Origin of the sequence: Mycobacterium florentinum, from assembly GCF_010730355.1 — a bacterium.
Lineage (GTDB): Bacteria > Actinomycetota > Actinomycetes > Mycobacteriales > Mycobacteriaceae > Mycobacterium > Mycobacterium florentinum.
In genome coordinates, this window is the sequence record NZ_AP022576.1 from 2,517,063 (window position 1) to 2,573,971 (window position 56,909).

Sequence of the window (56,909 nt, forward strand, 5' to 3'; positions counted from 1 at the left end):
CATCGCGAGCTCCGGATCCGGGAGCAGCTCGCCACGAATCTTCACCTGGGTCATCGAGGTCAGCGCGTCCTCGCGCGGCTTCTCCCTGCGATCCTGGACCTCGGCGATCATCATGCCGACATATGCGCCCATCGCCGCGTCGCCGGCCGGCGTGTCGGCGTTGCGGACCCAGTCCGTCGTCAGTTCTCGCACCCGCTGTTTGGCCACCCCGGTGATTCCGAGCACCTCGGCGATCACGCCGACCGCGAACGGCTCGGAGAAATCCTCGATGATCTCGCATTCCCCGCGGCTGCGGACCGCGTCGAACAGCTCAACGGCATTGCGCCGGATCATCGCTTCGGACTTCGACACTTCGCCAGGCGTCAGCAGGGGCACCATCACCCTGCGATGGTCGCCGTGCACCGGCGGGTCAAACTCCAACGCCCGGAACGGCGGTCGATCCAACTCGGGTACGAGAATGCCGTGCGCCGAAGAATACGTCGCGTGGTTCTGGGCGACGCTCCGAACGTCGTCGTACCCGGTCACTGTGTAGAAGCCGCCGTAGAGGTCACTGAATTTCACGGGGCACTCTCGTCGCATCTCGACGTAGGCGTCGTAGAGCGCTTCACCTTTCAGGGTGTCATCGTGGTGGTCGTAGCCTACTGGCGATTGACGTTCCGTCTCCATAAGGACACCGTGTCGTGAATGCATCACCAACACATCCGTCAAATTACCGAGTCTGTACTGATTTTCGAGGCCGAAGGTGCGGGCGCCGAGCACATTCGATTCACGTTCGCCCTACTGCCGAGCGTCCTCGCCCTCGTCGATCCGGCGGCGGAACGCGACGATCTCGTGCTCGGCGCAGATCAGCACCGCGGACGTGAGCGCGGCTGCACCCGGCGTGTGCACGACGGCCCAGCCCAACCGCCCCCACGGCACCGATGCGTCGCCTACGCGCCCGTCAGGCTCAGTAGAGGGGTCAGCAAAGGGGACCGTGTCAAGCAGCCTCCGTTTCGGTTGGTTGGGCGCCCTTGGCTATCACATCACCATGCCGCCGTCGACCGGTAGGACTTGTCCGGTGACGTAGGACGCCGCGTCGGAGGCCAAAAATACAAAGGATCCGGCGATCTCGTCTGGTGCGGCCCAGCGACGCAATGGGATTCGCGCCATCATGTTGGCGGAGAACTTTTCGTTGGTGCGGATGGTCTCGGTCATCGGTGTCGCGGCGAGCGGGGCCAGGGCGTTGACCAGGATCTGCTTGCGCGCCAGCTCGCGAGCGAGCGACTTGGTCAGTCCGATGATCCCGGCCTTGGCGGTCGAGTAGTTGACCTGGCCGAGCGTGCCGGTGATCCCCGCCGCCGAGGTGACGTTGATGATGCGGCCGGTCCCATCAGTCGCCAAGAACGGCAGCGCGGCTTGAGCGCAGTGGAACGCGCCCAGCACGTGAATATCGACCAGACGCCGGAAGCTGTCCTCGGAGATATCCGCGAACATCGCGGGTGCGGTAACACCGGCGTTGTTTACCAGGATGTGCAGTGTGCCGCTTGCCATCTCGGCAGCTTTGGCGACCGCGGCATCGGCCGAGGCGCGCCGTGTCACGTCGAGCGATGCGCTATCGGCCGCACCGCCTTGCTCGGTGATGCGCGCCGCGACCGCTTTTGCGGCGTCTTCATCGATGTCGGTCACCAACACCGCGGCGCCCGCGGCGGCGAACGCCTGCGCGACTGCCGAACCGATGCCGCCGGCGGCGCCCGTCACCAGCGCCGACCGGCCGGTGAGATCGAACGATGGAATCATCTGTGTCCCTTCAGACTGTCTGCATCGGTCCCGACCGCGCACCGGCGAGGTCCAACGCGATGTCGACGATCATGTCTTCCTGGCCGCCCACCAAACGCCGCCGGCCCACTTCGAGGAGCAACGCGCGGGTGTCCACTCCATAAGTCCGTGAGGCGTTTTCGGCGTGCCGCAGGAAGGACGAGTACACGCCCGCGTAACCGAGCGTGAGCGTCTCGCGATCGACTTGAACCGGCCGATCGCGCAGCGGGCGAACCAAATCGTCGGCGGCGTCTTGCAGCTCGAGCAGTTTGCAGCCATGCGACCAGCCGTGCAGATCGGCGACCGCCACAAACGCCTCGATGGGAGTGTTGCCTGCCCCCGCACCCTGCCCGGCGAGTGAAGCGTCCACGCGGGTCACCCCCTCCTCGACGGCCACGACGCTGTTGGCCACTGACAGGGACAGGTTTTCATGGGCATGCACGCCGATCTGAGTCTCGGGCTTCAGCACGTCACGGTAGGCACGGACCCGCTCGCGCATTCCTTGCATCGTCAGCCGCCCGCCGGAGTCGGTGACGTAAACACAGTGAGCCCCATGCCATTCCATGATCTTGGCTTGGGCTGCCAATTGCGCCGGATCGGCCATGTGGCTCATCATCAGGAAGCCCGACACGTCCATACCCAGTTCGCGCGCGGTCGCGATGTGCTGGGCGGCAATGTCGGCTTCGGTGCAGTGAGTGGCGATGCGCACCGACCGGACCCCGAGCGAATGCGCATGCTTGAGTTCGGCGATGGTGCCGATGCCGGGAAGCAGCAGGGTGGTCAGCACGGCGGTTTCGATGGCCGCGGCCGCGGCCTCGATCCACTGCCAGTCGGTATGGCTGCCCGGGCCGTAGTTCAGCGAGCCGCCGGCCAGGCCGTCGCCGTGGGCGACCTCGATGGCATCCACTCCCGCCGCATCGAGGGCTGCGGCGATGCGGGCGACGTCCTCGGTGCTGATCCGGTGGCGGATAGCGTGCATACCGTCGCGCAGAGTGACGTCTTGAATGTATAGCGCGGAGTTCACTTCCGGACCTCCGCGAATTGCGCGTCGAGTTGCCGCTGTGCGATCGACTCGGCGACCCGTAGCGCGGCCGAGGTCATGATATCGAGGTTGCCGGCGTACGACGGCAGATAATGCGCGGCGCCTTCGACTTCCAGGAAGACCGACACCCGGGTAAGCACCGGGCCGGCACCGTCGGGCACCAGGGTGTGTACGGGTTCATCGGGTGCGACCGGGGTGAACTGGACCTGCTGTTTGAGGCGGTACCCGGGCACATACCCACGGACCCGGTCGACCATCGTGCCGATAGACGCCGCGATCGCGTCATGGTCGGCATCACCGATCAGGCAGAAGACGGTGTCGCGCATGATCAACGGCGGTTCGGCGGGATTGAGGATGATGATCGCCTTGCCCCGCGCCGCTCCCCCGACCGATTCGACTGCCTGCGCGGTGGTTTCGGTGAATTCGTCGATGTTGGCCCGCGTTCCGGGACCGGCCGACTTCGAGGCGATCGAGGCCACAATCTCGGCGTAATGGACTGCGGTGACCGCGGAGACCGCCGCGACGATCGGAATGGTGGCCTGACCGCCGCAGGTCACCATGTTGACGTTGGTGGCCCCGGCATCCAGGCAGGCATGCAGGTTCACCGGCGGGACCACCATCGGGCCGATCGCCGCGGGCGTCAGATCGATCAGCGTCTTGCCGTACGGCGCCAGGGTAGCGGCGTTGGCCAGGTGGGCCCGCGCCGAGGTCGCGTCGCACACGATGTCGATGTCGTCGAATCCGGGCAACTCGATGAGCCCGCGCACACCCTCGTGGGTGGTCGGAATACCCACCCGCGCGGCCCGGGCCAGGCCATCGGAACCGGCATCGATTCCCACCAGTGCGGCCATCTCAAGGTGCTTGGACGTCCGCAGAATCTTGATCATCAGATCGGTGCCGATGTTGCCGGATCCGATAATGGCGACTCTTGTCTTGTTCACGACTCCTCCAGAAATGAGAAATGGGCGGAAAGCAGCCCCAATGGCGCGATTTCGGCGTGTATGCGAGTACCCGGTGGTGCGACGACCATCGGGCCCAGCGCACCCGACAACACGATCTGACCGGCGAGCAACGGCTCGCCGTAGGCGGCCGCGGCGCGGGCCAGCCAGGCGAGGGCGTTGAGGGGGTCACCCAGGCAGGCCGACCCATCACCGTGCGACACCAATTGGTCGTCGACATACATCCTCATCGTCACCTCGCGCGGCTCGAACTCGTCGAGAGTCAACCGCCGGTTGCCGAGCATGAATAGCCCGGCCGACGCGTTGTCGGCGACAGTGTCGGCAATTGTGATGTCCCACTGGCGAATCCGGCTGTCCACGATCTCCAGGGCCGCGACCGCGTAATCGACGGCGGCGCGAATGTGCTCGCTGTCGTCGAAACCCGCGACCAGGTCGGCGCGCAAGACGAACGCGATCTCGGCCTCCACCTTGGGCTGCAGGAGCCGGTGTGACGGAACCGATCCCGTACTGGAGACCTCCATATCGGCCAGCAGCACCCCGAAATCGGGTTGGTCGACCCCGAGTTGCCGCTGAACCGCCGGCGAGGTCAGCCCGATCTTGCGCCCGACGATGACCCCGCCCGCGGCGACCCTGCGATCGATGAGTTCGCGCTGCACGGCATAGGCGGCGTCGATGTTGTCCGCGCCGATTACGGCGCGGACCGGGGCGATGGGCTGCCGCGTCCGCGCGGCCGTCTGCAGCTTGTCGGCGACGTCGTAGATGGCGGCGTCCGCAATCTTGTCGTGAGCGGTCACCATTGCCGGCGGCTTTCACTCGCCACAGTCGTTGTACGGCACCGTGACACGCTCATTTGAACACCACCACGGAGCGCAGCACCGCGCCGCGGTGCATCTTGGCGAACGCATCTTCGATGTCTTCGAGGCCGATGCGCTCGGAGACGAACCGCTCCAGCGGTAGCCTTCCCTGCAGGTACAACGCGACCATCGTGGGGAAGTCGCGTTCGGGTAGGCAATCGCCGTACCACGACGACTTCAGCGTTCCGCCGCGGGAGAAGAAGTCCACCAGCGGCATGTCGAGACGCATGTCGGGGGTCGGAACACCCACCAGCACAACGGTTCCCGCGAGATCTCGGGCATAGAAGGCCTGCGTCCAGGTCTCCGGACGGCCGACCGCGTCGATCACCACGTCGGCGCCGAAGCCGTCGGTCAACTCCTGGATTGCCTCGACGACGTTGCCGGTACGGGCATTAACGGTGTCGGTGGCCCCGAAATCGGTGGCCCAATCGAGTTTGGCGTCGTCGGTGTCCACCGCGATGATCTTGCGCGCGCCGACCAGCCGGGCCCCGGCGATGGCGGCGTCGCCCACCCCGCCGCAACCGATCACCGCGACGGTGTCATCGCGGGTGACCGCACCGGTGTTGACGGCCGCGCCGAGGCCGGCCATCACCCCGCACCCCAGCAGCGCCGCCGCCGCGGCATCGGCCGCGGGGTCGACCTTGGTGCACTGGCCTTGGTGCACCAGCGTTTTGTCGATGAAGGCCCCGATTCCCAGCGCAGGGGTGAGTTCGGTGCCGTCCGTCAGCGTCATGGCCTGCGCGGCGTTGTGGGTGTCGAAGCAATACTGTGGGCGACCCCGGCGGCACGCCCGGCACTGTCCGCATACCGCACGCCAGTTGAGGACCACGAAGTCACCCGGCTCGACGGCCGTGACCCCCGCCCCCACCGACTCCACGGTGCCGGCCGCTTCGTGGCCGAGCAGGAACGGGTAGGCGTCACTGATGCCGCCGTCGCGGTACGTCAGATCGGTGTGGCAGACGCCGCAGGCGCCGATTGCCACCACCACTTCGCCCGGGCCGGGATCGGGGACGAGCACGTCGACCAGCTGGACCGGCTCGCCCCGCTTCTTCGATACCACTCCCCGCACTGTCTGGGTCAAATCATCTCTCCTTGCGTGTGTGCAATTTGTCGCTCGAGCTACTTGATCTGGGCGGCAAGGTCGGCCGACATGGCCTGTAGTTGCGGTGCCCAGGAGGGCCAGCCGTGGTCACCGGCGACCGGGAAATCGAAGTGGCCGTTGCGCCCGCCCACCGCGACGTAGTGGGCGTAGAACACGCGGCTGCTGCCCTGGGCCTGTTCGGGGTAGCCGATCATCGCGGCTTCGTCACTGGCGGTCAGGGATTGCGGGCTGTAGATCCACAGTCGAGTGTTGTTGTCTACCAACGCCTGCACATGCACGTCCGGGTCATGCCACTTCCAGCGGCCCAGCTGCGGCAACCCCCACATGTTGCGGATGTCGACGTCGCCGAACCTCATCATTCCCGCGCTGATCGCCCCGTTGAGGGTGGTGTTCGACGGGGTCAAGAAGCCCGACATCGAGCCCGCGTACCTGAAACGGTCGGGATGAAATTCCGCCAGCATCAGCGCGCCGGTGCCGCCCTGGGCGGCCCCGACTACCGCGTGCCCGCCCGGGGCCAGGCCCTTGTTGGCCGCCAACCACGTTGGCAGCTCGGCCGACAGAAAGGTGTCCCACTGGCGACTCCCGTCCTGCTCCCAGTTGGTGTAGAGGCTGTATGCGCCGCTAGCCGGGGCCACCACCGAGATTCCCTTGCCCGCAAGCGTTTCCATTGCGTTGCCGGCGCTCACCCAGTTGCTCACGGCACCACCGGCGTCGAATGCGTCCAGCAGGTACACCGCGTGGGGTCCGCCGCCCAGGAAGGCGACCGGGATGTCACGCCCCATCGCCGCCGACGGGACCATCAGATAGTCGACCGTGGCCGCGCGCGCATACGCCGCCGTCAGCAAACACAGCGTCGATGCCGCCGCCAGAATGACGCGTAACAGCGTGGTGCCGACCTTCACGGGATGCTCCTAGTAATGGTGCTAGACCTGTGGATACGCCGGCGGTGGATAGGCACCGCGCAGAATCCACGCGAACCAGTCGATGCCGTACTCCAATTCATCGCTGATGTCGTAATCGGGACTGGGATCCATGGTCCTACTCTCCTGTCGATACCGAAGGTTTGATGAACGCCATTGGGGCACTGATCCTTTGGCCGGTGGAACTCATGCCGGTTTCCCGTACACGGCTACTACGACCGTGCGATCCAGCCGGCTCGCCGACCACACGCCGATCTGGGTGTAGTTGCAGTTCTGCATGACGGCCAGGTATGCGGGGTTGTAGTACCACTGGTTGATCAGTTCGATGCCGCTGATCGCCATCGCCGGGTTGATAGCGACGGTTTCGGCCACCGGGCCGTGATACCCGGCAGCGGCGGCGCGGTCGGCCACCGAGGTTCCGTCCGAGCCGAGGTCGCCGTCGAGCGAGTAGTTGGCAAGCACGTCGTCGGTGTGCCACTGCGCGGCCAGCCGCAGCGGTGGGCTGACCCGCAGATCGTCGGTGCAGCCGGCGTGTCGGTGAATCGTGTACACATTCGAGACCACGCTGGCGTTCAACCGGCTGTTGTCGGCGTGCGCCTGCGGCGGCCCCAGCACCGCCGTCAGCCCGAAAATCGCCAGACCCGCGACAAGCTTTGTACCGTAGGTCATTTCGGCTCGAACCCGGCCACCAGCCAGCGGTTCCCAAGTTTGTCGAGGGTGACTTCGACGACGGATGCGGTCTGGGTCGGCGCGTCGTTGCCGATCATCACGGCCTGGTTGACGAAGAGCACCACCACGGCGTGGCTGGCACTGGCCGACTCCGATGCCGCGGCGGCCACCGTCGCGGCAGCAGAGATCTTCTTCTCCCGAGCCCCGGGAATCACGACGTCGTGTATCAGCGAGGCATAGGAATCGTGGAACGTTCCGGTGAGACGGTCGCTGGCGGCTGTGAGCTTCTGTTCGACGCTGTCGGGGGTGTAGGACAACATCGCGACCGTGCTGTCCTTCGCCGCCTGGACCGATTCGACCGCCGCTCGACTCGCCGCCGCCGCGCAGGCATCGAGATATTTCGCATAGGCGGCCACCCCGGACAGCGCCGCCACCAACACGAAGACACCGACCCCGACGACGCGAACCCCTCGGTCGCGTCGGGTGGGGCCGGGCTGCGGCGAATCGAGATCGGAATCGGAATCCGGGTCGGCGACGGCACGACGGGTACGCAGCCGAGCCATCGGCCGGCCCAGGGCAGATCGCATGCGCCGTAACGTCGTTGGTCGCCCGGACGGCGAGGATTGGTCGCTGTCGGCACCGTCCTGCGGTGTGACGTCGTCCCCCTCTTCGAGGTCGACGGCAGCGAGATTCTCGTTCGTGGTCATGGCACGAACTCCACGTTGGACACCTTGACCTCCTGCCCGACCTTCTGTACCGAGATCCGCATGCGCCACAATCGCGGCTTTTGTTCAGCTGCACCGGCATTCGAGATCCGCACGCTGACCGCGACCAGCACTTGAGCGTCGTTGGCGGTCGCCGACTCCAGCCCGGCCGCGGTGACCGTGCCCTGCGACGTCGACTGCACCTGTTTGACCACCTCGATCAGCGGCTTGGCCCGGTTGGCGAAGTCGTCGTGAAACGCGCCGGTCGCGGAGTTCAGGACACGCTGCACGTCGGCGTCGGCCTGCCGCCAGTCGATGGAGGTCAGGTTCAGGGCCCCCTGCCGACCCGCTGCCAGGAACATCGCGCGCTGCTGGCTGACCCGCTCGGCCTCGTAGGCCCGCCATCCGAGCCACCCGGCGACACCGGAAACGGCCACGATCATGGTTATTCCGACCAGCAGCGACTGCCGGCGTATCGACATTCGCCGGCGCGGCGCGGGTGCGCAGTCGTCGTCGACGGTCGACGCGTCGCGGTGTACATCGCGTTGCTCGTCGGGCACCTCGTCGGTGTCGGTGAGCTCTGCTTGCGGGGTGTCGATTGTCATCGGTCAGCGTCCTGTCGGGGGAAACACCATGTCCTGCCAGCTGCGCTGGACCGGAGCGTCGGCGGCCAGGTCGGCCTGGGTGTGCAGGCGCCCGTCGGGCCCCGTGTAGGAACCGGTGGCGGGGTCATAGATGGCCGCCGCGAGTGCCGGGGGTGCCGGCGGGGCGGCGCTCGGTGGGGCCTGCGCACCCGGCGGCAGCTGCGGAACCGGCTGGCCGGACAGCGTCGCGTTCGGGTCGCCCTTCCAGTTGTATCCGTCGTTCAGCGGCAGGTAATTCTCGTTTCTTTCGCACAATTCGACCGTCGGTGCCCGCTTGCCCGGCCGGGTTATACAGGGCGCGTTGTGGGCGCCCCGGACGTTGAGCAACGAATCTTGCGGAACCCGGCAATACAGGTCGCCGGGTGGGCGCTCCGGATAGTCCACCTCGCTGGGCGAGCGCACCTGATTGGGCGGCAGGAATCCGGTGGTACAGGGCGGCGGAAGATTCACATTCAGGTTGAACGACAGGTAGGTGCCCTTGTAGGCCTGTTTGGTGTCGCGGTCGGCCAGGGTCGAGCCCTGCAGCATCTCAACCAGCGGCGGCATCAGCACCAACACCTGCTCGATGCTGGGTTGGTAGGTCAGCGCCACCTGGCCGACGCTGGCCAAGTTGGCGGCCAAGATCGGCAGCGTCGGCTTGAACCGGTCCAGCAGCTGGCGGGCTTCGTTGACCGCACCCGGGCCGGCGTTCAACAGATTTCGCATCGAATTATCTTGGGCCGCAATCTCACCGGTGATCTGCGCGACGTTCGCAGCCCACGCCTTGATCGCGTCCGAGGAGTCGACCTGGGTGTCCAGGATCGGTTTGGATTGGTCGATCAGGGTGGTCAGCGCGTCCAGATTGGCGCGGGCGTCGGCCGCCAATGTGGTCGTGCCCTTCACGAGCCGCGCCAGTTCGGGGCCCAAACCCCCTACGGCGGTGTAAGACTCGTCGATCGCTGTTCGCAGGTTGTCGTGCGGGATGGCCAACAGCCCGGCGTTGGTGGCGCTCAACAGCGAGTTGATGTCGGGCGGCACGCTGGTGCGATCCACCGGGATCACGTCGCCGTTGCGAAGCGCGGGGCCGTTCCCGCTCCGCGGAACGAATTCGATGAACTGCTCACCGACGGCGGTCTGACTGTGCACCTGGGCTTGGAGGTCCGCCGGGATCCGTACCCCCGATCTCAGCGACAGCACCGCGGCCACACCGGTCGGGGTCAGCCGGACGTCGTCGACGCGCCCCACTTCGGTGCCGCGGTAGGTGACGTTGGCGTTGGGGTAAAGCCCTGCAGCCGTGGGCAAGTCGACCGTCACCCGATAGTGACCGATGCCGAAGAACTCGTTTCCCACATCGAGATATCGGAACGCCATGATGCCGCCCGTGACGACGGCGATCACGGCGAACACCGCCAGCTGCAGCCGGACGCGCAAGGTGAGATGCATCATGTTAGGGCCCCTGATCGAATCGGTAGGGAGCCAGCAGAGGATTGCCCGCGGTGTACGGGCTGGGTAGCACACCCACGGTGCGGCCCCACTGCATCTCCAGTTGGGTGAGGTTGCCCTCCCAGCGTGTGCCGGTGAAAAACGATGTGTCGAGCCGGCTTAGCGTCAAGTCGACGACCAGGGTCACGTTCGCGTAGTCCCCCCGGAACCACTTGGTCAACGTGTCCTTCGCGAAGGGGTAGGTGCTGAACAGGCCCAGCGACCGGGTCAGTGCGCGCCCGGCATTGCCCAGCGATTCCAGCACCGGGCCGAGGTCTTTGAGCTCGGCCACCAGCGAGGCCTTGGTTTGGCGCACCGAATCGGCGGCGAGTGCGCTGAATTTGCCCAACTGATCGAGGGCGTCGATCAGGGTGTCACGTTCGCTGTTCAATGTCGCCAGTGCGCCGGGAATCGTGTCCAAGCCCCGGTCGATGACGGGCTGCTGTGCCGCGAACTTGGTCAGCAGCACATTGAGACTGTCTGCCGCGGCGATGATGTCGTGCTTTTGCGCATTGACCCGGCCGATGAATGTGTCCAGCTGGCCCAACAGCGTGCGCAGCGCGTCTTCGCGGCCGCCGAACGCGGTCGTCATGGCGATGGTGATGTCCTGCACCTGCCCCAGGCCGCCCCCGTTGAGCAGGAGCCCGGCGGACGCCAGCGTCTGCTCGGTGGACGGGTACGCCTTGGTGGCCGACAACGGGATCACCGATCCCTGGTGCAACTGGCCGCGGGGGGGCTCGTCGGCCGGTACCGCCAACTCGATGTGCAGCGATCCCAGCAGGCTTGTCTGGCCAAGGGTGGCAGTCGTATTGGCGGGTAGCTTCACGTCGCGGTTGAGACTCATCGTCACCAGGGCGTGCCAATCCTGGCGCTCGATTTTGGTGACGGTGCCCACGGTGACGTCGCCGACGCGCACCCGGGAGTTCGGCTGGATGGTGTCCACGTCGGGCATCTGGGCCGTGATCGTGAACGACCCGTCCCCGCGGCCCTGGGTGCCGGGCAGCGGCAGCGAGTTCAGGCCCCGCCAGCCGCAACCCGACAGCGCGGTGACCAACCCGACGAGGACGACCGCGACACGGCGGCGGGTAGGTGTGTGCATCAGCGGTCGCCCCCGGCGGGCATCATCATGCCCTGCAACCCGGCCGCCGGATCGTACTGCACCGGGGTGCCGGCCGGCGGCGGCGACGCGTCGGCCGCCAATTGTGCTGGGGCACTGGCCGGTACCGCGGCATTGTTCTGTGGCGGTACGTAGTCCGGGCGCATCCAGTCTTCGCTGTAGGTGATTTCGTTGGGCCGTGCGGCGGCTCCCACGAAGGGATTGACGCCGAACGGAAGGAAGTTGTACTGGCGGTTTTTGACGATCGGGGCCAGATACTGCACGCACAGCTTGGCCGACTGCTCGGAGCCCAACCTGGAGGCGGCTTGGATCGCGCCGCACAGGAAGTTGATCGGATTCGCGAAGTTGTTGACCGCCAGCGCACCGCTGAGCGTGCCCTGTGCGGGTTGGTACAGGTTGACCGCGTTGCTCGCGGTGGTCGGCAGGATGTGCAGCAGCTGCTTGATGTCACCGAGACTCTCGGCCAAGGTTTGGGACACCGCCGCCAGCTTCTCGGTGGTGGTGCCCAACGTGTCGCGGTTGTCGGCGACGAACGTCTTCACTTCGGCCACCACGTCGTTGAGATCCTTGATGGCACTTGCAATCTCGTTCGGGTCGTTGGCCAGCACGCCGGTGACCGAGGCGAGGTTCTCGTTGAGCTGGCGAATCAGCGTGGTGCTGCCCTGCAGCGCCGACACCAGCGTCGCCAGATTCTTGACCGAACCGTAGGTGTCGGCGCTGTGGTCGGCCAGGGCCGACACCGCGGTGGACAGTTTGGTGAGCGCTTCACGGATGGTGGCTCCCTGGCCGCGCAGGTTGTCGGCCGTGGTGTTGACCAGCGCGCCCAGCGTGCTGACCCCGCCGGGCTCGGTGGGCTGCAGCAGCCGCGTCAGCCGTTCGAGTTGGCCGCGGAAGTCGTCCCACTCCATCGGCACCGCGGTCCGGTCCTCGCCGATGACCGCGCCCTGACCCAGACTGGGTCCGCCGTGGTACGGCGGGGTCAACTGGATCGCCCGTGACGTGACAAGCGTCGGTGACAGGATGACGGCCTTGGCGTCGGCGGGCACCTTGTATTGGTCGTCATACCAGAAACTGATCTTCACCCGATCGGGTTCGGGTTCGATCGCGTCGATGCTGCCGACCTTCACACCCCGGATTCGCACATCGTCGCCGGCGAACACGCCGTTGCTATTCGGGAAGTAGGCGACGACATGGATGCGACCGATCTGGCGGGCAGCGCCCAGCACCAGGTAGGCCGCCGCCACGATTACGACGACCAGCACGGCCGCCAAGGCGGACCGCAACCAGCGCGGGCGGTTCATCCGCCGGCCCGCGTCGACTCGGGTTCACCGGGTGCGGGAACGAATACCGGGGTGGGTGTCGGCTGCGCCGGCGTCAGCTGGCCGGGCGGCAGCGCGGGCGGGCCGGGCGGGGGTCCGCCCGGGGGCGGCGCCGGGATCGGCTCGCGGTACGGGTAGCGCGGATCTCCCGGCTTGCCGGTGATCGCATCGGGCAGCGTCAACCTCGGCTCGCCGCCCTGGCCGGTGCGCGGATAGGGCACGGGCAGCGGCGGTGTGCCCGGCTGACCGGTCTGCGGGTCCGTCCGCTGCGAGGGCAGCAGCACATTCGGATCCAGGCCGAGGTCAGAAAAGGCGACGTCGACGAACGGCTGGATGAACTGTCCGGGCAGCAAGTTGACGACGTAAGCCTTGAAAAATGGCCCGGACGAGACTGATTCGCCGAAGGACATCACGTAGGTGTTGAGACCCTTGAGCGACTTCTGGACCTCGGCCTTGCGGTTGTCGATGGTGGCGAGAACGCCGTTCAGTTTGTCCAGTGCGGGTTTGAGCGTTGCGCGGTTGTCCGCGATGAAGCCATGGATCTGGGTGGCCAACGCCGAGATGTGTTGCGAAATCTGGTCTAGCGCAGCGCTTTGGCTGCGCAGCGCCGCCAGTACGGCGTTGGAATCCCTGATCAGGCGCACGACCTTGTCGGTGCGTGACGCCAGCACCGTGGTGGCGTTCGCGGCGTTGGACAGCAGGGTGCGCAGCTGCGCATCGCGCTCGTTGAGGGTCTCGGAGAATCGAGCGACACCCTCCACGGCGACCTTGAGCTGCGGCGGGGTGTCGTGCAGCGTGGTCGCCAGGGTCTTCAGTGCGTCCGAGAGCTGATCTGTGTTGAGCCCGCTGATGGTTGCGGTCAGGTCCCCGAGGGCGTCGGGCAGCTGATACGGGGACGTGGTGCGCTGCATCGGGATGGTGCCGGTCACGTGACCGTCGCCGCGCGGGGTGACTTCGAGGACCTTGTTGCCCAGCAGGCTGATCGTCTTGATCGCCACCTCGGTCTGTTCGCCCAGCCGGACGTCGTCGGCCACCGTGAAGGAAACCAGCACGCCGTGCGGGTCGAGGCTGATGGATTTGACCTGGCCGGATTTGAATCCCAGCACCTGTACCGGGGCCCCCGTGGTCAGGCCGCCCGCCTCTTCGAAGTACGCCGAATATGTTGTGCCAGAGGTGATGAACGGCACCCGGTTATAGTTCAACGTGGCGACGGTCAGGGCGGCCACCACGACGACGGTGACGATGCCGATGACGACCGGGTTGCGGTCTTGGAAGCGTTTCATCGCGGTGTGCACCTGCCCGTGTCCTGCCCAGCGACCTTGATGAAGACCGGCTGGCCACCTTTGCCGTTGACCTTGAAGATCAGGTCACACATGTAGAAGCTGAAGAAGTCGCCGTTCAGAGCTTGCCGGCCCAGCACCCGGTAGGCGTCGGGAAGCGTCTTGAGGAAGTCATCGAAATAGTCGTGATCCGCTTCCACGTTGCCGGCGGTGCGGTCGGTCTCGTGCACGGTTTTCTGCAGCGGAGCCCGCGCTTGCGACAGCAGGTCGGCGATCGAGCCGGCGGCCGCGTTGCCGTACGCCACGCTGTTGACGAGGTCTTGCTTGCGCTCGGCCAGCGCGTGCATGAGTTCGGAGAGCGAGTCGACGGCGGTGGCGAACTTGTCGCTGTGCCCGGCCAGCGATCCGAGCACGGTGTTGAGGTTCACCACGACTTGACCGATCAGCTCGTCACGGTCGGCAAGCGTGTTCGTCAGCGCGGCGGTCTGGGCCAGAATCGAGCCGATGGTCGCGCCTTGGCCTTGAAACGCCGCAATCAGTTGCGAGGTAAGCGTATTGACCTGGGTGGGGTCCAACGCGCGGAACAACGGCCGGAACCCACCGATCAGCGCATCCAGGTCCAGCGCCGGCGCGGTGTTGGCGACTTTGATGGTGCCGCCGGGAGGCAGCTTCGCCGTCGGCCCCGGGCCATCCTCGAGGGCCAGATAGCGCCCGCCGATCAGGTCGGCATACCGGATCACCGCCCTGGTGCCTTGGGTGAGGACCACCGAGTCGTCGGCGGAGAAGGTCACCCGCACCGTGGCGTCGCCGGAAATCTGGATGTTCTTGACCTTGCCGACTTCCACGCCGGCGATGCGCACGAAGTTCCCGTTCTGCAATCCACTGACCGTGGTGAAGATGGCGTTGTAGCTCTTCTCGTTCTCGAATCGCAGCTGTCCGTAGATAGCGACCAGCGCGAACGCGCCGATTCCACACACCACGACGAAGGTCGCAAGGCGTAACAGGAGTCCTGTTAGGTTACCCCGCAAGGCAATTCACCTCTCGCACTCGTGATTTCCGGTTGTAGTACGCCGACCGCTGCCGGGTATCACGGCGTCGGCGGATTGGCATCGTTGGGCGGGCGCCCCCCGTCCGTTGGGGTGGGGGGAGGGAGCGGAGGGGGGACGCCCGGGTACAGGGGGGTGCCGTCGGGCGCGTACTGAGGCGCGCCGTAAGGCGGGGCACCCGGGTATGGCACGGGACCGGGAGCCGGCCCGCCCACGTAGCGGATGCTTGGTGGCTCGGGTGTGCCGCGGGTCACCGGGAAGTAGTTGGCCCATCCGGGGAAGCCGATGCCCGGATTCGGCCGGATGTCCAACCCGGTGCCAAAACCGGTGTCGGTGACCAGGTAACGCACCGGCCAGTTCTGCGCGACGTCGGGCAGCGACCCGCATCCGGGTTTGCCGCCGGGCCCGCCCTTCGCGGCGACGACCGGCAGGTTTTGCGGATTCCGGTACGGGTCGTCGCCGAGCAGCAACTGGGCGTCCATGATCAAGGACTTGCCGTTGCTGCCCCCGAGCATCTGAGACCAGTCACCGAGGGTGCGGTCGGCGCCGACGAGGAGACACGTCAGCTCCGGGTTGTATTTCATCAGCAGATCGGTCGTGGGCCGCAGCACGTTGACTGCTGTGATGAGGTTGTCCTTGCTGGGGCCCAGCACGTCAATGCCGCTGCGAGACAAGCCCGCCACGCCCGCCAGCAGCGCGTCGAGTTGGGTGGCTTGTGTCGTCACCGTGGCGCTGGTGGTGGTGAGTGCAGCGAGGGTGTCGATGAGGTGGTCGGCGGCCGCGCCGTACACGTCGCCGACGCGCTGCAGCGCGCGCCAGTCGGCACGTAGCGTCTCGGTGCGCGGATTGACAGCCAGCAGAACCTGATTCGTGTCGGTGATCGATTGGCCGATGCGCTCGCCCTGTCCGCGCACGCCTTCGGCGATGGCCGACAGCACCGCGTTGAGCTTGGCCGGGTCGATCTGTTTGATGAGTTGCACGAGATTTTCGAAGACGGTATTGACCTCGGTGGCAACGTTTTTCGAAAGCAGTACCGCACCGGCGGCGAGCCGTTTGGGGCTGGGGTTGCTGGGGTAGATCAGGTCCACGTACTTCGCGCCGAACAGCGAGGTGGCATTGATCCTCGCCTCGACGTTGGCGGGGATGAAGTTGATCTTGTCGGGGTCGATCTCGAGTTGCAGGGTCTGCGAGTTGAGCCCGCTGGAGATCGTCGCGACGTGTCCGACCTGCACGCCGCGCATCTTCACCTTCGAGTACGGCTCCATGACCAGACCCGAGCGATCGGATTTCAACGTGACCGGCACGGCCGCGGAGAACGTTCGGTTGAAGGACGCGACACTCAACACCGCGGCGGCGACGATGCCGGCAACCAACGGGAGCGCCAACCATTCGGCGGCGATCTGGGCTCGTCCTCGGCGTGCCATGGGTCAGCCCGCGAAGTTGAAGTTGCCGGTCTGACCGTACAGGGCCAGGGTGACGAACAGCACGATGAATGCCGCTCCGATCAGCGAGGTCCGGGTCGCTCGGCCGACAGCCTTGCCGACACCCGCGGGCCCCCCCGCCGCGGTGTAGCCGTGGTAGGTGTGGATCAGCATGATCACGGTCACTTCGGCGATCGTGACGACGAATGACCGCAGTAGGTCCGCGGGAATCAGAAAGGTGTTGAAGTAATGCTGATACACGCCACTGGACTGGCCGTAGATGAGAGTGGTGACGAAATAGCCTGCCGTGTAACCCAGTAGCAGTCCCACGCAGTACAGCGGGATGACGACGAAAACGCCTGCGCCGATCCGAGTCGAGGCGAGGTAGGCGATGGAGCGGATGCCCATGACCTCCAGCGCGTCGATCTCTTCGTTGATCCGCATGGCACCGAGCTGAGCGGTGGATCCGGCGCCGATGGTGGCGGCGAAGGCGATACCCGCGGTGAAGGGGATGACCAAACGGGTGTTGACGAACGCCGACGCGAAGCCGTTCAGCGCCTCGACCCCGATCTGCGACAGCTGGTTGTAGCCCTGGCTGGCGAGCGCGCCGGCGTTGGACATCGTGATGAACGAGACCACCGCGACCGTTCCGCCGATAATGGCCAGCGAGCCGGTGCCAAGGCTCATCGCCGCGATCTGACGCAGCACCTCGGCTCGGTAATAGATGACGGCGTGGGCGACCGAGCCGAGCGCTTTTCCGTAGAACCTGGTCTGCTCACCGATCCGGCGCCAACCGTCCCGCAGCTCTCTGATCCGCGCCGCACGCGGCACCCACTGATCGGCCAAGGTGCTGGTGCTCATTTGGTCACCTCGAACCCGAGGGCGGTGATGATCAGATTGATGATGAACAAGAGGACGAACGAGAACACCACCGTTTCGTTCACGGCGTTACCCACTCCCGCGGGCCCGCGCCTGACGTTGACACCCTGAAAACAGGCGATCAGACCGGCAGTGAGCCCGAACATGGTCGCTTTGACCATGGCCACCAACACATCTCGCAATCCGGTCACCAGAGTCATGCCTGACACGAACGCCCCGGGTGTGACGTGCTGGAAGAACACCGAGAAAAAGAACGCACCGGTGACCCCGGTCAACGTCACCAGCGAGGACAACAGCAGCGCGACCACGGTCGCGGCCAGCACGCGCGGAACGACCAGCGCCTGGATCGGGTCGATACCCATGACCTTCAACGCGTCGAGCTCTTCCCGGATTGTCCGCGCCCCAAGGTCGGCACACATCGCCGAGGCCCCCGCTCCCGCAACGACGAGGACCGTGACGAACGGGCCGATCTGGTTTACCGCGCCGAGCGAGGCGCCGGCTCCGGAAAGGTCAGCGGCACCGAATTCCACGAGCAGCACGTTGAACGTGAACACCGTCAGCACCACATACGGCACCGATAGCATCAACGCGGGGAACATCGCCACCTTGGCGACAAACCAGGTCTGTTCCAGGAATTCGCGCCACGCGAATCGCGTGGTGAACATCGTGACGAAGGTGTCCAGCGCGAACGCCGACATGGAGCCGACGCCGCGAAGCGGCTTCATCGGCGCCGAATCGGCGATCGACGCGGTCCGCTTGTGCCTCGACAAAATTGTCGGTGCTGCAACGAGATCAGAGGATGCAATCTTCATTTGTCGACCTCAGATGAAGGCTTCGTTGAGGGCTTCCCGGTTCTCGGCGGTGGTCACGAAGGCAGTAAGGTCCTCCTCCACCGTCTCGACGTGGGGGTCGCCCGGTTCGACGAAGTAGTAGCCGCCGGCTGAGATTGATTTCGGCTCATGCCCATCCAGGTCGACCCGAATCTGCCCATCCAGCACGAAGATCTGCACCCAGCTCCGATGGGAATGATGCGGGAAGACAAACCCTTTCGGCAGCTTGAAGATGCCGGCGAAAAGATTGCCCTTGTCCCACAGCCGACACTCTTCGACGTTGAACCCCGCCAGATAAGCCGACGCCCACCGCTGATCTTGGGTGGTGACGAATTTAGCCATGGACGCTCCTGGCGCGGTAGGGATGAGACATTCGCTCTCCGGGTCGGCAACGGCGCGCGCGTTACGAGCCACCACCGCTTCGCAGACCCCGAGAGATGCCGCGAGCGTGGGTGGACGCGAGTTGCCGCCACTTGGTGATGCACATGTCGGGCGGGAACAGGTGCTCGTTAGCCCATCCGTTTTGGTGGCTGTAGAACTCTTCTTGCGCCTCACGAGCCCAGACGTCGTCGTCGTTGAATCCGTGCAAGGCGAGGTCGCGCCACTTGTTCTCGAACTCGTCCTCGAAGGCCTGGACGTCGGCCTCGTTTGTGACCTTGCGCTGCAACACCTGGAAGTACTCGTGCTCGTTGGCACCGACCGGAACATAGAACTCGTACTGCACCAGCGTGGGGTCCGGGAAGGGATCGACCTTGAGCACTCCCGGCAGCCACACGCTTACCCGTGCGGCTACTCGCTTTTCATCGCCGGACAGCTGGCATTGCAGCACGGGCTGGCCGCCCAGCTGCGCTTCGAAGACCGGCTTGTAGTTCTGGGCGAGATTGTCCACCACGCCTTTGGGCCAGCCCTGTGAGTGGACCTCCATCGCCCCGCGGTCGGCCGGGACAAACCCGTATGGCAGAGCGAGTTTGTTGCCGGAGACCAGCGGTGAGTCGCGATGCATGAAGATGTGGGTGGTGTCGAAGCCGTTCTCCACACCAAGCCGCCAGTTCGCCGCGACGGTGCGGCGGATCCCCAGGCAGTGGGTGTCGGTGTCGAGAAATCCCGGCGGAACGTCCTCACTCAACGCGGGGGGCTCCTGGTCGCCGACGAACACGAAGATCAGGCCCTGTTGTTCTTCGACCGCGAAGACGGGGATACCGACCTGCCCGATCACCGGCGATTCCGGAGATGTCAGCACATCGGTGAGCTGCCCGTCGGCCAGGCTGTAGGTCCAGCCGTGGTACCAGCACGACACGGTGCCCTTCTGAAAACACAAGGGCTGCGCGGAGAACCGCACGCCGCGGTGCGCGCACTGATCCGCGATCGCGCGCACTTGCCCGTCGACACGGGTCAGCAGAATCTGCGTGCCCAGCATCTTCACCGATGCGAACCCGCCTTCGGCCAGTTCGTGGCCGAACAGGGCCGGGTGCCAGTGATTGCTGAAGCCCAGTTCGGCCTGCAGATACCGCGGCCACTTCGAAGCCACGCCTGTTTCGATTCGTTGGTCGGCGGCAGTCACCAGGCTCTTCTCCCCACGTAGATCGCTTTCGATTTAGCAAGCGACTATGCCAACGCCGCAACGACGTGACATCCGTTGAACTACCTAGTGAGGTACCGAAATACTCCGAGTTCAGTAGTCGACGGGCGCCGGATCAGTGCCGGCTGGCGATCCATCCGGCGATCTGGCTACGCGAGTTGAAGTCCAATTTGCTCAGGATGTGCTGAATATGGCTGTCTATCGTGCGACTGGACAGCACCAATTCCGCCCCGATCTCTCGATTCTTCATCCCCCGCGCCACCAGTTCCGCGACTTCCATTTCCCGTGGGGTCAAAGGGGATTCGTCGTTGCGCGGCGGTGAGCTTGCGGCGTCCTCGACACCGAGGAGGTTGGCCGTTGCCAGATCGGTGCTCAGCAGGGCCCCGCCGGCGATCAATGCCTCCGCCTCCCGCGCACTGAGCACCGTACGCAGCCGCGCCTCGGTGCCGGCGTGGCAGTTGGCCAAATCCGTCCCGAACGCACCCATCGACGTTCCCAGGTTGTCCCAGATTGTGCGGGCGGCCCCCAACAGCCGTGCACTTTCGGCGTAACGCCCGTCCGAAGCGGCGATCCAGGCGAAGAGCTCGACCACATGTGCAATCCCGAGATGATCACGGAACTCAAGCTTCATCCGCAGACTTTGCCGGGCCTGCTCGGTGGCCTCGACGTAATCGCCCGCCGTCCATTTGTTCAGCGACAGCGCCCATAAGGCGTAGGACGCGGCCCAGCGTTCGCCGTAACGAGCGCTCAGTTGCAGCGACTTCTCGCAGGCTGAGATCGCCAATTCCTGTTCGCCAGTGAACAAATAGACCACCGCAAGCTGGAACAGCATCTCTAGAACGCCCGCGACGTCACCGCGTTCCTCGTGGCTTGCCATCCCGCGTTCGTAGTAGATCCTGGCCTCGGCCGGCTCACCGCCAAAGAGGGCGGCCATGCCGCGAAGCTGCGCGATGTAGCCGCAGAGATCGGGCGCGTCGATCATCGCCGCGAGCTTGTCCGCATCGTCGAGCCTGGTTCGCGCTTCGGTCACCTCGCCGCGCAGCAACGCAAGGTAGGCATCGACCCACATGGCGTTGGCGCGAGTGCGGCAGGAAGCTTCCGTGCCGATCGAGGACAAGGCCTGACGAAGCCAGCGTCGTCCCTCGCCGAGGCTTCCGCCCGCGATCCAGTACCACTGCAGCGCGGCGGCCATCGCGCACGCCTGTTCCGATTGATCGGCTTCGATGCAGTAATCGAAGGCGCTCCTGAGGTTGGTGTGGTCTTCCCGGAGGCGGGCCAGCCAGGTGGGTTGATCGGGGCCACACCACTCCGCGAAACTTCGCTCGGCGAGCCGCAGGAAATAGTCGCGGTGCGCAAGGTGGAGTTGCTGCAACTGTTCTTTCTTCGTCAGCCGGTCCTTGCCGTACTCGCGAAGAGTTTCGAGCAGCCGGTAGCGCATCTGCTCGCCGGCTCGCTCCACGATGAGAATCGACTTGTGTACCAGGGCATCGACCAGATCGACGATCTCGTCGCTGGTCAGACCGTCGCCCGCACAAACCGCCTCGGCAGCCGCCAGCGTGAAACTGCCCGCGAACACCGATAAACGCCCCCACAGCGCCTGTTCTTTGGCGGAGCACAAGGCGTAGCTCCAATCGATCAGCGCCGCGAGGGTCTGGTGACGTGGCAGCGCCGAGCTGTTGCCTGCGCTCAGCAGCTGGAAACGACTGTCCAATCGTTCGAGGACTTCACCCACGGGCAGTGTCCGCAGTCGAGCCGCCGCGAGTTCGATGGCAAGCGGGATGCCGTCGAGGCGTTCGCACAGCCGCGCCACCAGCGCACTGTTCTCCTCGGTGATGTCAAACCCGGATCCGCTGTCCGATGTCCGGGCGCGCAACAGGGCGACGGCGTCGAACTCGTCCAACGAGAAGGCGTCGAGCCGCGTTCCCGATCGCGGCGTCGACAAGGGTGGCACGGTGAAGATGTACTCGCCCAGCACCCCCAACGAGTGCCTGCTGGTCACCAAGAATCGCAGCATCGGCGCGGCGCGGAGCAGCTCGTCGACGAGTTCTGCGCACGCGGCGCTGAGGTGTTCACAATTGTCGAGGATGACGAGCATCTGCTTGCCGGCCAGGTGGTGATGGAGTTGCGACAGCGGCGCACGCCGCGTTTGCTTCACCACACCCAGCGCGGTGGCTACCGTTTCGGCCAACGCCGCGGGGTCCTGCAACGCCGCCAGCTCGACGAACCAGGCCCCGTCCGCGAAGGCTCTGCGCGAGTCGGCCGCGACCTTGATCGCCATACGCGTCTTCCCGACGCCCCCGACACCCGTCAGGGTTACCAGCCGTGATGCGGACAGCTGTGCACGTAGTTCCGCGAGTTCGTGGCGACGGCCGATGAAACTCGTCACGTCCGCGGGTAGGTTGCCCTCATTTCGCTTCATTGATCGCACATTCGTAGCACCCGCCGCGGGCAGCCGCGGCCGGCACCAGAGTCGGTGCTGAACGCCTAGTGCGCAGCACCATGCCACCGTCCCATGCGACAGCATGATACTGAGCCACGGCGAAGCCGCCCAGGAATTCGCCGGAGTGATCGGGCCGGACCCGCGCGACGAACGATGCGTTAGTGGGCCGCGGCATCAAGAAGGTCACCTGCGGCGAACCGCGGTGCCTCGTTGCGCAACAGCTTCCGCGCGGTCCCAAGTGCCTTGCTATTGACACCGAACACCCCGATGGCGCTCCCCTGGGCCGAGTAGACGGCCACAAATTTGCAGCCCGCGACGTCACCGGCGAGTTCCACGCGATCGTGCCCCCGGGTATCGCCGACACACCACATGTCGAGGTCAAGCTGTTTGGACCACACGAAGGGCAACGCGTCACATACTGCGTTGCCGCCCAACATGTTTCGGGCGGCGACCGCGCCCTGGTGCTGCGCATTCGACTCGTGCTCGATGCGCACGTGCCGGCCTAGCAGCGGCGAATACATCGCGGCGACGTCGCCCGCGGCGAACACTTGAGGATCCGTGGTGCGGCAATGCGCGTCGACCACGATCCCCCCGTGCGAAAGCTCGACGTTGGTCCCGTCGAGCCAGGAGGTTCCGGTTCGGCTGCCGACGCCGACCACAGCGATGTCACAGGCGATCGTCGCGCCGGAGTCCAGGCGGACGCCCTCGACCTTGGAATCGCCGCAGATCTCGACGGCTGTCGCGCCGAGGTGTGTCTTCACTCCGGCGCGCTGGTGGCGCTCGGTAAGGGTTGCCGCGACGTCGGGTCCGACTACCCGCTCCATCAGATACGAATCCATTTCGACGACATGGACATCCGCGCCCAGCGAGATCGCGGTCGCGGCCACCTCGCAGCCGATGAAGCCGCCCCCGATGATGACCACGGTGGTAAAGGCGGTAATCGCCTGTTGCAGACTGAGTGCGTCGTCGAGATTACGCAGGGTATGGACGCCCCGCAGCGAGAAACCCGGAATGTCGAGCGCGGCGGGCATCACGCCGGTCGCGATAAGCGCCTTCTCGTAGGCGAATTGCGCCCCGGATGCCAATGTGACGACCCGATTTTCGGTGTTCAGCCCGGTGGCCGCATCGCCCAGGACGACCTCGATCCCCTTGTCGCGGTAGTACTCGCTTTGCTTCAGGTACACCGAGGACAACTCGGCGTCTCCGGATAGGACCGCCTTCGACAACGGGGGTCTGGCGTAGGGAAGTCGACTTTCGGCGCAAACCATGCGCACCGACCCGGCGGCGCCCTTCCTGGTCAGCGTGTCAACCGCGCTCACTGCCGCGAGGCCTCCGCCGATGATCAGATACCGCGCGTCCTGGACAGCGCTGGGCACGCTAGTCGTCATCCGTGGTCGCGATGAAGACCCCGCCGCCGTCGATCACGACGTCGTATTTCTGTACCGGTTCGGTACACGGTTCCGCCGTCGGCGCCCCGGTGCGCAGATCGAATTTGCCTTCATGCAACGGACATTCGATCTCCAGCGTCTCCGGATGAAGCTGGCCCGAATCCAACCACGCGTCGGCGTGACTGCAGATGTTCGATATCGCGTAGACCGCGTCCCCGACTCGCACCAGCATCACTTCCTCACTGCCGGCATCGACGGCAATTGGTTCCTTGTCGACCAAGTCGGCGTAGTCGGCGACCTTGACCAGCTTGCAGCCGCGCGCATTTTCGACGCTCATATTCCTCATTTCAATCGTGCTCGACGACGGCCGTGCCGCGGGTCAGACGTTGACTTCCGGGGGCGTGGCAAAGGCAAACGCACTCATACCCGTTGCCCACGGTTTGATCGGTTCGTAGTAGAGGCTCGCGCCGCCCGCGTCGCCAATAGCCGCCGCGGCGAAGATCCAGTTACGAATCTCCAGGCCGCCGTTGCCCGCGTGCTCGACGATGTAGTCGTTCGACCAGGCCGCGGCATAGCCGCCATCGCCGGCCGACAGCAGGGCCAGAAACTCTTGATCGAACGGTTCGTTGATCCGGCCCATCTGGGCGGTGCCCGGCCAGTGGGACAGACCACCGCACCCCACCACGACCACCCTTTCCTCGCGCGTCGCCACGTAGCCGGCCAGCAACCGCCCGAGGAGATAGCAACGAGCCGCGGTCGCGGTCGAACACTGTGATTGGGTCCCGATAATCAGCGGCATCACCGGAACGTCGTTGCTCGGAAACATCATCAGGATTGGGATGGCCAATCCGTGGTCGGCGCGAATGGTGTTCATCGAGGCGATATCGAAACCCCGCGTCGTGCTGTAGCAGAGGAAGTTCTTCGCAAACTCCGCGTTCGACGGGATCTCGACCCTGGGGATGTCCATTTCGCCGAAGGTCTGAAATGAATCCACCACCGGCACGGTGAACGGGGGTTGGGGACCGCTCGGCAGCAGCGTCGGTCCGTGTTCGGACGACACAAAGATCACCAGATCGGGGTTGAGGTCGTATACCATGCGCCCGAGTTCGCGGAAACCGTCAACGACCTTCTGCGCTTGCTGCTCCACGCCAGTGCTGGGAAACATCGTGTGCGATGTCGCGAAGGCTCCGACAACCTTGCCCATCAGTGCTCCCCGTTTGAGACTGCGGTGGTGAAGTATTCGCGCGCGCTCATCGCCCGCTCGAATTCGGGGTTGCAAATGAACGAGCCCCACATGGCCAACAGGGGCGGTACCCCCAACGGGGCCAACTTGTCCGGCGTCGGCTTGTTCCGGACGATCTCCCACTCATCGGCAGACAGCCCATACCGATCCACAAGTGTCGCGTCGAGAGTGCGGATCGCGTGCCACGCGTCCCTGCTGGCGAGCCCGTCCTCGAACATGCGGCTCAGCTCAGACGGACTCATCGCGTTCGTCCTCTGCCAGCAGGAAGTCGATCGAGATGCGGGCAAACTCCTTGGGATGCTCCAACATCGCCCAATGGCCGCAACGTGGAATCGCGTACAGGTGAGACCGGTCGATGAGCTGGTGGAAGCGGACGGACTCAAGCAACGGCACTACCGCGTCCTCGCGCCCGGAAACAACCAGCGTCGGAACCTTTACCGTGGCGATATCGCTTTCCTCGAAGTGCAGCCCGCCTTGGTCTTTGACCCAGGCCATCGTGCGCCGGTAGGCGTCCATCACCTTGTCGTCGCAGGTGAGTTTGTACCGGTACTCGACGAGACCCTTTGGTGGCGTGAAACTTTCGTGAGTCAGCGCATCGACGATTCTCGCCATGCCGTCCAAGTTGGGCTCGGCGTAGTTCAAGATCGTCTGCAGCTGCGGCGAGAAGCTTCGGTTAAGCCCGGCGCTGCCCATCAGGACCAGCTTGCTGACCCGGGCCGGATCGGTCATCGCCAGCCCGAGTGCGGTCGCGCCGCCCATCGAGTTGCCGACCAGAGACACCTTCTCGAGCCCCAGCGCGTCGAGAAAGGCCGCTAGATGCGCGACGCGGGCCGGTTGCGAGTACTCGAACGCGTCGTCGCCGGGCAGGCTCTGTCCGAACCCGACCATGTCGTAGGCGATGGTGCGGAAACGAGCCGAGAACATGGGGATCGACGTCACCCAGTTTCCCCAGGCGTCGGCGCCGGCACCGCCGCCGTGGATCAGCACCACGGGCGCGCCGTCGCCTGCTTCCCAGTAGCGGGTGCTGACTTGGCCGACTTCGATGGAGCTGTCTCGCGGGGCCGTTGTCGTCGCGGTCATTTGCCCACTACCGGTGAAATCACTGGATTCTTCTCCCCACACGCGTGGATTGCTGTTGATTAGCCAACGACTATGCCAACGCGGCGGTGGGGCGACATCCGTTGAAATACCGAGCCGACTACCGAAAACAGCACTGGGCCAGGGCGGGTGCTACCGGCGCGGCAGTGATCCCGCGCCCACGTATCCCAGTGCCAGGGCGAGCACGGCGAACTTGATCAGGGCGGCGGTGCGCGCGCGTCGCGCATTCTCGGCGACACGGTTTCCGTTGAGCACCTTCAGCAGCGAGACGCCCTCGACCGCATCGCCGGCGACGGCGACACCCACGATGGCGGGCAGGGCGGCCGGGTGGCCACGGCGCCGACGGGTGCGCTCCACGAGCAGGGCGGCGAAGACGCCATAGGTGGTCATGTAGCCGAAATCCAGCCACGTGGATATCAGTGCGGCGCGCCGGCCGTCGCTGCCCCAGCGGGCCATGATGGCCTCGGCCCGAGAAGCGTTGCCGGCCAATTCAAACGGGATGATGCCCGGGCCGCCGGTCGCACGCATGCGTCGTTCCAGCACGAGCATCCCCGCGGTGTAGGCGGCAAACGCCAGCCCCGATGCGCCGAGCCGATTAATCCTCATTCTGCTCACCAAGTTATGGCTTTTTGGCCCACACCGCGAGGTTCGGGCTCACCATCAATACCGGGTCGGGACCGCACTCCACCCTGACCCGCTCGGCGAAGACGTCGATGTCGAGCTCATCCTCGCTGGCGATGCCGTTGGTGGTCAGCACCCCTGACAGCCCCCGCAGCAGCGTGCTCACATGGTCCACCACGTCGGCGCCGTGGTAGACGAGACCGGAAACCTCATAGGGCGGCTGTGGGACCAGGCCGATCGAACGCAGCACCGACGGCAACCGCGATGCCACCCGTTCCGGGACCCCGGTGGCGAGAAATCCCGCTGTCATCCACCGCGACAGCTGCTCTATCGACGGGCTCTGGGGAGACATGATGACGCCGGCGGACGACATGTGCTCGAACTCAAGAAAGGCCATCACGCCTCCCGCCACCAGGCGATCGGCGAGGGCACTCAGCACGGCCTCCAGGTCGGGCTGATACATCAGCACCAACCGGCCGACGATCGCGTCGAACGGCCCCTCCGGCGGGACGGAAATGTCGCCGGTTTCGAAGCGGACATGCGACAGCCCCAGGTCCGCGACGCGGCGGCTCGCGGCCTCGACGTTGTCGGGGTCGCGGTCGATGCCCAGGACTTCGCCCGACGAGCCGACGAGATCGGCCACGATGATCGCGACATCGCCGCCGCCCGACCCGCAGTCGAGCACCCGAGCGCCCGGACCGATGCCTGCTGCGCGGAACAGCTTGTCGGTGGCAGGACGCAGCTGCTCGCCTTGGCGCGCGAGCCGGTCACGTTCGCGTTCCGTGTTCGACCACGCATACTGTTTGGCCACGCGCCGAATCGTTCCACACCCGTTCGGTATTGGCGCGTTAAGCGAAATGTGGCAGGTTAATCCCGGCCGATCTGCTGCAGGACCGCGCCCATGTCGGCGAGGTCCCACACCGCGGCGAACTTCCCGTCCGCGACGCGATAGAGGGTGAACTCCGAAATGCTCACCCGGCGACCGGTCGCTTCGATGCCCTGGAAGATGCCGCGATGAGTGCCGGTGACGGTGAAGTGAACCGAGATGTAGTCGTCATCGACGACGAGGTGCCGCATGTCCCAATGCCAGTCAGGAAACGCGGAGACGATCGGCGCGAATTGCGCCGCAACGGCGGCGGGATCCATCGGGGCGTCGTTGACCTTGATGGCCGCGGTGTAGAACGACGCCATTCCATCGAAATCGTGTTCGTTACAGCACTTCAGGTAAGCCTGGTACAGGGATCGGTAGTCCTCGAGCCGACTCACCAGAGCGTCCTCACTGTCCGATAGTGGCCCGGGCGCACAGCACCGCACGCTGGCGCTCGCCGTCGTCGCCGACGATATGGAGGTCAACGTCCCCGAATCCCGCGGATCGCAGCGCCTCGACAATCGGTTCAGGGTCGCCGACTTCGCTGAACGGCAACGCGGCCGCGACCTCGTCGGAGTAATGATGTGCTGCCACTTGAGTATTCAATGAGCAGTCGGCAACCAGCGTCCCGCCCGGAGTCAGGACGCGGCGCCATTCGGCGAATGCCTTGTCGGGTTCGACCAGGGTCCAAATGAAGTGCCGGGCCGTCACGGCATCGAAACTGGCATCGGGAAACGGCAGCCGTTCGGTCACACCCTCGACGAAGGTGATGGCCATCCCACGCTCGGCGGCCTTGGCCCGCGCGTGCGCCAGCATCGCCCGCGACGCGTCGAATCCGGTTACCTGATGACCGAGCTCGGCCAGCAACAGCGCGACAAATCCCGTGCCAGTCGCGATGTCGAGCACCCGGGAGGAGGGCGGGATCGCACCCAGCGCCGCCGTCCACAATTGGCGTTCGGCCTCGGAGAAGATGCCGTGCGCGTCCTTTTGGTCGTACCGCGCGCCCTCTTCCTCCCAGAAGGCGCGAATCGCGCTGTGCGCGCCTACTAGGCCCTGACCATCACTCGGCGACATAGCAATTCACCCTAGCCTCCTGGAGTGATTACGCGTCCACGAGCGGCCGGAGCGCCTCGCCCACCTTTGTGATGACGCCGGGCGTGTAGCCGTGGGTCGGAAGGTTGACGATCACGCCGTCGACGCCCACGTCGAGCACGCGGCGTTTGATTTGATCGGCGATCTGATCGGGCGTTCCGACGACCGCTCGGCCACCACGCGGCCCGCCGATGTCGACGGGTGCATCGCTGACCACCACGGTCAGCAGGGTGCTGGTCTCCAAAGTGTCTGGGTCGCGGTCGATTTCGGCGCAGCGCTGGCGCAAGACGTCCAGCTTGCGGGGCAGGTCGTCGATGTCGGTGATCAGGTTGAGATGGTCGGCGTAGCGGGCGGCCAACCGAAACGTCTTCTTCTCGCCGGCGCCGCCGAGCATGACCGGGATGTGGTCGCGATAGCGGGGCTCGTTGATCGCGCTCTCGGTGTGGTACCACTTCCCGTCGAAGGTCGGCCGCTCGCCGTGCAGCATCGGCACGATGATCTGCAGCGCTTCGTCGAGCTTTTCGAAGCGCTGGGTGAATGTGTCGAAGTCGAACCCCAGCTGCTTGTGCTCCAGTTCGAACCAGCCCGCCCCGATACCCAGGATGGCGCGTCCCGCGCTGACGACGTCAAGCGTCGTGATCGCCTTGGCCAGCAGGGTCGGGTTGCGGTAAGTGTTGCCGGTGACCAACGTGGAGAGCTGCACCCGCTCGGTCGCGGTGGCCAGCGCCCCCAACGCGGTATACGCCTCGAGCATGGGTTCGTCCGGTTCACCCAGTCCCGGCAGCTGATAGAGGTGGTCCATCACCAGGACGGTGTCGAACCCGGCGGCCTCGGCTTCTTGAGCCTGCGCCTTGACCGAGGGAAACAGCTCTGCGACGGACGTGCCATAGGAAAAGTTCGGGATCTGCAATCCGAGTCTGATAGTCACGCCCTCATACAACCGCATCGAGCGGTAATTGCATTCCGCGCCCGCCCCTAGGCGTGGATATCCGGAGTGCGGACATGCTCCGGGCGGAAGCCGCGCCCGACCAGAAGCGCCGGAAGCGCTTGCAGCGGGCCCCAACCGATGATCTTCGGAATCTGGATCGGCGACAGGTCACCGCTCAAGTTGGGCGCGACCGCCTTGTCCTGCACCAGCACCTGACCCGCTTGAATGATCCGAGTCGGCAACTCGCGGCGGCGCTGCACCTTGGCCAGGTCGGCGTCGGTCAGCCGACCTTCGCGCAAGGGGCCGCACAGGATGTTGGCCGCGGCCACGGCATCGGCGACCGCGAGATTGATGCCGACCCCACCGGCCGGCGACATCGCGTGCGCCGCATCGCCGATGCACAGCAGCCCGGTGCGCCACCAGGTCTGCAGCCGGTCCACCCGCACGTCGAGCTCGCTGGTGTCGTCCCACGAAGTCAGATCGTTGACGTGCTCACGCAGCCGCGGTTGTGCGGTGACGATCTTTTCCTTGAACTCCTCCAACGGCCCACCGCGCGGGCTGGCTCCCTTCGGCATCAGATAGGCGACCTGCCAGTAGTCGCCCCGGTAGATCATCGCCATCAACAGGCCCTTACGAACCACGCCGAACAGTTCTTCGGGGTCTCCGGGGCGCCATTTCAGCCGGAACCACAACACGTCCATCGGCGAATGCGCCGCAGCGGTCTGCAACCCCGCCGCCGCGCGCACCGCCGACTTGCGCCCGTCGGCGGCCACCACCAACTCGGCCCGCACCTCCAGACCCGGCGTACGCACGCCCACCACCCGATCGCCGTCGAAGATCAGGTCGGTGACCTCCGCGTTACGGACTAGGGTGAATTCCGGGTAGATAGAAGCCTTTTCGGCAAGGAAGTCGAGGAAGTCCCACTGCGGCATCATGGCGATGTAGGGCTGTTTGAAGCCCAGCCATTTGAGCACCTTGAAGTCGCCGATCGTGCGAATCGAGCCGCCGGTGTCGAAGGCAAGACGGTCGATCTTGGTGTGTGGCAGTTTCAGGAACTCGTCGATGCATCCGAGCTCGTCCATGATCCGCAGCGTGCTTGGGTGCACGGTGTCGCCGCGGAAGTCGCGCAGGAAATCGTTGTGCTTTTCCAGCACGACAACCCGGACTCCGGCGCGAGCGAGCAGCAGAGCGTGCACCATGCCGGCGGGGCCGCCTCCGGCAACGCATACCTGGGTCTGCATAACTTGTGTCATCGCTCGACACTCCTTCGGAGTTTGGAATACAATTGCAGACTACATCAAGTAATGTATCAGATACGCGAAGGAGGCGGTATGGCCCGGCCGGTATCGACGCCACAAGTGGTGGAGGCCGCGCTGCGCGCCGCAGAAAAGCTGCGCAAGGATGTCGCCGACGTTCCAGTCGCGATGATCGCCGCGGAGGCGGGGATATCCCGGAGCACGCTGTTGCGGCGCTTTGACGGATCCCGCACCGCTCTGAACGACGCCGTCCGCGCGGCCGGAGTCGACCCCGGCGGCCTGCCCCCCGTCCGCGACCGGGCGGTGGCCGCAGCAGCCGCGCTCATCAGCGAATCCGGCCTTGCCGCAGCAACATTGGAGGCCGTCGCCGCCCGGGCCGATTGCTCGGTCTACAGCCTGCACGCGGTTTTCGGCGGGCGCGACGAATTGATGCGCGCCGTCTTCGAGCAGCACAGCCCGATCCTGGACATCGAGGAATACCTGGCGCATCCCGTTGGCGGCCTTTCCGAAATAGTGCGCGGCTTCTACCGAACGGTGGCGAACGCGCTGAGCCGCGAACCCCGGGTTGCCCCAGCGATATTCGCCGAGGCCTTCGCACGGCCCACCAGTCCGGCCGTGCAATCGCTGGCGGCCTACGGCCCCCCGCGGTTACTCGGCGTACTCGGTCGTTGGTTCGACGCCGAAATTCGTGCCGGACATATCCGCGACATGCCGCTACCGCTGCTGGCCCAACAATTGTTGGGCCCCATCATGATTCACATGCTCACCCGGCCGGTGTTGCCGAATGTCCCCGGCCTGCAACTGCCCGACATCGAAACCGCCTGCGACGTCTTCGCAACGAACTTCGTGCGTGCCGTCGCGACGCCGAGGAACTAGCTGGCGTCGGCTCTGGGCGGTTACCAGGGAAGCTTTCGGCGACACAGCAATTCACACTACTGTTCTTATATGCAGACGGTGTTGTTCACGCTCGGGTTGGTGCTGTTCCTGCTCGGCCTGCTCACGGGATTTGTCGTCCCGGCGTTGAAGAACCCGCGCATGGCGCTGTCGAGCCACCTGGAGGCTGTCCTCAACGGCATGTTCCTGGTACTACTCGGCCTACTCTGGCCACATATCCACTTGCCGAACGCTTGGGAAGTAACGGCGGTGGTCCTCATCGTCTACGCCGCCTACGCGAACTGGATCGCGTCGCTGCTGGCGGCGGCATGGGGCGCCGGCCGCAAACTCGCGCCGATTGCGACAGGCGACCACGAGGCGTCAACGGCTAAGGAAGGGTTCGTCAGCTTTCTGCTGGTGTCTCTCTCGGTCGCGATGGTGGTCGGCGTCGGCATCGTCATCGCCGGCCTTTAGCGGCGTGCGCCACAACGAAAGCGCCCCGGGCCTTTTGGAGTTTGCGTCACTTGTCCGCGAATTCGGCGAGCTTGGCATTGACCGCCGCAGGATCCGGTCCCGCGTATGTCTTTGGATCTTGTTGACCCATACCAGGAACGGGCAGCTGGCCGCGGGACCGTCCACCGTTCCCAATTGTTCGATGTGCTTGCCGGTCCTGGGTCAGGAACAAGAACCGGGCTGCGGCGACCGGACGTCGAGGCATTCATAGCCATGCAGCTCCCACCTCCGCCCCCTCAACCACGGCCCGAATTGCCGTGGTGGCGTTACCCGGTCATCGCAGCCAAACGCCGTCGCCGGCGAGCATTCCGGTGATCACGAATACGGTCCAGTGCATGGCCGAGACCAGCCGTCGCTTCATTGATAGCCCTTCAGCAGGACCAGATCGATTCATCGCAATATTGAGGCCGCGGTTTTGCAAGTTTCTTGTCACCATCCGACGACGGAGTTTCTTTCGACGCAGTTGGATCAATCGTTCATCTGGGCACCATCTGGCAGTGCGATCAATGACTAACGCGTACCGTCTTCTTCGCCATCGGAAGTGTCGGCGTGGCTGTCAGCCAATTCCGCCGATTCATCGGCGGTCTCAGTCTCAGAGCGCTTCTTGAGCCGCCGGTACCAATAAGCGACGACGAGGCCCACCAGGGCCAGCACGAAGATGGACACCCACAGAGGCACTCCCACCACACTCCACTTGAAAAACATCACCGCCAGTACCGCGATCAGTTTCATTCCGTGCTCCTATCCTCCATCGAAAGGCCGCCACCGTTTCGGAGTTCAGGCCGGACCCGTTTCGGGCAGCGCGGGCAAGGATTGCTGCAGCGTTCCCGCCGTCGCCGAGTCAATGAGGTCTTGGATGCGCCGGTCCGACCTGCGCAAACCCCGCACCCACTCTTCACCGACTTTTTCACCGTCGCGCTCGATGACGATCCGCCAACGCAAGCCGAGCCAATGTGCGATGAACCAGAAGGGCCACCAACCCCCGACGAGCATGACGAGAAGAACTAACCCCCCGAGGCCGAGGTCGTCGCTGCCGACGGGAAAATGGGAAAGGTCATACCACCGGCGACGCCGGACTGTCCACCGCATGCCCATCGGGTCAATTACTTCGGCCATCTCGTCCCCGCTTCTACTGATACCGGCTTCTGCCCCAACCGCTCTCGGTCACGTGCACTTTGCAGCAGGCTTCTTGCGGGATTCTTGTGACAGAAACCGCTGTAGCCGGCAGTGAATCCGAACACTCTGCGTGGTCTTACGGTTTCAAGAATCTTGCAAGACACCCATTCCACAGTGTCTATGTAGTTATCAGCACGGAGGTCATTCTTCGGCTTATTGCTTGCATATCTATTCGCAATGAGAGACTTCGCTCTTAAGTAGGAGGGGTTCATGCATCGGTCTATGGTCTGCGTAGCCGGCGCAATGGCTGTCGTCGCCGCGCTGTCGGGGTGTTCGAATGACAAACCCAGCACGAGTTCGTCCAATACGTCGCCCGCCGCGGGACAGGCCACGGTCTCGGTCAACCACGTAGATCAAACCGGTCTTGGCCCAATAGTGTGCGACGTGAGCGATTACAGCGCTGAGATCACAATAAAGAGGAATGGCCACAACATGGCGCATGCCTCATTGGCCTGGAAGCAGGGCAATCCGCCGCAGCTCAAATCGGCACTCCTGCTAGGGATCCAAGGCACCTCTTTGCGGGATCCGGAACTCGGGTACGGGGATACGCCGCCCGCCGTGGCGGATCCGACGGTCAAGAAGTACGGCAACCGTTTCGTGATCAGCGCCTACGGCTGGAACCGAACTGACCAACACGCTCCTTTCGACATCGATGTGACCTGCCCATAGTCGCCGAACCATGCCAGCACGCTCGTATGGGGGCGATTCCAATTCACGGCGGCCCGTCTCAAAAATGGTCGTAGTTCATCGGGGCGAGCTTGTAGCCGTGACCGGTCGTGTCGTTTGCAAATCGGGCCCAACCCCCGACGCCCGCTATCGTCCAGCCCTCAGCGTGATAGGTATAGCCTTCGGAGATCGGCTGGATGTCCGAAGACGTGTTGATGGTTATGGCATCGGTTTCGAAGAAGCTGCCCGTGGTGCTGATTGCACGCCCTGGCGCAGGATCGGTACATGTATAAGCGTTGGTGATGTGCTCACCCGGGATGCATACCTGGCAAGTGACTTGCTCTGCCGTGACCATACAGATCGTCCCCCATTGGGTTCTGAAGTACTGATACGCGGGAGCGGACGGCGCCGAAGATGGCGCGGGTTGTGCGATTGAGGCCGAGTTCTGTGACGGCTGCATGGTTGGTTGTGAATACGGTGCAGCGGTAGGGATTTCGGATGCGCGCGGGTGGTGCGATTTTGCCAGGGCGTTGACCCCGATGACCGCTGCGATGGCGACGACCGCGACCGTGATTGCGATCCCGAGCGGGCCGCGAAACGCAGACGGAGAATCAGGGCTGGGCACGGGAGCAGGATCAGGACTTGTCGACACCGGTTTAGCTGATGGCGAGGGCGCTGGTATGGAGGGTCCGCTGGGTGCTGACGGTCGGGAACGGACGACGGGTATCGGCGGCGGATCGAGTGGGATGCTGGCCGGCGCAGGGGCTGCCCCTGTTGCTTTCCTTCGATGCTGGGCTTCTTCGATCGCATGGCCCAAGACATAGGTCCACGCTTCGGGCAGTGGGCGGCTCTGTGGCGCGTTGGTAAGCGTGTCGGTAATGATCTGCCGCAACAGATCTGGTGTGCTCGTCGGCACGTGCTGGGGGCTTTTGGTGTCGTGGTCACCGGCCAGCAGCCTCAGGGCCAGCAGGCCGAGTTTGTAGGTGTCGGAGTAGACGGTGGCCAGCTCCTCGCCGGGGGTTGTGTCCCAGCCGGGTGTTTCGACTTGGCGCAGGGCCGAGACACCGTTGATCCGCATGGCATCGCAGTCGATGAAGTAGACGGCTTCGTGTGGTGTCAGGGAAAACAGCAGGTTTTTAGGTGAGATATCGCCGACACAGACGCCGTGCCTGTGCACGAATGCAAGCCCTGAGGCCACCTCGCGCAGCAACGTATAACGTTGCGCATCATCAATTTCGATACCACGGGCCGCTAAGACCGACGAGTGATTGAGCAGGTGCTGGAATTCGGCGGTGGTTGACGACATCCCTTTAACGGTTGTCAGTGGGATGAAGAACCGCTCGGGGATCGCGGGCATCACGAATCCCGTTGACTTGCCTGCATCTTCGACCAGGGCGCAGGGCCAGGCAGCAATCGAGATAAGCCGTTCGGCCTGGGCATAAGACAGCGACTGTTCGACCAGGGCGGGCATCGCAGATAGTGCAGTGAAATCGATTTCGGCCAGAATCTGGGGTTTGTATTCCTTGTAGACCATCGACGCGGCGAACTTGGTCTTAACGTTGGGTGCGCGATAAACCACGCCTTGGCCGCCCTGCCCGATCTTGGTCAGCGCACCCAGTCTGTCGCGTTGGATCACTTGCGCTGCCATGGCAGACCTTCCGCCTCACGAGCCCGGCCGAGCCTTCATCACGTCGTGCGTCGTCATCTTCTTTCTTCCTCGCGCAGATGTCCAGGATCGGCAGCTGCCGAACGGAGCACGACCCAAGTTCCGTGCGGCCGCTGCGGTGGAGTCGGGGTTAGCGATGACGTCACGAAGTCATATTCGCGTAAGCCACACGGCCGCGCCGGCTATGTGGGCTGAATGGCTCGAAATGTTGGAAGACGTCCATCCGGTCAATACTTTTGGCATTATCGACACACGCTCGGGATGTCGCGCGAAGAACAACGCCCTAGCTAGGAGGCAGGCATCTCCCCATGACACCACAGCAGTATCGATCACCGCGGTTAGCGTGGCTGCGCCCATCTCGAAGGTGTCGACCCACACCTGCTGCACCTAATCGAGCATTCCTTCTCGGAATGATGGCTAACCCCGCATGACAATTCGGCAAGAATCTTTCAAGCTGATAGCCGGAACATTTCTGTGACTGGTCTCAACCCATGACCCCGGATTGTCCGGAGAAAGACAACGAACATGACGACACCCGCCCAGCCCGGCTGGTACGACGACCCAGAGAACTCGAACGCGCAACGCTATTGGGACGGTCAGAACTGGACACCGCACCGTCAGCGAAAGAACACGGCTCCGACGACGCCCGACCCCGCGCCGTCGGCACCGCCCGTGCTCCCACCGCCGCCGGCGGCCACCGGGATACCGCCTTCGGACGGGCTGGGATCTTTCGTAGACAAGGGTCGATCCCACCCATCTCGCCAAAACAAAATCGCCATCGCAGGTGTCGGGCTAGTCGCTATCTTGATTGTGTTCGCGGTGGGTGTGTTCCTGTTTGGCGGTAATGGAGGAGCCGGCGACTCGACGGCTGCGGTGGACAAGTCGTCGAAGTCGTACCAGATGGGGCTGGCGACCGGCACCAACGGTCAGGCCGAGATCGCTGCTTACGGTGGGTTCGATATCCTCACCCACTCGTACAAGAAGCTCTCACCTCACGATGCGTGCGAGGGCCAGTGGGACATCGACAATGGCGCAGCACCTGACCTGAAGCTGTCCAAGACGGACTACATGGCGGGATGCTTGTACGGGATCGACCACAACGCCAACTCGACCAACGCCAGCCACGCACCTACGGCTACGGTGGTGCCCCCGTCGAGGAAGGGACCCAACGGCTCCACAATCCCGAATCGGCCGGGTTCATAACCGCTCGCTACCGTAAATCGGTTCACGAAATGACTACCGCGCAAAGGTGGTTGCTGGCCGCCCTAGGGGCAGCAGTTGGCCTCGCGGCGGCGTGGGCTATCGCTCATTATTTCGGTCCGCATTACCTATGGGTTGGCACCCTTCTGTTCCTGCTGTGGGGTTGGATACGGAACAGCCGTTGAATGAGATGGTTAGAATTTGGCACGGGAAGTGCCGGGCCATCTCGCGCTCTATCGGCGACTCGGAGCTCGTCCGCCGACTCATCGACTGATTAAGCCGACGGCTATTGTTTGGCATCCCACCACTACCGCAGCTTTTGCACGCTATTGATGGTGAATCCGAATTGGGTAAGTGGTTGCAGCTCTACCGGCGCACCCCGGACTGCCAACACCATAACCGTGCCGTCAGACTCGATAGCTGATGCGTAGTAATTTTCTCGAGTCAGCACTAAATCGTTGCGCATTTTGTAGTCGGAGTCATACTGGCCGATGGATATGTAGTCCATTCCGCTCTTGGCTCGACACATCCCCTTGCCTGTCGCGGCAGGCAGAGTGCCGCGGCCATCGATGAAGGTTCCCAGCTGGCAGACGGCATCTATCCAGTCCTCTTGGCCGCCGTACACGGTCCCGGGCGTGGGCCCGGGAGCGGTGCCAGATGACGAGCGGGAGTCGCCTGCCTCCGCAGCAGCCGCGCCTGCTCGTCTCGGCGCCTGCGACATTCGGCATCTGCGGCCGCACTACGCCGTCGGGTAGAGGATGGCGCGTTCCAAGCTGCCGTCGCCGGGTGGGCCGGGCAGCACGGTGGCGGAGTTGGCCGCCGGGTCATAGACCCGCAGCACTGCGTTGTGCGAGCCGCAGTTCCCGCTGGTCCTGAGCAGCAACTTGTCGCCCGTGACACCGACCACGCGCACGGTCCTACCGCTGTCCACGCCGGGAACGGTGACCTGCGTGGTCGTCATGTCGGCGTTGAGGCGAAACAGCAACCCATCGCCACCGCACCCTGGCACGTTCTCCAGGAACGTGCCGCTCGGGACCCGAAAGGCGTTCTGGTATCCGATTTGCCCGTCGTCGACCGGTGTCAGCGCGGTCGGGGCCCCGCCATCCAGCGGGACCTGCCAGAGCTGGGCTCCATCGGCGACACCGGGGGGGACCACACAGGCGGCGAGGACCACCGAAGGGGTCCACCACCGGACGGGTCTGCAGGAGGCACGCGGCGCCGGCATCGGCAGCTGCCGAGTGATCACTCCGTCGTTGCCCATCACCACCATGCCGTTGTCAGTGCCCAGGACCAGCTGGTCGCCGTCGGGTGTCTGCAGGTAGCCGCCGTCGAATTTGCCGGCTCCCCCCAGCCGATCGGTGGAAAAGGCCAACTGCTTGTCGCCGCGCAGATCAATCCGCTCCAGAGTGGATTTGTATGTCTTGTAATCGCCACTGGAGGTGTCGAAGTCCGACACGAGGATGGCCTGACCGGTCGGGCGGCTGTAGGCGCCCAGGGCGCTGCCCTGGGAGGCGATCGTGAAGCTTTGCTTGGTGCCGGTCGCCAGGTCGACGTCGGTCATCGTGATGTGTCCCCCGGCGGCGAAGCGGTCCTCTAACAGAGCGTGCCTGCCGTCGCCCGACCAGTCGGCCAGGTCGCGCGGATTGCCGGCACCACCGGGTTCCGTCGCTGGCGAGGGCGGAATGGTAGTGATGGCGTAGCGGCCGCCCGCGGGGTCGAACAAGTAAAGCGTGAGCGGCTGCGTCGGCGGTCGCGGCGCGGACGTGGGGGGGTTCTGCGAAGCCGCCTGCGGCGCACTCCAGGTGGCCAGGATCCAACCCGGCCCGACCTGATTCCACGGAATTTGGCTGGCCAGTAGCTCCTCGCCGGGAGCGGCTAACCGCGCGCTCGAGTTCGCGGAGGCGCCCGTGCTTTTCGACGGGCCCGAACACGCCACCAGAGTGGCCGCGCTGAGGATCATCAGGGCGCCGACGAGCCCCCGCATCGACCTCATCGGTCCGTTGCCAACGGGCGAACTAAAGACGGATCACTTTCAGGGTCGTAGCGCCTCATCGACGGCTGGCCGCGCCAAACTTTGCTCATGGCTGATTCCTTTCGAGGAACATGTTCGTGGGCCAGTGGTAACTTCGACCGATCGCGACACCGGCAGCCGTGGCCGACTATGTCAAGGCTGCAGCGGACGTCTTGCAGCATTCTTGAAAGGTACCCACGTCCACGCATGGTTCGGATTCCGTTATCTCGTAGGTGCTTTGGCTGCGATCTGAGCCTTCACCCGCCCGCCAGTTTCCAGACCCGATGGTGCTCGTCGCCGGAACATATATGGCAGTCCTCATTCATGCTGACGTAGACGGCGCCCGCGCCGTCCGCCGCCACACCATAGGGGCTGTAGACATCATGAGTTGGCAGTACGGTCGGGGTTGCCGAGCCTGACGGCAGTTCCATCACCCCGAGGCCCCAACTGCCATAACCCGTGACGTAGAGGTTTCCGGCAGCGTCTACCGCGACACCGGACGGGGTTTGGACAATGCCCGTAAGTGGCAGCGTCGTTGGAGTACTGGAGCCCGCGGCCAGTTTCAGCAGCGATCCGCCAGCGCTGACGACATAGACATCGCCCGCGCCGTCCACTGCCACTTCGGCCCTGCCATGGAGGGGTCCGAACGGCAGGACGCTCTGAGCGTTGGAGCCCGCCGTGAGCATTCGGACTCCGGTGTTGGAATCATCGACCCAGCAGCTGACGTAGAGGTTGCCGGCCGCATCGACCGCCACCCCGGACGGGCTTCTAAGGTCGGTGAACGGCAGCACGGTCTGGCTGCCAGACGCAGCCGCCAGCTTCACTACTCGAGAATTGGACCCATCGACGACGTAGACATTGCCCGCGGAGTCCACCGCCACGCCGTCGGGATAGTTAAGGCCGTTGAACGGCAACACCTTTGGTGTCGTCGCGCCCGACGTCAGCTTAAGTACCCGATTGTTGGCGCCGTCGGTGACGTAGACGTTGCCCGCGGAGTCCACCGCTACCCCGAGGGGGGCCACCCCGGTGAAAGGCAGCAGGGTCTGCGTCCGAGGGGCTGCGGTTTGCACCGCAGCCGCGGCGGTTGGCGGGGTCTGCGGCGAGGGGGTTGCGGAATGCGTGGTTGGCGCCAAAGGCGGTCTGGATTCCGTGGATCGTTGAGGCCAAAGGAGATAACCAATGAATCCGACAATGGCCACGAACCCGACCACCGCGGCGATCAACGCAAACTTCATCGCAAACGTGGACTTCGAACGGTCGACCGGTTCTGGAGTCGTCATCTCCTTGCTCCCTCGGAGAAGATTGCCGGGGTCGGGGTCCGCGGTGTCATCCCGATCGGCTCGCTAATCCCGGTCGTCTCATGGCAACGCTGACGCAAACACCTTGAAAGATTCTTGTCGCGCCATGCTCGACAGTGTTCAAATGCGTGCCCTGCACTCAAGCCTCCATAAACGAAAGCGCCCGACGCTGCAAGCACGATACTTGAGATATCGGCCAAGCGCATTGCTTTACATCACCCGCAACCGCGACTCCAATAAGCCCTCCAATGCGTCCACTGAACTACAGCATCCTGAGGAGATAGTCGCGGATTCCGCGCGCACACCGACTGCGATAAATCACACGCAGTCCGGGCGATGAGCCCCGCAAGAATCTCACAAGACGTCGGCTCGATCCTCATGGCACCGGCCGCAATGGCTCCGATTAGGCAATCGGTGCAAAGCCCACGCATTGTCCGGGGGAAGGAATCCGACAATGAATCAGCGCTCACAGCAACGGCCCAAAAGCCGCAACAGTCGGGACTTCCCGTGGATGACAACACGCGGACTGTTGGGAACGCTCAGCGCGGTCGTCGCTTTGCCACACCTCGTGGCGTTGGCCATCGCCCCGCCCGCCGCGGCAAACGTCGACCTGGCCGTGGGAATGCCGATCAACATCGGCCACCATGGCTGCTCGCTTGGTTTCTTCGGGTTCAACGCTCGACAGGACCGACTGGCGGTGACCGCGGGGCATTGTTCGGACTCAGTGCCCGACGAGCCGGTCTACGCCGACAATGGCGTCAGGATTGGGCATGTCGTCGCCTGGAAGCAAGACGCCCAGGAGGGCGCGTCGGGCAAGCTGACCGGTGCACGCGGATACACGGTCGTCCTTGTGTACAAACGGTTTTCGCTCGAACCTTTCTTCACCGGCGTCAGCTCCTCAGTCAACGACGGTGATTCCATCTCCAAGTTCGGTCAACGCACGGGCAAGACCAACGGTGTTGTGAAGAGCTTTCGCTACGATCCCAAACGGCCTGATATGGCTTTGCTTTCGTCGAACATGGTGCAGCTACCCGGCGACTCCGGTTGCCCGTGGTACACCAGCGAAGACAGGCTCGTCGGGATCGGATCGAGTAGTGATCAGGAATGGGCGGGGGGTGACGCCGGCAGTCAAGCCCAGCCGATCCAAGCACTGCTGGACATGATCCGGGCCAACGGCGGCATTTGGGGCGAGGACTTCAAGGTTTGGACGCAGTAGGGCAAACCGTTACGTCAAAGGGCCGAACTCGCCGCGATTTTCGCAAAATCACTGTGCCACAAAGGATTTCTCCAGTTTCAATACCCTGTTGTTGCCAGTGTCGACTACGTACAGGTTGCCCTGGGTGTCCAACGCGATACCGCGCGGATTGTTGAGGCCGGCGAAAGGCAGGATGGACTGGCTGACCATCTTTGTGTTGGGGTCGGTCTTAAATTTCAGCACCCGGTTGTTACCGCTGTCGGTGACGTAGACAGTGCCCACCGCGTTTTGATCCGCCGCCACACCGTGCGGGCTGTTAAGGCCGGAGAACGACAGCACAGTCTGCTGCTGGTTGCCGTTGCTCTGCGCCGACACATTCACCACCCGATTGTTGCCGGTATCGGCAACGTAGACGTCGAAGAACCCCCTATTCACGACCGAAACACCATCCGGGCTGCTTAGGCCGTTGAAGGGCACCACGGAGGGGACGTTGGTCCCGGTACGCCATGTCAGTACCCGATTGTTACCGCTGTCGACGATGAAATAGCTGCCCGAATAAATCAGGGCGCCCTGCGGGGACTGGAGACCGGTAAATGGCCCGAGCCACTCGGTGTTGTTCGAAGAGGACTGCCACGGCGGGGTAGGCGTGGACTGGGGGGCCCTATCCCATAACATCCGGTCGTTGTTGGCGTCGGAGACGAAAAGGTCGCCGTAGTTCTGCGCCGAAATACCGACAGGATTGTTAAGCCCCGTAAACGGCGGCACGGACTGGGTGGGCGAGTTCGGCGCCAATCTCACCACCCGGTTGTTGCCACTGTCGGTCACGTAGACGGCACCGTTGACGTCGACCGCGACACCCGCGGGACGATCGAGGCCGGTGAAGGGCATTACTATGGCCGATCCAGCGGCTGTAGAGGACTGCGAGGGTTGCACCGAACTCGGAGTTCCACTTGTCGCCGCTGTCGCGGGCGAATTCGATGTGGCGCTACTTCCGGGATTAGTCGCCGAGGTGCCGCCACCGGGAGTAGTGGTGCCCTTATTTCCGCAGGCCGCCGTCATCGCACCCAACAAAATGACCGCGACGGCCGCCGTGACACCTACCGAACGACGCGCGCAACGAGGAAAGTTCATGAAGGGGACCTTATTCTCTGTCCATCTCAATCACCAGAAACAACGATTCCGAGTTTCGGCTAATTCTCGCTACGGAGATTACCGACGTGCCGCCCGATGCAGTGATGAGCACGGAGGTCGCCCATGCGTCGACGGCTGCGCCGACCAACGGGGCAAACCCTGTCGACACCAACGTCGGCGTTAAATATGTTGTAGTACAACGGTTTCTGCCTGCGCAATCATAGAGGGCGGGCTAAACATCTTGCGTCGTCATGGATGTCGTCATGACGATCCTCCCAGTGACGCCATGCCACCGAAGAGCACCAACCAGATGATTATGCCGAAGGCGAATGCGCAGCCATTAATAATGAGAGCGCTCAGAGCCAGCCCCTTGCCCGCCCCGGTCGTCTTGCTCTTGTTGAACGCGAGGTATCCGATGATCAGGCCTAACACCGACGTGGCGGTGCCGACCCCACACAGGAAGTCGCACAGGACGCTGATAATGCCAACAGCGAGCGCATATACAGCCAGGGCGTTCGTGACCCAGACCGAGCGATTCTCGGCCATCGCGGCGCGAAGCTGATCCTGGGTTATCCCAGCCTGCTGCAAATCGGCGGGTGTAGTGGAGGACCATTGCTGGCCGTCCCAGTACATCTGGCCGGGTCCACCGTTCGGATCTGAATACCAGCCTGCCGCTGGCTGTTGACTCGTCATGTTCTCCGCTTTCTCTCGAAGATGGGTGACGACAACGTTGGTGGCTACGCCTTGCAGGATTCTTGAAGGTTGTCGCGATGGCCGGCGCTCGGCCTGTCAGAGGGTTGCTCGAAAATCAGCCGGAAACAACCGGTCGCGCAAACTATGCCACCACAGCGATCACCGATCGGACCGCAAACATCCGAGATCCCTTAAGCGACTGTCATCTTCGTAGAGATGGCTAGCTCGTTGCGGCGACAGACTGTCGGCACTCAGCCAAATACTGCGGCGCCGGTGAGCTCTTCATGACGACGATCCTCCCAGTGACGCCATGCCACCGAAGAGCACCAACCAGATGATTATGCCGAAGGCGAATGCGCAGCCATTAATAATGAGAGCGCTCAGAGCCAGCCCCTTGCCCGCCCCGGTCGTCTTGCTCTTGTTGAACGCGAGGTATCCGATGATCAGGCCTAACACCGACGTGGCGGTGCCGACCCCACACAGGAAGTCGCACAGGACGCTGATAATGCCAACAGCGAGCGCATATACAGCCAGGGCGTTCGTGACCCAGACCGAGCGATTCTCGGCCATCGCGGCGCGAAGCTGATCCTGGGTTATCCCAGCCTGCTGAGGAATTTGGGTGCCCCCGCCTTGAAATTGTGGACTAGCGGTCGGCCACTGTTGGGGAAGCGGTTGTTGGGTCGGGTCACCCATCCCGTACTGCGGTGCGGCAGCCGCATAGCCGGGCTGGGGCGACGGCGGCGGGAGCGGCCCGGGCAGGACTGGAGGTTGCTGCGGCGGCGCGGGCATGACCGGTGGTCGCGCGGCCGAACCAGTCGGCTTGCGCTGACGGTGCGGTGTCCAGGCTTGGCCGTCCCAGTAACGCTGGGCGTTCGGGTCGTCTGGATCGTCGAACCAACCTGGCTGATCGGGCATCGACATGCGAAGGTCCTCCCTGCGCTGAACTGCACTCGTTCGCAGGGAGGATACTCCCTGCGAGCCGCGGATGCCGCACGATTTCGGGCTTATCAACAATTCCCCGGCTCCGAATTGCGAATAGTGAAGTGATCTCCCAACACCGGGGCGGCGCGACGCCGATCCGCGACAAGAAATTTACAAGGGTTCGGGCTCACGCTATCGGAGCATGACGGGCACCCGGCCGGCCTCGCTGGTATGGCACCAAATCTTGCGTTGCCAAAGCTTGCGAAAAAGTTTCGGGTGTGCGATTCGGGCAGTACACTTTGACGGCCCGGGTCAAGCGAATGTGGTGCTTGACCCTAATTGTTCGGTGAGAGTGGGTGTGTAGCGGTGGAACCTAAAGGATCGATTCTCCCGGTCTATTTCGTCGCCGACGAGTCTGGCTCCATGAGCCACAATATCGGCGACCTCAACGACAGCCTCACCTCCCTGACCCAATCGGTCATCAGCTCCGGACAAGCCCTCGCCTCGTGCTCAGCAGAACTGCAATTCGAAAAGCCGGAGGGCTTCACCCTCGCCGTCGACATCGTCTAACCACACCCGCCCACACACGCTGATGGTGTCCCTCACGACGTCGGTGCAATCTGGCGACTCAAGTCAGCCTGCGCGGCAGGAGGATTGAGATCACGGCTCAAACGATCGCGCGTGACAAGCTGGGTGCTCTGACCAAGATCGGCCAGGGCGGCCAGGGCGTGGTCTACGCCGCACCAAATGTAAAGACCAAGTTCGCCGACTCGATGGTCTACAAGGAATACAAGACCCAGACCCGCGCCGAAATCGACTTCACCGCATTGGCCGCGATGCCCGCCCTGGTCGAAGACTCCCTGACCTACTCGCAGGCCGAACGCCTGGTCTCGATCGCCGCCTGGCCTTGTGCACTCGTCGAAGACGCTGGAAAGCCAACCGGATTCGTCATGCCCGCCATTCCTGACCGATTCTTCGTCCCGCTGCAAACCGCCAAGGGAACCTCGAACACCACCGCCGAATTCCAGCACCTACTCAACCACTCATTTGTTCTGGCCGCCCGTGGCATCAACATCGATGACGCGCAACGCTATACGCTGCTGCGCGAGGTCGCCTCCGCACTGGCATTCCTACACAAACAAGGCGTCTGCGTCGGCGACATCTCGCCGAAGAACCTGCTGTTCTCACTCACCCCACACGAAGCCGCCTACTTCATCGACTGTGATGCCATGCGCATCAACACCGTTTCAGCCCTCCCCCAGGTGGAAACCCCCGGCTGGGCGATTCCCTCGGGCGAAGAACTGGCCACCGTCTTTTCCGACACCTACAAACTCGGCCTGTTGGCGCTAAGACTGCTCGCCGGTGACCAAGACACCAAAAACCCCCAACACCTTCCGCCGACCACACCGAGCATGCTGCGCCAAATCATCACCGACACACTGAAACCCGAGCCAGAACAACGACCGCTACCCGAAGCCTGGACGTACGTTCTAGGACACGCCATCGAAGAAGCGCAACACCAAAAGAAGCTCGCCTCCGCGGCTTCGACATCGGTAGACACCGCACTCGAACCGCCACCCGTGCCCGTCGTCCACTCCAGACCATCTGGAGCCCGGACGGGTCCTCAACCCGCGATATCCGTATCGCAATCCACCCCGCCGCCAGTACCGACTCCGAGCACGCCGGTGTCAAGCAAGAGCAACGTTGGACTCGTCATCGCCATCGCGGCCGTCGCAGTCGTTGCAATCATTGTCGCGATCGTCGCCAACGTCAATAATCACACGAATTCGGCATCGACCACCCAACCGCCCTACGCTCCGCCGGTTACTGCTTCCTCACTTCCGACGACAACGCCGACTTACACCACCAGCCAAATACCTTCGCCTACACAAACTTTGGAGCCAACAACCGTCGCGCCGCCACCGCCGCCGGCACCACCGCCCCCTCCCCCAGACATGTACGTCGCGATCGCCAGCGCACAGCCGGACGGATGGGGTTGGGCAACATCTGACGTCTCACAAGATGACGCCGTGGCGAAGGCGGTTGGAAAATGCAAACAGTCCAATCCCGCAATTCCCTGCTTTTGGAATGCATGGAGCCGAAACGGCTGCGTGGCAATCGCTAAGGGCCGTGACGGGACTATATGGGGCGCAAACGGATCCACTCGGGTTGACGCTCAAAACAATGCTTCCAACAAGTCTGGAGGCGGGCGGGTTTTGGCGTGGGCTTGCGCGTGAACCCCACAACCAGTCTGCGAAGCGACGGATCTGCCGACCATGAAGGCGGGCACCCACCACTCCAGGATTGTCGAGAAGTGTTGGAAAGCACTGCAGGCCGGTCTGGACATTGCGCCGTGGATCCGTTCCGCTGAGGTACCGGCCGCGCTGGACCAGCACAGTCCGCGCTGTTGAGCCGGCCAAATGGGGTCAGCTGGAAGCGTCGCAAATTGTCCAGTTGCCGTTCTCTTTCGCGAAGGAACTGGACTCGGTGCTGGGGCTGGTTGGCGACTTAGACCACGTGGAAGTCACCTGAGCCGTGGCGTGGTTTCCGTTGACGCGGATGTTGGCCACCGACATCGAGACGGCCCCGTTCTCGTCGAGTATGCCGCGTAGACCGTCGCTGGTGTAGGCCGCGGCAAAAGCCCCGCCGACGCCGGACAATTTCGTTTTACCACCGCAAATTAGTGAGTCAATTCCTGCGCCATCTGCGTTGTTGAAGTCGGTGGCGAAGGTGGCGACGAGAGCTGTGATCTGCTCCTCGTCCGATTTGCCCGCGATGAAGTACTTGTAGCCAAATACTCCAGCGACGGCTAAGACCGCTACGACAGCGATGGCCGCAACGATCATGAGTGGGGCCCGGGATCGCCGCGCCGCTGGGACAGTTGACGATGGCCCCGGGGCTTGTCCCGCTGGGGCAGCTGGCGCGGGCCACTGGGGTTGCCCCGCCCCGGGCGGAGGCGGTGAAACCGAGGGGGGCGACGAAACTGGCGGCGGGGGTGGAGGCACGACCGGCTGAGGTGCGCGCCGCGACACCGGCTTTCGCTCACGGTGCGGTGTCCAGCCCTGACCGTCCCAGTAGCGCAGTGCATTCGGTTCTTGAGGGTCGTCGTACCAGCCCGCCTGGTCAGGTGTCGTCATAGCCAGACCTCTCATTCGCTGAACGGCGCCCGCCGAAGGCAAATGGAGCGTGGCGGTGCGTGTCCAACTCGGTGATATGTCGCGTCATCATTGTCTTCCGCTCGGCGTCCGGCAAGGATTGCCGCGATCCGCACCGAAATGCATGATCCACCCCAGCCATTAGAGAACCGTCGTATCGTCGGCTGGTGGCAACGCGCGTTGGCTCGAGAGCAATTCCGAACTGTCACTTGGAAGTGGCTGGCTCCTCGATGTCATGTTGCGCACGCCGGCCAATGCAGCCAATGAGCCCTCAGCGGCCACCTGGAATGGCGACATGATGCAGCGAGAGTGGGTGTGTTGCGGTGGAACCTAAGGGATCGATTCTGCTGGTCTATTTCGTCGCCGACGAGTCTGGCTCCATGGGCCACAATATCGGCGACCTCAACGACGGCCTGGCCTCACTGCACGACGCCCTACAACGAGAATCATTCGCCGCAGCCAAAGTCCGACTCTCGGTCATCGGGTTCTCCGACACCGCCTTCACCTACCTCGAACCCACCGATCTGCGCTTCCTGCAATGCATGCCGGTCCTAACGGCCCAGGGCCGCAACTCCTACGCCGCTGCCTTCGACCAACTGAGCTACCGCATCAGCGTCGACGTCCCCAGCCTCAAAGCCCAGGGCTACGCCGTACACCGCCCGGCTGTCTTCCTCCTCACTGCAGGCCTACCCGACGGACACGAGGACTGGCGATCACGTCGGGCTAAGCTGCTCGCCCAACCCGCGGCCCCCAACATCCTGGCCTTCGGCATTGCCGATGCCGATGCAGCCACGGTCGCCCAATTGGCCACCAAACCCCACTTCGCATTCGTCGCCGCCCGCGGGGTGGACGCTGTCACGGCCATTTCAGAGTTCCTGACCGCACTGACCCAATCAGTGGTTTAGACCAGACCCGTCAACCACCGAGGTCCTCGACAAGAATCTTTCAAGGACAGCGGCGCAACCTAGCCCCAATCCGCAACGTCGATCGCTTAGCCCTCGGGAGAATCAGCATGACGGCACCACCCCGGTTGGCCGCTTCAGTGTCCCGAAAGAACTATTCAGCGCTATTGCGTGCGAAAAAGTTTCGGCTGTGGGAGTGGAGCAGTACACTTTGACGGCCCGGGTCAAGCGAATGTGGTGCTTGACCCTAATTGTTCGGTGAGAGTGGGTGTCTAGCGGTGGAACCTAAGGGATCGATTCTGCTGGTCTATTTCGTCGCCGACGAGTCTGGCTCCATGGGCCACAATATCGGCGACCTCAACGACGGCCTGGCCTCACTGCACGACGCCCTACAACGAGAATCATTCGCCGCAGCCAAAGTCCGACTCTCGGTGATCGGGTTCTCCGACACCGCCTTCACCTACCTCGAACCCGCCGATCTGCGCTTCCTGCAAGGCATGCCGGTGCTAACAGCGCAAAGCCTGACCTCCTATGCCGCAGCCTTCGACCAACTGTCCTACCGCATCAGCGTCGATGTCCCCAGCCTCAAAGCCCAGGGCTACACCGTGCACCGGCCCGCGGTGTTCTTCTTGACCGACGGCCTGCCCAACGGCAACGAAGACTGGCGCGCAGTACGCGCCCGACTGCTCGCCCAGCCCGCGGCCCCCAACATCTTGGCCTTCGGCATCGGAGACGCCGACGCAGCCACCGTCAGCGAGCTGGCCACCAAACCCCACTTCGCGTTCGTCGCCGCCCGCGGCGTCGACACCGGCGCGGCGATCTCCGAATTCCTCACCTCCCTGACCCAATCGGTCATCAGCTCCGGACAAGCCCTCGCCTCGGGCTCAGCAGAACTGCAATTCGAAAAGCCGGAGGGCTTCACCCTCGCCGTCGACATCGTCTAACCACACGAGGCCGACGACATGAATCTGGTCAAGAGATCGCAGCGATGGTGCGGATCACCCCGTGACGCGGAAGGACTGCGATGACGGCACAATTGATCCAACGCGACAAGCTGGGTGCGTTAACCAAGATCGGCCAAGGCGGCCAAGGCGTGGTGTATGGCGCACCAAATGTAAAGACCAAGTTCGCCGACTCGATGGTCTACAAGGAATACAAGACCCAGACCCGCGCCGAAATCGACTTCACCGCATTGGCCGCGATGCCCGCCCTGGTCGAAGACTCCCTGACCTACTCGCAGGCCGAACGCCTGGTCTCGATCGCCGCCTGGCCTTGTGCACTCGTCGAAGACGCTGGAAAGCCAACCGGATTCGTCATGCCCGCCATTCCTGACCGATTCTTCGTCCCGCTGCAAACCGCCAAGGGAACCTCGAACACCACCGCCGAATTCCAGCACCTACTCAACCACTCATTTGTTCTGGCCGCCCGTGGCATCAACATCGATGACGCGCAACGCTATACGCTGCTGCGCGAGGTCGCCTCCGCACTGGCATTCCTACACAAACAAGGCGTCTGCGTCGGCGACATCTCGCCGAAGAACCTGCTGTTCTCACTCACCCCACACGAAGCCGCCTACTTCATCGACTGTGATGCCATGCGCATCAACACCGTTTCAGCCCTCCCCCAGGTGGAAACCCCCGGCTGGGCGATTCCCTCGGGCGAAGAACTGGCCACCGTCTTTTCCGACACCTACAAACTCGGCCTGTTGGCGCTAAGACTGCTCGCCGGTGACCAAGACACCAAAAACCCCCAACACCTTCCGCCGACCACACCGAGCATGCTGCGCCAAATCATCACCGACACACTGAAACCCGAGCCAGAACAACGACCGCTACCCGAAGCCTGGACGTACGTTCTAGGACACGCCATCGAAGAAGCGCAACACCAAAAGAAAACGGCGGCAGCAGTTTCCGCACCAGTCAGCGCGCCATTGGAACCACCACCAGCACCCGTCGTGCACTCCCGGCCATCGGGATCCACCCCGCATTCCCGACCACCCGCGGCGGCGCCGTATCACCAACCGTCGATCGGCTGGTCGCAGCCGCCAACCAGTGCACCGTCTCAGTCTTCGTCCCGCCTAGGGCTCGTGATAGGGCTCGCGGCGGCCGCCGCGATCGTGGTCGTCGTCGTAGTGGCGCTGATAGCGCAGAAAAATAGCAACAACGTTTCGACTGCGAGTGCCCCGGGGACGAACACACAAACAAACGCAGCGACGGAGCCGGTTTACGCCAACACACCCACATCCGCCTACACGCCACCACCCGATCCCCACCAGCAGCTGCAGCAGCTCGCCGCTCAAGATCAGCCCTACATCGTCTCGAACCTTGCCGACCACTGGGTCCCACAGCTCAGTTCCAAGCTTGGTGTACCACCATGGACCTACGACAGCGAAGACGGCGTGACGTACGACAGCGACCAGTTGATCCTGCAGGACTACCAGCGGCTCCGCCAGCTGTATGACGCCAGACTTGCATGGTCGGGCGACTGGAGCAACTGGGACGGCCCCAACTTCTGGGTAACCATCGTGCCGCTGACCTTCCCAAGCCCGAGCAGTGTGCTGAACTGGTGTGCCGGCAAGGGATTGGACAAGGATCATTGCAGCGCCCAGATCGTCAGCAAAACTGCGGGCCGCTATGGCACGCACGGATAGAAGGATTGATGGCGATCCGCAATGACCGATGACCTACCGCGATCAAACCAGCCGTTGCGCCCCGAAGAACCCGCGAACGACGCCACCGCGGCGTCAGACCTGACCCCGGCAGCTCAGCGCGAGAGCAGCCAAGCTCGAACGCGTGCCCTGCTATTGCGGTGGCCGATGCTCACCGCCGCGGCCACCCTTGCCGTGGCCTTGGTCGCCGGCGGCACGTTCGCGGTCCTTCAGATAGGCGCCGTCCGCCAGCTGCTCCCGTGGCATACCGGCAGCCAAAACCATGCTCGCGCAACGATTTCGGTGGCGGCGCCCAGCCCGGCCGCCGCGGCGCCCTCGTTGCCGCCGGGCTGCCCGGACACCGCCGCGTTGGTGCACTCGCTGTCGACCCGCGACAAGCTAGCGCAGCTGTTGATGGTCGGAGTGACCGACGCGGACGACGCACGCAGAGTCATCGCCGAGCAACACGTCGGGGGCATCTTCATCGGCAGCTACACCAATCTGTCGATGTTGACCGACGGGTCGCTGACCGCCATCGGCGCCTCGGCGGAACCGCTGGGACTCGCAGTCAGCGTCGACGAGGAGGGCGGCCGGGTGCAGCGGCTGCGCTCGATCATGAAGCCCGCGCCTTCAGCCAGGGTGCTGGCCCAAACGGACACACCCGATGAGGTCTACCAACTTGCCTTAGCGCGCGGCCGCCAGATGCGCGGCTTCGGCATCACCATCGATTTCGCGCCGGTCGTCGACATCACCGACGCACCCGACGACACGGTGATCGGCGACAGGTCGTTCGGCGACATTCCTGCGGAGGTCACGCGATTCGCCGGCGCCTACGCGAAGGGTCTGCGCGATGCCGGGGTCCTACCGGTGCTGAAGCACTTTCCCGGACACGGTCGCGCGTCCGGAGACTCACACCAAAATGGAGTGACCACTCCGCCGTTCAGCGCGCTAAAGGATCTGGACCTCGTGCCCTACCAGACCCTGGTGACCCAAACACCGGTGGGTGTGATGATCGGCCACATGCGAGTTCCCGGCTTGACCGAAACTGACCAGGCAAGCCTGAGCCCGGAAGTGGTTGCGTTGTTGCGCAACGGAACCGGGTACGGAGGACCGCCTTTCGACGGCCCAATCTTCACCGACGATTTGTCGACGATGAAAGCGATCACCGATCAATACATGGTCTCCGACGCGGTCTTGAAGGCCCTGCAGGCAGGCGAAGACGTCGCGCTGTGGATGAGTACCACCCAAGTACCGGCTGTGTTGAACAAGTTGGAGCAGGCCGTGGCGGCCCAGGAGCTGAGTATCACCAGCATCGAGGCTTCCGCGCAGCGGATGGCAAAGGCGAAGGCGGCCTTCAACTCTCATTGTGGTGGTTAGCGGCAGATGAGTCCTAGGCTGAGGCGCAGACAGTACGCCATCATCGGGGCAGCCGCCGCTGTCATTATCGTCGCCGCAGGTGTCGTTGTCGCGATCAGGCTGACCGGCAGCAATCCGCCCGGCCGCCCTGCGAACGCGGCTCAAACTTCGGCAAGCCCGACCCAGACCCAATCCACCGGAACACAGACACAGACCCCTCCCCTGGTGGCCAATGTCACTCCCGGTAGCCCTGACTCGGCCACGTTGAAAGCGGAATTCGCCAAGCTGCAAAGCGAGATCGACGGCTCAGTCGGAATAGCGATCGCGCCTGCCGGGGATGGGAACGCACCAATTGTCTTGGGCCAATGGTCGATCGGACCGGCGTGGTCAACCATGAAGATCCCGTTGGTCGTTGCCGCCCTACGCCAACCGGGCCACGGTGACATCACCGACGCGATGACCTCCGCCATCACCAAGTCCGACAACGACGCGGCCGAATCGATCTGGGAAGGCCTTGGCAAGCCGGCGGAAGCGGCTCGAACGGTCGAAAACGTTCTCGTCGAAGCGGGCGACCACACCACCGTGGAGTCGCAGCGGATTCGGCCCGAGTTCACGGCTTTTGGGCAAACGAAATGGCCATTAGCGGATCAAGTGCGCTTTGCCGCCTTTATGGCATGCGATGCGCGAGATGCGCCGGTACGCGAGCTGATGGGCCAAATCGAGCAGAACCAACGATGGGGATTAGGTCAGATCCCCAACACCGCGTTCAAGGGTGGCTGGGGGCCTTCGACGGAACGAAAATACCTGGTCCGGCAATTCGGCTTTATCACGAACCCGTCGTCCGGCGCCGTCAGCGTTGTCGCGGTGGCGGTGGAGCCCACATCGGGATCATTCGACGACGGCACCGCCGATCTCGACAAGATCGCTGGTTGGCTGAAGGAGCGCATTGACATACTGCCGCACGGCCAATGCGGCCGCTGACGGGGCGTGGCCCGGATCCGCGACAAGAAATTTACAAGGGTTCGGGCTCACGCTATCGGAGCATGACGGGCACCCGGCCGGCCTCGCTGGTATGGCACCAAATCTTGCGTTGCCAAAGCTTGCGAAAAAGTTTCGGGTGTGCGATTCGGGCAGTACACTTTGACGGCCCGGGTCAAGCGAATGTGGTGCTTGACCCTAATTGTTCGGTGAGAGTGGGTGTGTAGCGGTGGAACCTAAGGGATCGATTCTGCTGGTCTATTTCGTCGCCGACGAGTCTGGCTCCATGGGCCACAATATCGGCGACCTCAACGACGGCCTGGCCTCACTGCACGACGCCCTACAACGAGAATCATTCGCCGCAGCCAAAGTCCGACTCTCGGTGATCGGGTTCTCCGACACCGCCTTCACCTACCTCGAACCCGCCGATCTGCGCTTCCTGCAAGGCATGCCGGTGCTAACAGCGCAAAGCCTGACCTCCTATGCCGCAGCCTTCGACCAACTGTCCTACCGCATCAGCGTCGATGTCCCCAGCCTCAAAGCCCAGGGCTACACCGTGCACCGGCCCGCGGTGTTCTTCTTGACCGACGGCCTGCCCAACGGCAACGAAGACTGGCGCGCAGTACGCGCCCGACTGCTCGCCCAGCCCGCGGCCCCCAACATCTTGGCCTTCGGCATCGGAGACGCCGACGCAGCCACCGTCAGCGAGCTGGCCACCAAACCCCACTTCGCGTTCGTCGCCGCCCGCGGCGTCGACACCGGCGCGGCGATCTCCGAATTCCTCACCTCCCTGACCCAATCGGTCATCAGCTCCGGACAAGCCCTCGCCTCGGGCTCAGCAGAACTGCAATTCGAAAAGCCAGAAGGCTTCACCCTCGCCGTCGACATCGTCTAACCACACCCGCCACCATGGCCTCGTTCCCGCACAGGCGGAAGGACAAAGTACCTCGCGATCAGGAGGATCCCGCGAGGTCTCGACACCGGCGTCGGACGGGCGGCCGGTCGGTGCCGGTGCCCCCGCCGCCTCCTCCCGCACCTGCCCCGGCGGGGCCGCCCCCGCCTGCGCCGCCCCCACCGAGTACGGGCTCACCGGCAGTTGGCATGCCGGGCGGCGTCGCCGAAGTCGTCGGTTCTGCCGTGGTCCCACAGATCGTGATTGGTGCACCCTCTCCGAGTGTCGAGCCATCCGTGATCTCCCCCGAGTATCGTTCACTGCCGTTTCGCCCCGACGTGGTAATCGACGGTTGGTCCAACGACTACCTGACTGTGCGTGGGGTATCGCAGCGTGGGCATCTGCACCGCTACAACGGCGCACCGCGGCAGGACGATTTCGTGATGCACAATCTGCCCGATGGCCGCGTGATCGTCGTTGTCGCCGACGGTGTTTCGGCGGCGCCGCAATCGCATATCGGCGCGAGCACTGCCACGAAACAAGCCGCCGACTGGCTGCACGCCAACCTCCGCTACGACCTCGCGAACTTCGATTGGCTGCCCCTACTCAAGAGCACCGCATGGGCACTGAACGAGCGCGCCCAGGCCCTCCTCGGCCTCGACGCACCGGACCCCGTCCGCGCCGAGGAACAACTCGCGACCACGTTGGTCTGCGCGGTGATCGAGCCCACCGGGGCGCATACCGTGCGCGCCCACTTGATCAGTGCCGGTGATTCGGATGCATGGCTACTATCCGCGGGTCACTACATGGAGTTGCTCGCCGGCAAGACTGATTCTCCCTCCGGGATCGCCTCGTCGGCCGTGGTGGGATTGCCTCGCGTACCAGCCGAAGTGGCGCCGGTCGTGGTCGACATGGGATACAACGACGTGCTATTGATCGCCACCGACGGGATTGGTGATCCCCTCGGAACGGGACAAGGTGGAGTGGGCAACCTATTTCGTGAGGTGTTAGGCAGGCCGTCGCCGCCTTCCCTCATCGAGTTCGCCCACGCCGTCGACTTCAGCCGCGAAACATTCGACGACGACCGAACTTTGGTCGCGGTATGGCCAAGGAGAGAAGCACCGCCTCAAGCGGGGACACGCCAGGCGGCTCGCCCCCGTAGTCAAGTGGAAGGTCTTCAATGACAGGGCAGGTAATCGCGCGCGACAAACTGGGTGTGCTGACCAAGATCGGGCAGGGCGGCCAGGGCGTGGTCTATCGCGCGCCCAACGTCAAGACAAAGTTCGCGACGTCGATGGTCTACAAGGAGTACAAAACCCAGACCCAAGCCGAAATCGACTTCACCGCGCTGGCCGCGATGCCGGCCCTAGTCGAAGACTCTCTGACGTACGCCCAAGCCGAACGACTAGTCTCGATCGCCGCGTGGCCGTGTGCTCTCGTCGAAGACAGTGGCAAGACAACGGGATTCGTCATGCCCGCCATATCTGATCAGTTCTTTATCCCGATGACAACGGCGAAAGGAACCTCCACCACCACGGCCGAGTTCCAACACTTACTGAACCACTCGACGGTACTGGAAGCCCGCGGCATTAATATCAGTGTTGCACAACGCTATACACTGCTGCGCGAAGTCGCCTCGACGTTGACGTTTCTGCACGAACACGGCGTGTGCGTCGGCGATATCTCACCAAAGAACCTGTTGTTTTCGCTTGAACCTCGCGAGGCCATCTACTTCATTGACTGCGACGCCATGCGCATCAACGGAACCTCGGCGCTGCGCCAAGTCGAAACGCCCGGATGGGGCGTGCCTTCCGGTGAGGAACTGGCCACCATCTACTCCGACACCTACAAGCTCGGGCTGCTGGCGCTCCGGCTGCTCGCCGGTGACCAGAACACCCAAAACCCCCAACACCTGCCGACGAGCACCCCCAGCCTACTGCGTCAGATCATCACCGACACACTCAAACCTCAAGCAGAAGCCCGTCCCCTGCCTCAAGCATGGACCTATGTCCTCGGCCACGCCGTCGAGGAAGCTCAACACCAAACACTCACTGCAGCAGCAGCATCCACCAGCATTGCGCTAGAGCCCCCGCCGACACCGGTCGTGCACTCGCGACCACCGGCAGGCGGCAAACGCGCTCAGCCCGTGGCATCCCCCGCATACTCTCAGCCCCCGTTCAGCCAGCCACCACCGATGAGCGCACCCCCATCGCAGCGCTCCACGACGAACGCCTGGCCGTTCGTGGCGCTGGCCGGCGTCATCGCCGTCGTAATCATCGCGGCCGTGGTGCTGGTCAACGCGCTCAAGTCCAGCCCCAGCAATAGCAATTCATCATTCAACGCCCAGACCACCACCTCCAGCTACTCGGACACGTATTCCAGTTACGCGTCGTCGCCAACGCCGACAACGACGGCGACACGCACGTTTTCCATGCCGAGCGATTTACTTTCGGGGCCCGACTTCAACGGCGACCCCAACTGTGTGAATGGCGAGCCGCTGCCCAACCACCCGGGCGGCAGGGTCGGACCAAAGTCCTACGGGGCCAACGGCGGTAAAACGTCGTGCGCCTTTGCGTTCTCCGTGGGGCGGGCGTATTGGGACACTAATCCCACACCCGGACCAGACCCGCAACGCGTAGTCGCGGCCGGCACCGTGGCGTGCACCTTTGTCCAGCAGAGCCATCCGAATGTTCAGTGCTCCGGCAACAACTTCGTCATGTACTGCTCAATCGAAAGCGGCGACAACTGGATCACTTGCAGGGGCGGCAACGATGCGGTTGTCTACATCTTCTAAACGAGAGCCCGCCCGTTGGATGAGATGACGTTTGGGCGTTACCGTCTGCTGTCGGTGATCGGCCGCGGTGGCATGGGCAACGTCTACAAGGCCCGCGACACCGTGATCCCTCGCGATGTCGCTATCAAGGTCTTGTCCAACGACCTGGGTGCCGATCCCGACTATCAAGAGCGGTTCCGTCGCGAAGCCCTCGCCGCTGGTCGGCTCAACGAACCCCACATCATTTCTATATACGACACCGGGGAGATCGATGGCCGGCTTTATCTGGTGATGCCCGTTGTCGAAGGT

At 63.8% G+C, this 56,909-nt stretch carries 60 protein-coding genes and 2 pseudogenes (2 of these 62 cut by a window edge); 16 read left to right on the forward strand and 46 right to left on the reverse strand.

The window, feature by feature from the left end; genetic code table 11:
* The 35 genes and pseudogenes from G6N55_RS11700 to G6N55_RS11865 form a co-directional block, all read right to left on the reverse strand.
* Positions 1–666, reverse strand: partial view of a cytochrome P450 gene (locus G6N55_RS11700; RefSeq protein WP_163667283.1) — the 5' portion only. It extends 522 nt beyond the left edge of the window; 666 of the gene's 1,188 nt are visible here — the first part of the coding sequence; the start codon lies at positions 664–666; its stop codon lies off the left edge, out of view.
* Between the two features lie 111 nt (positions 667–777).
* Positions 778–918: a hypothetical protein gene (locus G6N55_RS11705; RefSeq protein WP_163667286.1), complete on the reverse strand. Its 141-nt coding sequence runs from the start codon at positions 916–918 to the stop codon at positions 778–780.
* Between the two features lie 99 nt (positions 919–1,017).
* On the reverse strand, positions 1,018–1,776 hold the full coding sequence (locus G6N55_RS11710; protein WP_085219611.1) for an SDR family NAD(P)-dependent oxidoreductase: 759 nt from the start codon (positions 1,774–1,776) through the stop codon (positions 1,018–1,020).
* 10 nt (positions 1,777–1,786) lie between these two features.
* Positions 1,787–2,818: a 4-hydroxy-2-oxovalerate aldolase gene (dmpG, locus tag G6N55_RS11715; RefSeq protein ID WP_085219609.1), complete on the reverse strand. Its 1,032-nt coding sequence runs from the start codon at positions 2,816–2,818 to the stop codon at positions 1,787–1,789.
* Positions 2,815–3,777: an acetaldehyde dehydrogenase (acetylating) gene (locus G6N55_RS11720; RefSeq protein WP_085219607.1), complete on the reverse strand. Its 963-nt coding sequence runs from the start codon at positions 3,775–3,777 to the stop codon at positions 2,815–2,817. Before G6N55_RS11720 ends, dmpG begins: the two co-directional genes overlap by 4 nt.
* Entirely contained in the window at positions 3,774–4,592 is an 819-nt protein-coding gene (locus G6N55_RS11725) for a 2-keto-4-pentenoate hydratase (RefSeq protein ID WP_085219606.1), read from the reverse strand. Before G6N55_RS11725 ends, G6N55_RS11720 begins: the two co-directional genes overlap by 4 nt.
* Positions 4,593–4,641: 49 nt before the next feature.
* Positions 4,642–5,730: an S-(hydroxymethyl)mycothiol dehydrogenase gene (locus G6N55_RS11730; RefSeq protein WP_085219604.1), complete on the reverse strand. Its 1,089-nt coding sequence runs from the start codon at positions 5,728–5,730 to the stop codon at positions 4,642–4,644.
* 38 nt (positions 5,731–5,768) lie between these two features.
* The gene (locus tag G6N55_RS11735) at positions 5,769–6,653 is read right to left on the reverse strand and encodes an esterase family protein (RefSeq protein WP_372517564.1); all 885 of its coding nucleotides are present in this window, start codon (positions 6,651–6,653) and stop codon (positions 5,769–5,771) included.
* A gap of 21 nt (positions 6,654–6,674) precedes the next feature.
* A complete protein-coding gene (locus G6N55_RS30340) occupies positions 6,675–6,785 on the reverse strand; it encodes a hypothetical protein (protein WP_139826638.1) in 111 nt (36 codons plus the stop codon).
* Between the two features lie 72 nt (positions 6,786–6,857).
* On the reverse strand, positions 6,858–7,340 hold the full coding sequence (locus G6N55_RS11745) for a CAP domain-containing protein (RefSeq protein WP_179968139.1): 483 nt from the start codon (positions 7,338–7,340) through the stop codon (positions 6,858–6,860).
* A complete protein-coding gene (locus G6N55_RS11750) occupies positions 7,337–8,047 on the reverse strand; it encodes a hypothetical protein (protein ID WP_085219602.1) in 711 nt (236 codons plus the stop codon). Before G6N55_RS11750 ends, G6N55_RS11745 begins: the two co-directional genes overlap by 4 nt.
* Positions 8,044–8,649 carry a hypothetical protein gene (locus tag G6N55_RS11755; RefSeq protein ID WP_085219600.1) on the reverse strand — a complete coding sequence of 202 codons (606 nt, stop codon included), beginning with the start codon at positions 8,647–8,649 and terminating at the stop codon, positions 8,044–8,046. Before G6N55_RS11755 ends, G6N55_RS11750 begins: the two co-directional genes overlap by 4 nt.
* Before the next feature lie 3 nt (positions 8,650–8,652).
* Entirely contained in the window at positions 8,653–10,110 is a 1,458-nt protein-coding gene (locus G6N55_RS11760) for an MCE family protein (RefSeq protein ID WP_085219684.1), read from the reverse strand.
* 4 nt (positions 10,111–10,114) lie between these two features.
* A complete protein-coding gene (locus tag G6N55_RS11765; protein ID WP_085219598.1) occupies positions 10,115–11,248 on the reverse strand; it encodes an MCE family protein in 1,134 nt (377 codons plus the stop codon).
* Positions 11,248–12,567, reverse strand: coding sequence for an MCE family protein (locus G6N55_RS11770; RefSeq protein WP_085219596.1), 1,320 nt, complete (start codon positions 12,565–12,567; stop codon positions 11,248–11,250). The genes G6N55_RS11765 and G6N55_RS11770 overlap by 1 nt, the downstream gene beginning before the upstream one ends.
* A complete protein-coding gene (locus tag G6N55_RS11775; RefSeq protein ID WP_163667289.1) occupies positions 12,564–13,868 on the reverse strand; it encodes an MCE family protein in 1,305 nt (434 codons plus the stop codon). The genes G6N55_RS11770 and G6N55_RS11775 overlap by 4 nt, the downstream gene beginning before the upstream one ends.
* Positions 13,865–14,893 (reverse strand): MCE family protein, encoded by a 1,029-nt coding sequence (locus G6N55_RS11780; RefSeq protein ID WP_085221940.1) that lies wholly within the window; start codon positions 14,891–14,893, stop codon positions 13,865–13,867. Before G6N55_RS11780 ends, G6N55_RS11775 begins: the two co-directional genes overlap by 4 nt.
* 59 nt (positions 14,894–14,952) lie before the next feature.
* Positions 14,953–16,335, reverse strand: coding sequence for an MCE family protein (locus G6N55_RS11785; protein WP_163667292.1), 1,383 nt, complete (start codon positions 16,333–16,335; stop codon positions 14,953–14,955).
* Positions 16,336–16,338: 3 nt separating this feature from the next.
* A complete protein-coding gene (locus tag G6N55_RS11790) occupies positions 16,339–17,193 on the reverse strand; it encodes an MlaE family ABC transporter permease (protein ID WP_085221772.1) in 855 nt (284 codons plus the stop codon).
* A complete protein-coding gene (locus G6N55_RS11795) occupies positions 17,190–17,936 on the reverse strand; it encodes an MlaE family ABC transporter permease (protein WP_232079049.1) in 747 nt (248 codons plus the stop codon). The genes G6N55_RS11790 and G6N55_RS11795 overlap by 4 nt, the downstream gene beginning before the upstream one ends.
* A gap of 96 nt (positions 17,937–18,032) precedes the next feature.
* Entirely contained in the window at positions 18,033–18,383 is a 351-nt protein-coding gene (locus tag G6N55_RS11800; RefSeq protein WP_085221770.1) for a cupin domain-containing protein, read from the reverse strand.
* Between the two features lie 61 nt (positions 18,384–18,444).
* Positions 18,445–19,602 carry a Rieske 2Fe-2S domain-containing protein gene (locus tag G6N55_RS11805; protein WP_179968140.1) on the reverse strand — a complete coding sequence of 386 codons (1,158 nt, stop codon included), beginning with the start codon at positions 19,600–19,602 and terminating at the stop codon, positions 18,445–18,447.
* 133 nt (positions 19,603–19,735) lie between these two features.
* Positions 19,736–21,595, reverse strand: a complete 1,860-nt coding sequence (locus tag G6N55_RS11810) for an ATP-binding protein (protein ID WP_232079050.1) — start codon at positions 21,593–21,595, stop codon at positions 19,736–19,738.
* Between the two features lie 108 nt (positions 21,596–21,703).
* A pseudogene (locus tag G6N55_RS30345) lies at positions 21,704–22,144 on the reverse strand (hypothetical protein); the annotation flags it as partial.
* Positions 22,145–22,218: 74 nt separating this feature from the next.
* Complete coding sequence (locus tag G6N55_RS11815) at positions 22,219–23,436, reverse strand: NAD(P)/FAD-dependent oxidoreductase (RefSeq protein WP_163667299.1); 1,218 nt, start codon at positions 23,434–23,436, stop codon at positions 22,219–22,221.
* A gap of 1 nt (position 23,437) precedes the next feature.
* Complete coding sequence (locus G6N55_RS11820) at positions 23,438–23,785, reverse strand: non-heme iron oxygenase ferredoxin subunit (RefSeq protein ID WP_163667303.1); 348 nt, start codon at positions 23,783–23,785, stop codon at positions 23,438–23,440.
* A 42-nt stretch (positions 23,786–23,827) separates the two neighbouring features.
* The gene (locus G6N55_RS11825; RefSeq protein ID WP_085221765.1) at positions 23,828–24,652 is read right to left on the reverse strand and encodes a DODA-type extradiol aromatic ring-opening family dioxygenase; all 825 of its coding nucleotides are present in this window, start codon (positions 24,650–24,652) and stop codon (positions 23,828–23,830) included.
* Entirely contained in the window at positions 24,652–24,933 is a 282-nt protein-coding gene (locus G6N55_RS11830) for a hypothetical protein (protein WP_085221764.1), read from the reverse strand. The genes G6N55_RS11825 and G6N55_RS11830 overlap by 1 nt, the downstream gene beginning before the upstream one ends.
* Complete coding sequence (locus G6N55_RS11835; protein ID WP_085221763.1) at positions 24,920–25,771, reverse strand: alpha/beta fold hydrolase; 852 nt, start codon at positions 25,769–25,771, stop codon at positions 24,920–24,922. The genes G6N55_RS11830 and G6N55_RS11835 overlap by 14 nt, the downstream gene beginning before the upstream one ends.
* 150 nt (positions 25,772–25,921) lie before the next feature.
* Positions 25,922–26,395, reverse strand: coding sequence for a hypothetical protein (locus G6N55_RS11840; RefSeq protein ID WP_139826801.1), 474 nt, complete (start codon positions 26,393–26,395; stop codon positions 25,922–25,924).
* A gap of 13 nt (positions 26,396–26,408) precedes the next feature.
* A complete protein-coding gene (locus G6N55_RS11845; protein ID WP_163667305.1) occupies positions 26,409–27,221 on the reverse strand; it encodes a class I SAM-dependent methyltransferase in 813 nt (270 codons plus the stop codon).
* Between the two features lie 56 nt (positions 27,222–27,277).
* Complete coding sequence (locus G6N55_RS11850; RefSeq protein ID WP_163667308.1) at positions 27,278–27,676, reverse strand: ester cyclase; 399 nt, start codon at positions 27,674–27,676, stop codon at positions 27,278–27,280.
* A gap of 10 nt (positions 27,677–27,686) precedes the next feature.
* Complete coding sequence (locus tag G6N55_RS11855; protein WP_085221759.1) at positions 27,687–28,352, reverse strand: class I SAM-dependent methyltransferase; 666 nt, start codon at positions 28,350–28,352, stop codon at positions 27,687–27,689.
* A gap of 28 nt (positions 28,353–28,380) precedes the next feature.
* Positions 28,381–29,298, reverse strand: a complete 918-nt coding sequence (locus G6N55_RS11860) for an LLM class F420-dependent oxidoreductase (protein WP_085221776.1) — start codon at positions 29,296–29,298, stop codon at positions 28,381–28,383.
* A 47-nt stretch (positions 29,299–29,345) separates the two neighbouring features.
* Complete coding sequence (locus G6N55_RS11865) at positions 29,346–30,551, reverse strand: FAD-dependent oxidoreductase (protein WP_085221758.1); 1,206 nt, start codon at positions 30,549–30,551, stop codon at positions 29,346–29,348.
* A gap of 78 nt (positions 30,552–30,629) precedes the next feature.
* Between G6N55_RS11865 and G6N55_RS11870 the strand changes: the two genes are divergently transcribed.
* Positions 30,630–31,430, forward strand: a complete 801-nt coding sequence (locus G6N55_RS11870) for a TetR family transcriptional regulator (RefSeq protein WP_085221757.1) — start codon at positions 30,630–30,632, stop codon at positions 31,428–31,430.
* Positions 31,431–31,499: 69 nt separating this feature from the next.
* Positions 31,500–31,901 (forward strand): hydrogenase, encoded by a 402-nt coding sequence (locus G6N55_RS11875; protein WP_085221756.1) that lies wholly within the window; start codon positions 31,500–31,502, stop codon positions 31,899–31,901.
* A gap of 549 nt (positions 31,902–32,450) precedes the next feature.
* Here the strand turns inward: G6N55_RS11875 and G6N55_RS11880 are convergent.
* The gene (locus G6N55_RS11880) at positions 32,451–32,672 is read right to left on the reverse strand and encodes a hypothetical protein (protein WP_085221755.1); all 222 of its coding nucleotides are present in this window, start codon (positions 32,670–32,672) and stop codon (positions 32,451–32,453) included.
* Between the two features lie 45 nt (positions 32,673–32,717).
* Positions 32,718–33,056 carry a hypothetical protein gene (locus G6N55_RS11885; protein WP_139826799.1) on the reverse strand — a complete coding sequence of 113 codons (339 nt, stop codon included), beginning with the start codon at positions 33,054–33,056 and terminating at the stop codon, positions 32,718–32,720.
* 303 nt (positions 33,057–33,359) lie between these two features.
* Between G6N55_RS11885 and G6N55_RS11890 the strand changes: the two genes are divergently transcribed.
* Positions 33,360–33,785, forward strand: a complete 426-nt coding sequence (locus G6N55_RS11890) for a lipoprotein LpqH (protein ID WP_163667311.1) — start codon at positions 33,360–33,362, stop codon at positions 33,783–33,785.
* A 58-nt stretch (positions 33,786–33,843) separates the two neighbouring features.
* Here the strand turns inward: G6N55_RS11890 and G6N55_RS11895 are convergent, their stop codons facing one another.
* The gene (locus tag G6N55_RS11895) at positions 33,844–35,430 is read right to left on the reverse strand and encodes a protein kinase family protein (protein ID WP_085221752.1); all 1,587 of its coding nucleotides are present in this window, start codon (positions 35,428–35,430) and stop codon (positions 33,844–33,846) included.
* Between the two features lie 543 nt (positions 35,431–35,973).
* Between G6N55_RS11895 and G6N55_RS11900 the strand changes: the two genes are divergently transcribed.
* Positions 35,974–36,651, forward strand: a complete 678-nt coding sequence (locus tag G6N55_RS11900) for a DUF2510 domain-containing protein (RefSeq protein WP_085221751.1) — start codon at positions 35,974–35,976, stop codon at positions 36,649–36,651.
* A 304-nt stretch (positions 36,652–36,955) separates the two neighbouring features.
* Here the strand turns inward: G6N55_RS11900 and G6N55_RS11905 are convergent, their stop codons facing one another.
* The 3 genes from G6N55_RS11905 to G6N55_RS11915 all read right to left on the reverse strand — a co-directional run bounded on the left by G6N55_RS11905 (position 36,956) and on the right by G6N55_RS11915 (position 39,894).
* Complete coding sequence (locus G6N55_RS11905; protein WP_085221750.1) at positions 36,956–37,273, reverse strand: hypothetical protein; 318 nt, start codon at positions 37,271–37,273, stop codon at positions 36,956–36,958.
* A 114-nt stretch (positions 37,274–37,387) separates the two neighbouring features.
* The gene (locus tag G6N55_RS11910; protein WP_085221749.1) at positions 37,388–38,632 is read right to left on the reverse strand and encodes a hypothetical protein; all 1,245 of its coding nucleotides are present in this window, start codon (positions 38,630–38,632) and stop codon (positions 37,388–37,390) included.
* Positions 38,633–38,916: 284 nt separating this feature from the next.
* The gene (locus G6N55_RS11915) at positions 38,917–39,894 is read right to left on the reverse strand and encodes an NHL repeat-containing protein (RefSeq protein WP_163667313.1); all 978 of its coding nucleotides are present in this window, start codon (positions 39,892–39,894) and stop codon (positions 38,917–38,919) included.
* A 631-nt stretch (positions 39,895–40,525) separates the two neighbouring features.
* Here G6N55_RS11915 and G6N55_RS11920 point away from each other — a divergent pair.
* Positions 40,526–41,173 (forward strand): chymotrypsin family serine protease, encoded by a 648-nt coding sequence (locus G6N55_RS11920; RefSeq protein ID WP_372517565.1) that lies wholly within the window; start codon positions 40,526–40,528, stop codon positions 41,171–41,173.
* Between the two features lie 48 nt (positions 41,174–41,221).
* On the opposite strand, the gene G6N55_RS29380 is transcribed toward G6N55_RS11920, so the two are convergent.
* The 3 genes from G6N55_RS29380 to G6N55_RS11940 form a co-directional block, all read right to left on the reverse strand.
* Positions 41,222–42,040, reverse strand: a complete 819-nt coding sequence (locus G6N55_RS29380; protein ID WP_169718487.1) for an NHL repeat-containing protein — start codon at positions 42,038–42,040, stop codon at positions 41,222–41,224.
* Between the two features lie 504 nt (positions 42,041–42,544).
* On the reverse strand, positions 42,545–42,976 hold the full coding sequence (locus tag G6N55_RS11935; protein ID WP_085221746.1) for a DUF2510 domain-containing protein: 432 nt from the start codon (positions 42,974–42,976) through the stop codon (positions 42,545–42,547).
* 282 nt (positions 42,977–43,258) lie between these two features.
* The gene (locus tag G6N55_RS11940) at positions 43,259–43,897 is read right to left on the reverse strand and encodes a DUF2510 domain-containing protein (protein WP_139826798.1); all 639 of its coding nucleotides are present in this window, start codon (positions 43,895–43,897) and stop codon (positions 43,259–43,261) included.
* Positions 43,898–44,320: 423 nt separating this feature from the next.
* Between G6N55_RS11940 and G6N55_RS11945 the strand changes: the two genes are divergently transcribed.
* Both G6N55_RS11945 and G6N55_RS11950 read left to right on the forward strand, forming a co-directional pair.
* Positions 44,321–44,467 (forward strand): hypothetical protein, encoded by a 147-nt coding sequence (locus tag G6N55_RS11945; RefSeq protein ID WP_163667317.1) that lies wholly within the window; start codon positions 44,321–44,323, stop codon positions 44,465–44,467.
* Between the two features lie 158 nt (positions 44,468–44,625).
* Positions 44,626–46,134 (forward strand): DUF4189 domain-containing protein, encoded by a 1,509-nt coding sequence (locus G6N55_RS11950; protein WP_163667319.1) that lies wholly within the window; start codon positions 44,626–44,628, stop codon positions 46,132–46,134.
* A gap of 189 nt (positions 46,135–46,323) precedes the next feature.
* On the opposite strand, the gene G6N55_RS29785 is transcribed toward G6N55_RS11950, so the two are convergent.
* Both G6N55_RS29785 and G6N55_RS30350 read right to left on the reverse strand, forming a co-directional pair.
* Positions 46,324–46,743 carry an Rv0361 family membrane protein gene (locus G6N55_RS29785; RefSeq protein ID WP_232078984.1) on the reverse strand — a complete coding sequence of 140 codons (420 nt, stop codon included), beginning with the start codon at positions 46,741–46,743 and terminating at the stop codon, positions 46,324–46,326.
* Positions 46,744–46,938: 195 nt separating this feature from the next.
* Positions 46,939–47,049, reverse strand: a pseudogene (locus tag G6N55_RS30350) (DUF2510 domain-containing protein); the annotation flags it as partial.
* A gap of 326 nt (positions 47,050–47,375) precedes the next feature.
* On the opposite strand from G6N55_RS30350, the gene G6N55_RS11960 reads away from it, so the two are divergent.
* The 9 genes from G6N55_RS11960 to G6N55_RS12000 all read left to right on the forward strand — a co-directional run.
* Entirely contained in the window at positions 47,376–47,957 is a 582-nt protein-coding gene (locus G6N55_RS11960) for a vWA domain-containing protein (RefSeq protein ID WP_085224057.1), read from the forward strand.
* A 275-nt stretch (positions 47,958–48,232) separates the two neighbouring features.
* Complete coding sequence (locus tag G6N55_RS11965) at positions 48,233–48,898, forward strand: vWA domain-containing protein (RefSeq protein WP_197747398.1); 666 nt, start codon at positions 48,233–48,235, stop codon at positions 48,896–48,898.
* Between the two features lie 80 nt (positions 48,899–48,978).
* On the forward strand, positions 48,979–50,604 hold the full coding sequence (locus G6N55_RS11970) for a serine/threonine-protein kinase (RefSeq protein WP_163667325.1): 1,626 nt from the start codon (positions 48,979–48,981) through the stop codon (positions 50,602–50,604).
* A 165-nt stretch (positions 50,605–50,769) separates the two neighbouring features.
* The gene (locus G6N55_RS11975) at positions 50,770–51,978 is read left to right on the forward strand and encodes a glycoside hydrolase family 3 N-terminal domain-containing protein (RefSeq protein WP_085224404.1); all 1,209 of its coding nucleotides are present in this window, start codon (positions 50,770–50,772) and stop codon (positions 51,976–51,978) included.
* A gap of 372 nt (positions 51,979–52,350) precedes the next feature.
* The gene (locus G6N55_RS11980) at positions 52,351–52,938 is read left to right on the forward strand and encodes a hypothetical protein (RefSeq protein WP_139826981.1); all 588 of its coding nucleotides are present in this window, start codon (positions 52,351–52,353) and stop codon (positions 52,936–52,938) included.
* Positions 52,939–53,164: 226 nt separating this feature from the next.
* Entirely contained in the window at positions 53,165–53,830 is a 666-nt protein-coding gene (locus tag G6N55_RS11985; protein WP_197747398.1) for a vWA domain-containing protein, read from the forward strand.
* Between the two features lie 206 nt (positions 53,831–54,036).
* On the forward strand, positions 54,037–55,011 hold the full coding sequence (locus tag G6N55_RS11990) for a protein phosphatase 2C domain-containing protein (RefSeq protein ID WP_085224406.1): 975 nt from the start codon (positions 54,037–54,039) through the stop codon (positions 55,009–55,011).
* A gap of 32 nt (positions 55,012–55,043) precedes the next feature.
* The gene (locus tag G6N55_RS11995) at positions 55,044–56,621 is read left to right on the forward strand and encodes a protein kinase family protein (RefSeq protein WP_163667327.1); all 1,578 of its coding nucleotides are present in this window, start codon (positions 55,044–55,046) and stop codon (positions 56,619–56,621) included.
* 24 nt (positions 56,622–56,645) lie between these two features.
* Positions 56,646–56,909, forward strand: partial view of a serine/threonine-protein kinase PknD gene (locus tag G6N55_RS12000; RefSeq protein WP_085224613.1) — the 5' end (the start) only. It continues 1,632 nt past the right edge of the window; 264 of the gene's 1,896 nt are visible here — the first part of the coding sequence; it begins with the start codon at positions 56,646–56,648; the stop codon falls past the right edge of the window.

What these genes read in the sequence shown, in the direction of transcription:
- G6N55_RS11710 (WP_085219611.1), bottom strand. Translation starts at nt 1,776, where the DNA reads ATGATTCCATCGTTCGATCTCACCGGCCGGTCGGCGCTGGTGACGGGC.
- G6N55_RS11725 (WP_085219606.1), bottom strand. Translation starts at nt 4,592, where the DNA reads ATGGTGACCGCTCACGACAAGATTGCGGACGCCGCCATCTACGACGTC.
- G6N55_RS30340 (WP_139826638.1), bottom strand. Translation starts at nt 6,785, where the DNA reads ATGGATCCCAGTCCCGATTACGACATCAGCGATGAATTGGAGTACGGC.
- G6N55_RS11745 (WP_179968139.1), bottom strand. Translation starts at nt 7,340, where the DNA reads ATGACCTACGGTACAAAGCTTGTCGCGGGTCTGGCGATTTTCGGGCTG.
- G6N55_RS11750 (WP_085219602.1), bottom strand. Translation starts at nt 8,047, where the DNA reads ATGACCACGAACGAGAATCTCGCTGCCGTCGACCTCGAAGAGGGGGAC.
- G6N55_RS11755 (WP_085219600.1), bottom strand. Translation starts at nt 8,649, where the DNA reads ATGACAATCGACACCCCGCAAGCAGAGCTCACCGACACCGACGAGGTG.
- G6N55_RS11760 (WP_085219684.1), bottom strand. Translation starts at nt 10,110, where the DNA reads ATGCATCTCACCTTGCGCGTCCGGCTGCAGCTGGCGGTGTTCGCCGTG.
- G6N55_RS11765 (WP_085219598.1), bottom strand. Translation starts at nt 11,248, where the DNA reads ATGCACACACCTACCCGCCGCCGTGTCGCGGTCGTCCTCGTCGGGTTG.
- G6N55_RS11770 (WP_085219596.1), bottom strand. Translation starts at nt 12,567, where the DNA reads ATGAACCGCCCGCGCTGGTTGCGGTCCGCCTTGGCGGCCGTGCTGGTC.
- G6N55_RS11775 (WP_163667289.1), bottom strand. Translation starts at nt 13,868, where the DNA reads ATGAAACGCTTCCAAGACCGCAACCCGGTCGTCATCGGCATCGTCACC.
- G6N55_RS11785 (WP_163667292.1), bottom strand. Translation starts at nt 16,335, where the DNA reads ATGGCACGCCGAGGACGAGCCCAGATCGCCGCCGAATGGTTGGCGCTC.
- G6N55_RS11790 (WP_085221772.1), bottom strand. Translation starts at nt 17,193, where the DNA reads ATGAGCACCAGCACCTTGGCCGATCAGTGGGTGCCGCGTGCGGCGCGG.
- G6N55_RS11795 (WP_232079049.1), bottom strand. Translation starts at nt 17,936, where the DNA reads ATGAAGCCGCTTCGCGGCGTCGGCTCCATGTCGGCGTTCGCGCTGGAC.
- G6N55_RS11800 (WP_085221770.1), bottom strand. Translation starts at nt 18,383, where the DNA reads ATGGCTAAATTCGTCACCACCCAAGATCAGCGGTGGGCGTCGGCTTAT.
- G6N55_RS11820 (WP_163667303.1), bottom strand. Translation starts at nt 23,785, where the DNA reads ATGAGCGTCGAAAATGCGCGCGGCTGCAAGCTGGTCAAGGTCGCCGAC.
- G6N55_RS11825 (WP_085221765.1), bottom strand. Translation starts at nt 24,652, where the DNA reads ATGGGCAAGGTTGTCGGAGCCTTCGCGACATCGCACACGATGTTTCCC.
- G6N55_RS11830 (WP_085221764.1), bottom strand. Translation starts at nt 24,933, where the DNA reads ATGAGTCCGTCTGAGCTGAGCCGCATGTTCGAGGACGGGCTCGCCAGC.
- G6N55_RS11835 (WP_085221763.1), bottom strand. Translation starts at nt 25,771, where the DNA reads ATGACCGCGACGACAACGGCCCCGCGAGACAGCTCCATCGAAGTCGGC.
- G6N55_RS11840 (WP_139826801.1), bottom strand. Translation starts at nt 26,395, where the DNA reads ATGAGGATTAATCGGCTCGGCGCATCGGGGCTGGCGTTTGCCGCCTAC.
- G6N55_RS11855 (WP_085221759.1), bottom strand. Translation starts at nt 28,352, where the DNA reads ATGTCGCCGAGTGATGGTCAGGGCCTAGTAGGCGCGCACAGCGCGATT.
- G6N55_RS11865 (WP_085221758.1), bottom strand. Translation starts at nt 30,551, where the DNA reads ATGACACAAGTTATGCAGACCCAGGTATGCGTTGCCGGAGGCGGCCCC.
- G6N55_RS11870 (WP_085221757.1), top strand. Translation starts at nt 30,630, where the DNA reads ATGGCCCGGCCGGTATCGACGCCACAAGTGGTGGAGGCCGCGCTGCGC.
- G6N55_RS11875 (WP_085221756.1), top strand. Translation starts at nt 31,500, where the DNA reads ATGCAGACGGTGTTGTTCACGCTCGGGTTGGTGCTGTTCCTGCTCGGC.
- G6N55_RS11880 (WP_085221755.1), bottom strand. Translation starts at nt 32,672, where the DNA reads ATGAAACTGATCGCGGTACTGGCGGTGATGTTTTTCAAGTGGAGTGTG.
- G6N55_RS11885 (WP_139826799.1), bottom strand. Translation starts at nt 33,056, where the DNA reads ATGGCCGAAGTAATTGACCCGATGGGCATGCGGTGGACAGTCCGGCGT.
- G6N55_RS11890 (WP_163667311.1), top strand. Translation starts at nt 33,360, where the DNA reads ATGGCTGTCGTCGCCGCGCTGTCGGGGTGTTCGAATGACAAACCCAGC.
- G6N55_RS11895 (WP_085221752.1), bottom strand. Translation starts at nt 35,430, where the DNA reads ATGGCAGCGCAAGTGATCCAACGCGACAGACTGGGTGCGCTGACCAAG.
- G6N55_RS11900 (WP_085221751.1), top strand. Translation starts at nt 35,974, where the DNA reads ATGACGACACCCGCCCAGCCCGGCTGGTACGACGACCCAGAGAACTCG.
- G6N55_RS11910 (WP_085221749.1), bottom strand. Translation starts at nt 38,632, where the DNA reads ATGCGGGGGCTCGTCGGCGCCCTGATGATCCTCAGCGCGGCCACTCTG.
- G6N55_RS11915 (WP_163667313.1), bottom strand. Translation starts at nt 39,894, where the DNA reads ATGAAGTTTGCGTTGATCGCCGCGGTGGTCGGGTTCGTGGCCATTGTC.
- G6N55_RS29380 (WP_169718487.1), bottom strand. Translation starts at nt 42,040, where the DNA reads ATGCCCTTCACCGGCCTCGATCGTCCCGCGGGTGTCGCGGTCGACGTC.
- G6N55_RS11935 (WP_085221746.1), bottom strand. Translation starts at nt 42,976, where the DNA reads ATGACGAGTCAACAGCCAGCGGCAGGCTGGTATTCAGATCCGAACGGT.
- G6N55_RS11940 (WP_139826798.1), bottom strand. Translation starts at nt 43,897, where the DNA reads ATGTCGATGCCCGATCAGCCAGGTTGGTTCGACGATCCAGACGACCCG.
- G6N55_RS11945 (WP_163667317.1), top strand. Translation starts at nt 44,321, where the DNA reads ATGAGCCACAATATCGGCGACCTCAACGACAGCCTCACCTCCCTGACC.
- G6N55_RS29785 (WP_232078984.1), bottom strand. Translation starts at nt 46,743, where the DNA reads ATGATCGTTGCGGCCATCGCTGTCGTAGCGGTCTTAGCCGTCGCTGGA.
- G6N55_RS11970 (WP_163667325.1), top strand. Translation starts at nt 48,979, where the DNA reads ATGACGGCACAATTGATCCAACGCGACAAGCTGGGTGCGTTAACCAAG.
- G6N55_RS11975 (WP_085224404.1), top strand. Translation starts at nt 50,770, where the DNA reads ATGCTCACCGCCGCGGCCACCCTTGCCGTGGCCTTGGTCGCCGGCGGC.
- G6N55_RS11980 (WP_139826981.1), top strand. Translation starts at nt 52,351, where the DNA reads ATGAAGATCCCGTTGGTCGTTGCCGCCCTACGCCAACCGGGCCACGGT.
- G6N55_RS11990 (WP_085224406.1), top strand. Translation starts at nt 54,037, where the DNA reads ATGCCGGGCGGCGTCGCCGAAGTCGTCGGTTCTGCCGTGGTCCCACAG.